The organism is Prevotella sp. P4-98 (assembly GCF_002251405.1).
Taxonomy (GTDB): domain Bacteria; phylum Bacteroidota; class Bacteroidia; order Bacteroidales; family Bacteroidaceae; genus Prevotella.
The window spans coordinates 1-57671 of the sequence record NZ_NPJC01000051.1 but is presented as its reverse complement, the minus strand read 5'-3'; the positions used below and the strand labels follow the sequence as shown (position 1 = coordinate 57671).

Here is a 57671-nt window from a genome sequence, read left to right as displayed (position 1 = left end):
TTTCGGCTCTTCACATAGCGTTTGCTCTTATGATAGTAGGTAGGCACATCATCGTTAACCTCCACCTGCATGCGGTTAGTCAGCAGTTCGCTTGCCCTATAGTTGCTGATAGAGTCTTCCATTTCGATGAATCGGTTGACGTCAGCCAGTGGCAGTCTGATGGCGTATGGCTGTGTGGCACCGGGTACCACGTCGCGTCGATACATCGGGTTGAGTGCTCGAAGCTGTTCGATGTCTATTCCCAACACCCCAGCAATCTGTTGCAGATGGATGTTTCGCGCCACCATCACTGTATCTGTTTGTGCAGGCAATGTGCTGTGCATCGGACAGATGTTATGCTTCGAGTAGTAGGTCATCATGTAGTTGGCAGCTATGAAAGCCGGCACGTAACCTCTTGTTTCTTTTGGCAGATAGGGATAAATCTGCCAATAGTCTTTTGATCCTCCAGACCTTTGTATTGCCTTGTTGACGTTAGCCGGTCCACAGTTGTAAGCAGCGATGACGAGGTTCCAGTCGCCAAACACCTTATAGAGATCGCTCAGATAGTGTGCAGCAGCAAACGAAGCCTTGATGGGGTCGCGACGTTCGTCAACGAGTGAGTTGACCTGCAGGCCGTATGTTTTTCCTGTGGTGAGCATAAACTGCCAGAGTCCTGTTGCCCCCACTCTTGATACGGCTTTGGGATTGAGTGCCGATTCTATGATAGGCAGATTGCGTAGTTCGAGTGGTATCTGGTAGAGATCGAGCGCCTCTTCAAAGATAGGCATATAGAAGTTGGATGCTCCAAGTGCATAGCCTATAGTGCGTCTGAGTCTGGTGCAGTATCTGTCGATAAACTGTTGCACTACCTCATTATGTGCCATTTCCATGACGGTAGGCAGTCTGTAGAGGCGTTCGACAAACACCTCTGTGGGATATGAAGGATTTTCATTTGTTGTATTACAGTCTTCGGGTGTGAGATATGTTTTCGCCATATACTCGTTGAGCAGACTGTCGAGGTCATAGGTCATTGCTTCAGGAAATTCGATAACTTCCTCTTTACCCTCTTCGTCAATAACGATGAGTTCATCCTCTTCGTCGGTATCTTCTTCGTTTGTAGTCACCACCTGTGCTTGTACGCCCATGATTAAGGCGGTCAGCAGGGTGAATATGCTAATAAGTCTTTTGTTCATTCCTTTTCTTGTTGCTTTCTTTTTAGTGAGTGTGGTGTGTGATTAGAAGTTGAGGCTGCAATTCACACCCAGCGACTGTGCCGTCAGCGGATTCCCCCCGTTATGGTTGGGAATGACTGTAGGCTTTACTTTCAGACTGAGGTCTTTTGATATATCGAACACCGATAGTTCGGCATCAACATAGGCATCGATGACCGATAGGGCATAGACACCTACCATTACAAAGAAGCTCATGTCGCGCCACCGGCGGTATTTGTCTTTACGACTTTTGAATATCTGTTTATACCTTTCTTCGTTGCTGCTGTTTATCTGCATGCCGAGGTGCAGGAATTTGTTGTAGCTGTTGGTATTTGGATCATCGTCCATGATGTCGAGGTAGGCTTGTGAGTAATCCTTGTACATCATGTTGTTCCATGTCATGGCATAGATACATCCCATGAATCCTCCATATACGATTGGTAGTTTCCAGTATTTTCGATTGTATATCTGTCCTGCTCCCGGCAGTACCAAAGCCAGCCAAAGTGCGCGTTGTGGATCAGGTTTCCATGTTGACCAGTCGCGTTTCGCTTTGATGCGCTTGGTGGAATCCACCTGTAGTATTGATCGCTCGTCTTTATTGGCAGTCATGTTGATGATAGAGTCTGCAGTGACCAGCGAGTCGATGCGTGCCATCATCAGGTCAATGCTGTCCACTGGTGCAGTATCCTCTTTGAAGGTCTTATGCTGTTGTGCATAGGCCGAGGTGCATATTGCCAGCAGTAGCGAGCATATTGCGAATTTCAGCGTTGATATGTTATTATAGTGTTTCAACTGATAGATAGCGTTGTTAGACATATTGCGTGTGCAACCCATTACAGGTTGCACACGACATATCTTTGTTTATTACTGATTGCTGTTGTCGAGTGCATTCATGATGCGTTCCAGCTGTTCTTCGTTGTCGAAGGCAATACTGATTTTTCCTTTTCCTTTTGGTGAACAAGTCATCTGCACTTTAGTTTGGAAGAATTGTGAGAGTCTGTCGCGCAGCAAAGAGAACTCTTCCGGCAATTTGTTTTTTGCTGCAATTTTTCCTTTGCTGGTTTTGATATCATCGCCGTTCTTGAGCGCTTGCACCAGTTCTTCAACTTTTCTGACGGAGTATCCTTCTTTCTGGATCTCCTTGAAGAGTCTGATTTGTATAGATGGGCTGTCAATGGCAAGTAGCGCCCTTGCATGTCCCATGTCAATCTCATGCTCTTTGAGTGCCATTTGCACTTGTGCAGGCAGTTTGAGCAGTCTCATATGGTTGGTGACATCGGTACGGCTTTTGCCCACTCGCTCTGAGATGCGTGCCTGTGTCATACCTCCCTTTTCTGCCAAGTGTTGGTATGCCAGTGCAATTTCAATTGCATTGAGATCTTCGCGCTGTATGTTTTCGACGAGTGCCATTTCCATGACGTTCTCATCTTCTACTGTGACGATATAGGCAGGAATTTTAGTGAGTCCAGCCAGTTGTGATGCTCTCCAGCGTCGTTCTCCTGCAATGATTTGATATTTGTCGCCAGTTGTTTTGTGGAGAGTGATAGGCTGTATGATGCCCAACTCTCTGATGCTGCTGGCCAATTCTTGTAGTGCTTCCTGATCAAACTCGCGTCGTGGCTGGTTGGGGTTGGGTTCAATCTCAGTGATGTCAATCTCGTTGAGGTTTGACGAACCCTGTGTGTGTACGTTGCCCGTGTCGATGAGTGCATCGAGTCCTCTTCCTGCACCCATGTCATCGAGTCCTCTTCCCAGTACGCTGCGGTCGTATTTCTTTCTTACGGTCATTATCGTTTGGTCTGATTACTGTTTTTGTTGATGATTTCCTTGGCGAGAGCCAGATGGTTTTTGGATCCTGTAGAGTCGGCATCATAGAGTATGACGGGCAGTCCGTGGCTTGGACTCTCCGACAGTTTGACGTTACGCTGTATGACGGTCTTGAATACCAGCTCTTGGAAGTGGCGTTTTACTTCGTCGTAGATTTGGTTTGCCAGTCTCAGACGTGAGTCGTACATCGTCAGTAGGAATCCTTCAATCTCCAGTTGCGGATTGAGTTTGCTCTTGATGATGCGTATGGTGTTCAGCAGTTTGCTGATACCTTCCAGTGCGAAGTATTCACACTGCACGGGTATGATGACCGAGTCAGCAGCCGTAAGTGCGTTGACGGTAATCAGTCCGAGCGATGGTGAACAGTCTATGAGTATATAGTCATAGTCGTTGCGGATGGTAGCCAGCAAGTCTTTGAGCACTCGCTCACGATTGTCGAGGTTGAGCATTTCTATTTCAGCTCCCACCAAGTCGATGTGGCTTGGTATGATGTCGAGTCCGTCGATGTCGGTAGTATAGATGGCATCGCGCACGTCGGCTTTGTCGATGATACACTCATAGAGTGAGCATTCCACTTCTTTGATGTCAACGCCCAGTCCGCTGGAAGCATTGGCCTGCGGGTCTGCATCGACCACGAGAACCGACTTCTCCAGTGTAGCGAGTGATGCTGCCAGATTGATGGTGGTAGTAGTCTTTCCAACTCCGCCTTTCTGGTTTGCCAGTGCGATAATCTTTCCCATATCCAATCTCTAAATAAGTTATATAGGTTGCAAAGTTACGAATTTTCTCTGAGAATCGGTCAAATATCAACCTTTTTTAGTACTTTTGCAAACAAAATCATATAACAGAGCATGGATAAAAGAAAACCACTGATACTTATTTCCAATGATGACGGCTATGCAGCCAAGGGCATCAACAGTCTTGTGGCGATGGTTCGCGACCTTGCCGACGTGCTGGTCTGTGCGCCCGATTCAGCCCGTAGCGGTTATTCGTGTGCTTTCTCTGCCACGTTACCGCTGACGTTACATCAGCAGCATCAGGAGGAAGGAGTAGAGATTTGGTCGTGCAACGGCACTCCTGTGGATTGTGTGAAGTTGGCAATGGCAGAACTTTGTCCCGATCGTCGGCCTGCTTTGGTGCTTGGCGGCATCAATCATGGCGACAATGCTTCGGTCAATTCCCACTATAGCGGCACGATGGGCGTGGTGCGTGAAGGCTGTATGAAGTCCATCCCCTCCGTAGCTTTTTCCCTTTGCGACCATCGTGATGATGCCGATTTCGAGCCTCTTCGCCCTTATGTTCGCCGCATGGTAGCACGTGTATTGACCGAAGGTTTGCCCGAAGGAGTTTGTCTCAATGTCAATTTTCCGAAGTTGCCTTCGTTTCGTGGTGTTAAGGTTTGTCGCATGACCAAAGGCATCTGGTATAATGAAGTAGAGAAGTGTCATCATCCCCGCAACTACGACTATTGGTGGATGGTAGGCCATTATGCCAATCTTGAGCCCGAATCGGACGATACCGACGAATGGGCATTAGACCATGGCTATGTAGCTATTTTTCTTTTTTTCAAGCAGAAGACGGCATACGATATGTTGGACCGCATGAGCAATTGGACCGAATGAGATACTATTTGATAGCTGGCGAGGCGAGCGGTGATCTTCATGCCTCACGTCTGATGCGTTCGCTCAAGACCTTTGACGAACGGGCAGAGTTTCGCTTTTTCGGTGGCGAACAGATGCAGCAGGCTGGTGGCACGCTGGTCAAACACTATCGTGAGTTGGCTTATATGGGTTTCATTCCCGTATTACTCCATCTGCCCACCATCCTCAAGAACATGCGCCGTTGCAAAGCCGATATCGTAGCGTGGCACCCCGATGTGGTAATCCTTGTCGATTATCCCGGTTTCAATCTCGACATAGCAGCATGGCTCAAACGCCATACTGATATACCCGTCTTTTACTATATTGCCCCGAAGATATGGGCATGGAAGGAATATCGCATCAAGAATATCAAGCGCGATGTAGCCGAACTCTTCTCGATACTTCCCTTCGAGGTGGCATTTTTTGAAGGCAAGCACCATTACCCCATCCATTATGTGGGCAATCCCACCGCACAGGAGGTGCGCGAATACCAGAGCACCCATCATGCCGAACAGCCCTTGCGTCCGGTCATTGCCTTGTTGGCAGGATCGCGCCGCCAGGAAATCAAAGACAATCTGCCTGCCATGATAGCCGCCACGCGCCATCTGTCAGACCGTTACGATATCGTGTTGGCAGGAGCACCGGGCATCGAACCCTCTTGTTACGACCGCTTTCTGCGTGGCACGGCAGTCCGTATGGTGCGCAATCAGACCTACGATTTGTTATCCACAGCCACGGCAGCCCTTGTCACCAGTGGTACTGCCACACTTGAAACCGCCATGTTCAATGTGCCGCAAGTGGTATGTTATGAAACTCCATTGCCTTGGCTCATTGGCTATCTACGTCGCCATCTGCTGAAGGTACGCTATGTGTCGCTGGTCAATCTGATAGCCGACCGCGAAGTCGTTACCGAATTGGTGGCAGACACTTTCAGCGTTGACAATATCCGAATGCAACTCGAAGCCATCCTGCCTGGTGGCGCTCAACGTCAGGTGATGCTCGAAGGTTACCGGCAGGTACAGCAAATACTTGGTGACAGCAAGGCTCCCGATGTGGCAGCCCGACAGATGATACAATTATTAACCCAAAAATAACAAACAATGAAAAAAGTTATTCTCAGTAGCCTTGTGGCTATTTTTGCCCTTGCCGCACAGGCACAGAACGTACAACTGCACTACGATTTTGGCCGTAATATCTATTCCGACGAGGAAGCAGGCCGTCAAAAGGTGACTCTCACCCTTGAACAGTTCAAAGCCGACCGCTTCGGTTCATGGTATTATTTTGTGGATTTCGACCTCAGCCGCAAGTTCATGGAGGCCGCTTATACCGAGATTTCGCGCGAGTTCAATCTTGGCAAGGGATCACCCCTTGCAGCCCATATAGAGTATGACGGCGGTCTCAACCGTTCGGGTAGTTTCCAGCATGCAGCCCTGTTGGGTCCCGCCTGGAACGGACATTCTTCCGATTTCTCCAAGACCTATTCCGTACAAGTGCTCTACAAACGCTACTTCAAGAGCTACGACTATACTCACGCTTACCATAGCATGCAGCTGACCGGTGTATGGGGCATCACTTTTGCCAACAAGGCTTGCACCTTCTCCGGCTTCATTGATTTCTGGCGTGGAGAGAAAGCTAACGGTCACGGACAACTGGTGATGCTCACCGAACCGCAGTTCTGGTACAACCTCAACACCCTGCCTGGCATGAAAGACGTTAATCTCAGCGTAGGTTCCGAGGTAGAGATCAGCCATAACTTCGTTTACAACACCTACAATGGCAAGAACTTCTTTGTCAATCCAACATTGGCAGTGAAGTGGACATTCTAATTCTTGCGTAATAGAATCACAGGAAACATTATCAGCGATGAAGCAAGTCATACTGACCCTCATCAGCCTCTGCACGGCATCAGCCACCGTTGCACAGGAAAGCCAGGAGGTATATACGTTCCTCCGCTTGCCTGTCAGTGTGCATGCTGCGGCATTGGGTGGCGACAATATCAGTATTAGCGACGACGACGCATCGCTGGTGTTTCATAATCCCGCCCTGATCAGCAATGTTTCCGACCGCACGCTCAATCTCAACTATATGACCTATATGGAAGGAGTGAAAACGGCGTCGGCAGCGTTTGTCAAGGCTTGGGGCGAACGAGCCACATGGGCTGTGAGTGCACAGTATATGGACTATGGCGACATGCGACAGATGGATGCATCGGGCACCGACCTCGGCGATTTGTCAGCCAAGGACATAGCACTCTCTGCCTCGTTGGCTTATCTCTTGGGCGATAGGTGGAGTGGTGGAGTAACCCTTCGCTATATCACTTCCGATCTTGCAGGCTACCATTCGCAGGCTATTGCTGCCGATTTAGGACTCAACTATTACGACGAAGATCACGGTATCTCCCTGTCAGCCTCTGCACGCAATCTGGGTGGACAGGTCCAAACCTATGCCGACACCCATGAAGATCTGCCCTTGGATGTGGCAGTAGGCATCTCCAAGCGCCTTTCTGCTGCTCCGTTGCGCTTCTCTGCAACGTTGTCGCGACTCAACAGTTGGGATGTGTCGCTTCTGAAACACCTCACCATCGGTGCCGATGTCTTCTTGGGCGACCATGTCTATGTAGCTGCCGGCTACCATTTCCGTCGCCCCAGCGAGATGCGTCTCAGTGATGGCGATGGTGAGAGCAGCCATGGCGCCGGCTTGTCGTGTGGTGCCGGTCTGCAGTTGGAGCGCTTCAAGTTTCATGTGGCGTATGCTCGCTACCATGTGTCAGCCTCGTCGCTGCTGTTGGGAGCGTCCTATAGTTTTTAACAACAAATTATCAAGATTACTGAACTATCGCATGTGGGGAAGTTAAGGGAAGTTAGGGAAGTTAGAGAGAAGTTAAGGGACAAATGTCCTACGTCTTACGGCAAAAGGCTATTGTCTCTTAACTTCCCGAACGACCGTAGGGAGTGATAACTTCCATTTTATGGCACCTTTTCTCGCCATGACAGAATTAAAGCGAGCTTTATTCTGCTCATTTGGCTTAACGAAAACGTTCTTTAACTTCAATCAATTCCCTCAGTTGCGAAACTTGAATCAAGATTGTAATTACAAACGAAAAAAACAAACGATATGAAGAAGATAACGATAGCCATCGACGGTCATTCGTCGTGTGGTAAGAGTACCATGGCCAAGGACTTGGCACGCGAAGTGGGATACGTCTATGTTGACACGGGAGCTATGTATCGCAGTGTGACGCTCTATGCGCTGCGCAACGGACTCTTTACCGAGAAAGGCATTGATGAAGAAGCCCTTCGCGAGCATATCGACCGGGGCGATGTCAACATCTCCTTCCGTTTCAATGCCGAGACAGGTCGCCCCGACACCTATCTCAACGGCGAGTTGGTAGAGCACGACATCCGCACCATGGAGGTGTCGAGTCGCGTCAGTCCCATTGCAGCCTTACCATTTGTGCGCACCGCCATGGTAGCGCAACAACAGCAGATGGGCAAGGATAAAGGAGTTGTGATGGATGGTCGCGACATCGGTACCGTAGTGTTTCCTGATGCTGAACTGAAGATTTTCGTCACTGCCTCTGCCGAAGTGCGTGCCCGCCGCCGTTATGATGAGTTGAAAGGCAAGGGTATGGAGGCTGATTACGCCGACATTTTGCGCAATGTAGAAGAACGCGACTATATCGACTCCCATCGTGAGGTGTCTCCCTTACGTCAGGCATCAGATGCAATTCTGCTCGACAATTCGCAGATGACGATTGCCGAGCAGAAAGAGTGGTTGATGAACCAGTTCCGTCAGGCATTGGCAAAAGCCTGATGCCTATAGGCTGTTACGCCAAAATGGCGTCAGCCAAAGCTTCAAGAGCCGGTATATCTGTAGGCTTCACCACGCCACGCAGTGTCACGGTGTCTCCTTTTATGGTAATATCCTTCATGGGCTCCAGCATCTGCTTCATCACACGGGCAGCTGTTGGGGCCCAACTTCCGTTTTCTATGAGTGCCACTTCGCGCTTCTGCCATGTCTTGATGGTCAGATGGTGCAGGAAGTCGTACATCGGTGGAAACAGTCCAGCGTCGTAGCTTGATGCAGCCAGCACCACTTTGCCATATTTGAATGCATCTTCTATGGCTTCTGCTTGATCTTCGCGACACAGGTCAGAGATGGCCACCTTCTTACAGCCTTTCTTTTTGAGTATCTCAGCCAGCATCTCTGCAGCAGCCTTGGTGCATCCATGGATAGAAGCGTGGGCGATAAACACACCCTCTGCTTCCACGCCGTAGCTTCCCCAGATATTGTAGAGACGCACGGCTTCAGCCATTTGTTCACCTTTCAGCAGTGGACCGTGGAGAGGCAGAATCTGTTGGATATCGAGTTTTGCAGCCTTCTGCAACAGTGTTGTCACGGGGTTGCCATATTTTCCGCAGATATTAAAATAGTAGCGTCTTGCCTCGCAAGCCCAGTCATCGGGATCGGCATCCATCACGCCAAACTTACCGAAAGCATCGGCAGAGAAGAGTACTTTGTCCTTACTGTCGTAGCTCACCATCACTTCGGGCCAGTGTACCATAGGTGCCATGATGAATGTCAAGGTGTGTTCGCCCAGCGAGAGGGTGTCGCCTTCCTTCACGGCAATAGCCTTATCGGCAAGGTCTGCATCGGGGAAGTATTGTGGAATCATGGTCAGTGCACGTGCCGAACATACTATTTTAATATCGGGATAGAGTGCCAGCACTTCACCGAGTCCACTGGCGTGGTCTGGCTCTAAGTGGTGCACCACGAGATAGTCGGGCTTACGTCCGTTGAGTGCTTCAGCGAGGTTGGCTTTCCATTGTTCCATAGTGCGCTTGTCGCTGGTATCCATAATGGCAATTTTCTCATCGAGGATTACAAACGAGTTGTAGCTCATGCCTTCCGGCACTTTATACTGTGATTCAAATAGTCGTACATCAGCATCGTCGCAGCCGATATACTTAATAGTTTCTGTTACGTTCTTCATATTTCTTGCGTTTTTGTTTCTGGGTACAAAGATAATGCAAACCGAGAGAAGTACAAAAGAAAATTCCGATTTTCTTTTGTATTTCCGAGGTGTAGCCTATTTTCGGTGCTGTGCGCCAAAGATAGTGCAAACCGAGAGAAGTACAAAAGAATAACTCGATTTTCTTTAATCTGTATGGTTTAAATTTGCCGGTAATTTGCTGAAGAAGAAAAAACATAGAATATGTTATTCGGAAAAAAGATTAGAAAACTAAGAGACGGGTAGGGCATAAAGATTTTACAAACGACAGATATTTATGCTGAGATTTGCTAATCCACCATGCCCAGGAGGATAGGTCATGGGCATCTATTGAAAACAGGTGATATTGCTCTCTATTGTAGATAACGCCAATCGCCTGTCGCGATAACGTCATGCGCTAAAAACACAGCATTTAGTACCTGTTTTACATCTCATGTTGTGATCAGACCAATTACTCGGATTTTTTATGATTCACGGAATACATGGCACCTTGATAAACAGTTGTTTCTCATCTAAAAGGTGTGGTTTTTGATGGAATTTTGTCCTTGTAATATTAAAAAATCTGAATTATTAGTTAAATAAGATTAAAACCCTGACTAAAGGCTTGACAACGGGGGGTGTGATATTGTATCTTTGCACGCGAACCTAAGGCTGATTTTCAAAACAAGGAAGATGCCTTTGCAATAAACCACAAGTCTTACGAATTAAAAATCTTAATTATGTTTACAAATGCAACTCGAAACACCTCAAACTGGTTACAACAGAAGACCCATGGCTTTTCGACTGCCACCCGACCTGTTCCCGTTCGGTTCTCGTTCGGTTCTCGTTGGGTTCTCGTTAGGTCCTCGTTCGTCTCTCGTTGCTTATTCGTTAGTCTATCGAAGACCGATCGAGAACCGAACGAGGATTGAACGAATTTCGAACGAAAGAAGGACGAAAGAAGATCGAGAAAATGACGGAAAACCATCGAAGACTTGACGGAAAACTGTCCAGTTTGATGGGAATGGAGTATCTGAACGAGGCTCACTCACAAGGCTTGCAGTCTGTCCGTGCCCATTTCAATGTTATGGCATGGGGTGAGGAGTTGGAAGAGTTGAAGCATCTTCGCAATGATGTGGGCAGTCAGTTGGCAAGCATGGAATGTGTGCTACGCCACAATACGGTGGATTGTCCGACATTATTCTGGGCTGCGATACCCGGCAACGAGGGTGATTTTCCGTCAGAGGAGAGTTTCCATACCTTCATTGAGCAGGCAACATGCCTCTTCACGGAGGAAACCAACTATATGGATTCTCCCTCACCTTTCAGCATCAAGATGGCAGACCGCATCAGTGGCAAGCCGCTGCACATAGACATCTCTGACCTGCCGATGAGGAAAGGCGTGACAACCAACCGCAACAAGTTCGTGCTCGGACCATCGGGAAGTGGGAAGTCGTTCTCCATGAACCACCTCGTCAGACAGTATTATGAACAAGGCACGCATGTGGTCTTGGTCGATACGGGAAACTCCTACCAGGGACTCTGCGAGATGATCAACAGAAAGACAGGCGGAAAGGACGGTATCTACTATACCTATACGGATGAGAGTCCCATCTCATTCAATCCCTTTTTCACCGAGGATAAGGTCTTTGACATCGAGAAGCGAGAAAGCATCAAGACATTGCTCCTGACGCTTTGGAAGAAGGACAACGAGCCTGCCACACGAGCGGAAGAGGTTGCGCTCTCAAATGCTGTAAATACCATCAACAATGATGTAATTACACGTACCGCCCATCAGGTAAACAGAAACTATACTTGTTATCACTATCATCCATAAAGTCATCAATGGCTTTTTTTGTTTCCCCCTTGTATTGTTCTTTTGTAAAGTGAAAATTTATTCTAATGTTTTCTCTCACTTTGGCAATATTTAATTTTGATAGTTGTTCAATATTATCTAAAATCAAATCTTTGCCGTTCTCGTCGTGTATGATAAAGTCTATCTGTTTACAATGGTTATTTTGTGAAGCACAGAATAAAGATGAAAAATACTCTTTGTCTGACATACATAGTGAATGACCAAAAAACAAAATGCGCTCAGAAGCCAACATGTCTCTTACAAATTCCATCGAATTGTAATTGCTATGATATGATTTTTTTACGAAACCTAATCCATTAGTTATATTTGCATCTTGAACTCCCAGTATAATATTATTTTCTTTTAGCGTTCCATGTAAATGTTTTACCGAGCTATTATTGATAGTCGGAATTCTATTAACATCTGTATAATTGTAAGAATATACATTAACCATGTTGCTTAAACGATGCAATAAATATATTGCACATGAACTTTCATTGATAGCTTCGTAACTTATATCAGCTAAGTAGTCGGCAATCCCTTTTTCTAATTTTTCGTATGAGCTACGGATTGTATTTTTTATTTTCTGATTTGGACAAGTCTTAAATTTTTGAACAAAATCAAGTAATGATGCCTCTACACCTCCCCATGTTTCAAGTTGACTTTGATCTTTGATGAATTGAAAGATATTCATATCTATACCCATACCGCAGTTCTCATCTAAAAGAGTACGAAATTGATTACTCTTTAAGAAATCTCTATAGGATGTTTTCAAGCCAAGGTCTAAATCAAAGCCATTTCCTAATATAATTGTATTTACTGGTAACATAATGTCTTTACTACTTTCTAAATTCTATCTTTTAATATTAAAGCAATGTTCTCAACTATGCCTGTCACAAGTGCATTCCCCATAAGGAACGCACGACGCAAGTCGGACGAGCCAAAAGTATGGTTGTCTGGGAACATATTCAAGCGTTCCAACTCCACAGGTACAAGACGGCGATAACGGCCGCTTTCCGTTTTGATGATATGCTTGAAGCGTGAAGGACCAGCACCACCTTCGCCAGTGATGATAGTTCGTGAAGCACAGTCGAGATAGTCAGGAAATGCCATTGCACCTTCGCTATAGTTGTACTCAAAACCTGTAGTCTTGTTGATGCGCTTTAATGACTTCGAACCTTTCTGATATTCCCACTTTGGCAAGTCTTCCTCGGAAATGAAGAATTCTTCTGGTACAACCATTTCATCAACAAGGATATCACCAAGTGTAAGGTAAGGCCCATTGTACACAGGAAGTGTGTCAAGAGTATAAACCTTGCCATTAGCCATGACCCCAGAGTTCTTGAATGGGCTTTCTTTCTTACCTTTATTGAAATTGTCCGAGACCTCTGCAATGTCATCACTGATATCAAATGAGTTGGTCTTGCCGTCTTTCTCTTGGCAATTGAAAGCCTGTGGCATAATGCCTTCTTGAAGAATCCAATCAAACTTATTGCTCAACTTTTCAAATTGCGCAGCCAGTTGTGTTCCTTTGTGATAAGCTACCATATAGGTACGACGACGGCGTTGTGGCATTCCATAATCAGCAGCGTTGATGATGCGCCATTCCACAATGTAACCGAGGCTTGACAAAGAAGAAAGAATGATGGCAAAGTCTCGACCACGCTGTTTGGCAGGCGAGTTGAGAAGACGATCAACGTTTTCCAACATCAGATAGTCAGGACGCTTGTCACCTTTCTCTTTCAAAATACGATAGATTTGCCACCAAAGCACACCTTTCTTGCCCTCAATACCACCAGAGCGTTGCAAAGTTGTAGCAACGGAATAATCTTGACAAGGAAAACCACCGCAAAGCAAGTCGCTGTCAGGTATTTCTTCTGTTGGTACGGTTGCTATATCTTCGTTGGAATGGCCTTCAGCCCCAAAGTGTCTGCAATAGATGATGCTTGCATCTTGGCGTTTGGTCGATGGCTCCCATTGGTTGCTCCAAATCGTTTTGAAGTGCTTCGAAGCACGTTCTAATCCTATTCTAAAGCCACCGACTCCAGCAAACAACTCTACTACTTTTATGTCGTTTACCTCTATTTCGGGACGAATATTATCAAACAATCCAAGTTCTCTTACTCGCTGATGTGTCGTGTTGGAATATCTTGCGATTGGGTCGCATAACACCCAATTACCCTCCATTTCCATATCTTTTATCTTATAACTCATTTTCTATGATATTCTTTACATATTTCTGATTAAACCAATAACAATACTTCTTGACCATACCTCCATTAGGATTCTCTGTCGTATCGTCTGCAACTCTTGCCTTTGGACGGACATGGAAGTTCTGGTCATCCTTTGCACTCCAAAAATATTGTGGAGCTATATGATTATCCAATACATTTTGGCGAATGTTATTCCAATATTGTTGAGCCACTTGTAGGTCTTCCTGTGGCATAGTCCAAAAGGCAACCTTTTCCAACTTGTACTCAGGTTCTGTCTTTCCGCTAGGTAATTGTAATACATTATCCGTCTCACGGAATATAACGAACAAAAAACGATTAGTGAAAAGTTCGTATAGTCTCGAATCTGTCCATTCCTCGCAATCGAAAACTTCTTGATAGTCTATGTTCTCAAATGACATGGCTTCCTTTATTGAACCTGTTTTCTTTACTCGAATAGTTTTCATTGTTAAACCTGACTTCTCAAACTCTTCCGACTTGTTCACATTGCTTACGTTTCCTTTTCCAGCAATCGTATTCGAAATGATGAAGTACTTTGACTTAGAGTTGGATGGTTCGATACCTAACATATTACATATTTGTCGATAAGTCTTGCCACAATATTTCTTGAAACGCCCCAACAAAATTTCGTCAACGGATTTGTTTTTCAGTTCTTTGACAGAGAACATCGTTTCCATTGATGGTTGCGGAAGTTCATAATTGCAATAAGCACCGTCTTGATTGTTTTTCTTAACTTCGTCAAGCACGATGCGCATATAGGCTGTTTTCAAACTCCATGCGCGGCGAGGTGCGCCCATCTCGTTATTATGCTGCGGCATCAACAAGTCACCCTTTTGTCCCTTTCGGCAAGCACCAAGATACATCGTATCACCTTCCGACAAGGTATGTGCTTGTCCGTTTCTTATCTTCGTAATGATGGTGTCGTAATCCTTACGGATAATCAACAGGTCTTTCTTTGGTATTTTCCACAATACAGCGAAAAGGAATTGCAAGTCGAGTTTTGAAACCTTTGAATTGTGCAGATAAAACATGATGAGCATTATCAGACATTTCTGATAGAAATGAGACTCCTCGAATGTTTTATTCCAATCAGCCGTATAGTTTATCATGCTGCAAACAAGTCTCTCTTTTATCAGCAGTTCTTTCTTGGCAGATTCTTTCAGCGGAGTGCACTTCAATTCTGCATTCACAAAAGCAAAATCAGCTTCTTGGCGGGAATTGAGGTCATATTTGAAGAACAGTTCTTCCACAAGTTGTCCTAAACTGCCTTTGCCTTTATGTTCTTCTGCATCTGGAGCAAAGTCACGCAGGCACTTGTTCACCAACTGCTTGCTGTAATTGAATATGGACGAAATGTCCTTTTCGTTGTATGGTAGGTTCGTCATTTGCCTGTTTATCTATTCTTTATATATTCTTTTTTAATCCCCTCGAATTCGATGGGTTAAATGGCAATGATATAGCTGTTGGCACAAATAATCTATAAAATGAGCAGTCATTGGTTTAGTTGCTCATTTCTTTCTATAAGTTTATATGCTACACCATTATTCTGAGTCATATTTTCTATTCTTTCTAATATCTCTTGTGAATCGAAATCAGCAATATTGAACCACAAGTAATCGAATTGAAATTGACCATTTTGATTATTTACCCATCCTCTAATATAATATTCAGCTTCATCAAGCAGTGCTTCTAATAATTGAACATTTGTTACTTGATAACGTCCCACTTGATATGGTTCTGTATGTACAGCTAAAATTCTGCAACCATTCAGTTGATTATCCACGTTTGGAACGTCTATATTAGGATTATCTTGAGATACAGCAATATAAGCAATGAGTTTATCCTTATTCTTAATTCTGTATTGAAATGATAATCTTTTAATAGAATCATTGTAAATCCTACTACCCAACAATTCCGTTGGCGGGTAGTCTGAAAAAGTTAGTGAATCATAATATTCTGCCATAGTGTTGCAAAAGTAATACTTTTTCTTCAAACAAACTATTTATATTAGTAATTTTAATAAAAAAAATGATAGATTTTGATGTTGCAATAGAGTTGATTAGACGTAATGGTGGATTTAAACCTAATAAAAGAGATACATCATATTACAGAACTTATACCACTGAAGGTAATAGACCGTTACAAGCAAGGATTTCGAATCACGGTACTTGGTTATGGACTTGGTACGACAAAGATTATGACCCATCATATGCTATTAATTTCTGCGTTGTATTTCCTAAAAATGGTGAATATGATTCTGACGCGTCAGTTGATATGAGCATAAAGGGTAAAGAAGGGAATGTAATTGGGCAGAAAAAATCGTTCGAAGTAATACAATATGTTTACGATTGCCAACTGTTAGGCATTAATGATGCAGCACTGATTAATCAACAAGTACAATCTATTTGGCAGAACAAAGGCTTTAATGCCCCATTTGCTAACACACCTAAACACGCAAAAGTTATGATTTTAAGACCTAATGAACCAATAAAATCAATAATAGAAAATAAACAATATATAAAAATGAACAAGAAACTTATAAGATTAACAGAATCTGACTTACATAAAGTAATTAAGGAGTCTGTAAATAGAGTGTTGAATGAAATATCAATTGACACATTGCAAAGAGCACAAGATAAAGCTTTTAAAGATTTTGATTCAATGTTGTGGCTTGATGATGAAGATTATGACGAAGATTTGGATAACAAAAGGCAAAGACAATATAATGCTCTTAAAGACAGAATACATCAATTAAAGTCGCAAGGTGGAAAGAAAGTTTTCTATATTGTAAAACCTTGTGTGGCAGTCTTTTATGACGGAGAAGTCAAAAAGGTTTATATGACCCCTAATGAAGCAAAGCAATATAGCGAACAACACGATGGTAATATTTTCTTCCTTCAGCGAAGCAGAGGTCGTTAAATGGTATGGTTGACGCCTGTGGAAAATAGAATGATGGACGTCTCGGTCCTCGCGCACATGCGCACACGCGATGTTATCATTTATCGAACATCGAACACCAGTTCTGGGCAACTTGCAGTAAAACTGCATGTTGCGACGGTGTTCGATGCTCAAATTCTGGGGCTGTTCGAACATCCATCGAACACCTGTTGCCATCAGTTGCGATGATGGGATGTTGTGGGCGAATGGCAGCATCGCTTTCGCTACAGTTGTTTTAGTTTTTAAGAAATTTCGACCACACGACCACAGAGGTGTGCAACGTATTGTTGGTTAGTATTTTATGGTGTGGTCGATGCATGAAACATCGACCACACATCGACCACACAATTTCGAAAACATATTGCGAAAACTCAGATCTATCCGTCAAAATAACAATTGCCACTCAGAAATCAGCCAGAAATAAAACGGGTCGACAGTCTTTTGATAACGTTTAGCAAGACTATTGTCTAATGTATGGCAAAGGTATTGTCTAATGTATGGCAAGAGTATTGTCTAACGTTTGAAAAAGGTCTTTTCAACGTTTGAAAAAGGTGTTATCCAACGTTTGATAAAGGTGTTATCCAACGTTTGATAAAGGTGTTATCTAACGTTTGATAATGGTGTTATCTAACGTTTGATAATAATATTATCAAGGCTTGAGAAAAGTCTGATAAACTCAAGCCTCCCTACTTATACTTCGATATGTATGCTCAATCAGAGTCTCCTGTTGAGGATAGCTGGCGGTTCACGTGGTCGGAGTGGTGTTCGAAGGGTGTTTGAAATCTTAAGGTTTCGAACACCACTCAAAACCGTGAACTACTGTGAGTTAGGATGTATTGGTGTTCGAGTGTTCGAAATTTATTGAAAACTGAAATAACTGAGCGCACGGTCAAACGTAATGATGGGGGTGGGAAAGTACGCGTGGCGAACCGATGCTTACAGACCTATTCTGTGCTTTTACACAATATAAATAGGTGAAAACGATACGTCGCCTGCACCAATGTACTATTATTGTTGGATATTAATATAAATAGGTGTACAATTTATTGATGCATTAAAACGGTATAAAGCGAAAAATCAGAATGTAATAAAAGAACGTTTAAAAATATGCTGAAAAAACCTTGTAAAAACGAATTATAGGTTAAAATGCAAAGAAGACACAGAAAAGTGCCTCATACGAAGCACTTTGTGTCTCCTGTGCGGAGATTAGATTTCGAGTGCAAATGTAGAAATAATAATTGAAAACAACAAATGTTTTTATCTTTTTTTTTTAGAAAAACATAAAATTATTCAACTTTAATGTCTTTTATCAATTATTATGTATTATTATGCGCTAAGCATATAAAATCAATTTTTTTGTGTTTTTGCACACAATAATATCTATAATAGCGACGTTGAGGTAATGCTACGTATTGCAAACCTTATTGCTTTTGTGCAAACAAAAACACATTCAAGATGATAATTAAAATTGAATTGCCGAAAGGAATTATGAAAGGTAGTGCGACACTAGGTAAACTATCCATCACGCTGGACAAGGCTCAAGCCGACTACCTCGTGACCCATACTGACTATGTGCCAGCATGTTTATCCACTGTGGCAACGACACTTTCAGAGTTTGTCGAAACACTTGTGGAACAGTTACGAACCAACAACAAAGAGCGCATACGCGAAACCTACGCATGCGCTATGAATCGCTTCTTGCAATTTCGTGGTGGGCACGATATTGCCCTTGATGCCATTGGCAGTCAAGAAGTAGAAGCATTTGAAAGCCACTTGAAGCAGGCTGGACTTACGCTCAACACCGTGTCGTTCTACATGCGCGTGTTGCGAGCCATCTACAACAAAGCGGTGAGACAGCTGTCAATTACTGACAAACGACCCTTCGACCGAGTATTCACCGGATACCCACGCACTCCTAAGCGTGCGGTAGATGTTGAGACCATTACTCTGGTGGCAGGATATCGCACCACCAATGCTGACGAAGCCTTGGCACGCGACCTGTTTCTGTTCAGTTTCTATACCCGTGGCATGTCGTTTGTGGATATTGCCAATCTACGGAGATGTGACATCCGCAACGGACACCTTATTTATAAAAGGAGCAAGACGGGGCAGGAACTGCAAGTGGCATGGCGTCCAGAGATGCAAACCATTGTGGATCGTCACCCCTCACTCGATGGCGATCACCTCTTGGGAATGCTCAACAATGACGCAACACTCAAGTTGCGCCGCCAATACCAACAGCAACAAAGTAAAGTCAACTATCACTTAAAGCGCTTATCAATGCGTTTGGGACTATCCAAACCACTCACCATGTATGTTGCTCGCCACTCCTGGGCAACCATTGCCCGCGGTATGGACATCCCTGTCAGTGTGATCAGCGACAGTCTTGGTCATCACTCAGAAAAGACCACTCAGATTTATCTGAAGAGTATTGATGCCGACGTCATTGACCGTGCCAACGAAAAACTAATAGCCGCAGTAGAGAATAACGGCTAATAACCCCCTTCTGCCATAAAACCGTGCAGATTGGTATCAGGATGATAACCCACACTTAACTGCCTATCATCACGTCAACACCAAATTGACGAGTATATCAGTCTGCTCAAAAAAATATGCCAATAACAATACTTTTTGTTGACAGATGGGATAATTTCTAATCTCCGCACAGGAGATAATGGGGTTTTGTAAGAAATGTAGCATTTATATAATTGTTTAATTAATTTTTTTTAATCGTATGAACAAAAAGTATTTTAGCGTATTGCTGATGGGTGCGATGACCGTTGCAACCGTTGGCACTGTTACGTCTTGTAAGGACTACGATGATGACATTAGCAATCTGCAGGAGCAGATTGACAAATTGTCGGAGACCATCAAGAACATTCAGACGCAAATCAACAATGGTGCAATCCTCACCTCAGTAACTCCTACTGAAAACGGAATGACCATTACTCTGAATCAGAACGGTCAAACTAAAAACTACACTATTTCTAACGGTAAAGACGGTCAGAACGGTAAGTCTTGGAAGATTGGTGACAATGGTAACTGGTGGTACGACGAAGGTAACGGTTACGTTGACTCTAAATTCCCAGCACGTGGTGAAAATGGTAAGGATGGTGAAAACGGAAATAACGGTGAAAACGGTGCTGCCGGTGAGAACGGTGAGAATGGAAAATACTACGTTCCCAATCCTGAGACTGGTTGCTTCGACATCTACCAGGATGGCAAAAAGCTCGAATCTACCAACATTCCTTACACTGCAACTGCAGAAAACGCTATCACCGCAACTTGGGAGAAGGGCGTGCTGACTCTCGTAGGTGTGAAAGACGCAGTTGATGGTAAGATCGTATTGAACCTGAACTCAGTACTCCGCGCAATGGTATTCAACCCATCTCACTATGTTGATGGTGTTGAGGCTATTGATCTCGCAACCTATACTTATCAGCCTCTGGGTGTGAAGAAAGTTGATGCTGATGGCGACTTCGCTACCGACGCTCCTTTCAACGCTCTGCTTGCTGACGGTGTGACTGTAGAGTCTCCCCTCTACTTCGCTCCTGATATGAAGGCTTCTTATTTCCTGAACCCCTCTAACGCTGACGTTACTGAGGAAGCTAAGGACTATAAGTTCCTCATGAGCAGCGCTAAATATACAGACTTTACTCGTGCAGCTGCTACTTCTATCTTTACTGTGAAGAAGGTAGAGAACAAAGATGGTAAGCTGAACGTAACTGCAAAGTATGATGGTGAGGCTATCAAGCAGTTGGAATACACTTGGACTGAAGATCGCGAGATGACTCTCGTTGCTCTGCAATATACTAAGGACGATGCTACTGTAACTTCTGACTTCGCAACACTTACTACTTCAGATTACAGCAACGTACATATTCTTAGCGCTCAGTCAGCATTTACCGACTGGCAGGCATGGTTGTTTACAGATGCAAACACTGCAATTACCAGCGACAAATCAACTAAGGACCTTGTAACTCCTGTTGCAGAAGTTAAGTACGACAATGATAAGGGTATCGACCTTCGTTCTTTGATTCGCACTTCATGGACTGTTAAGTACAACCCTGTAACTGTTGAAACTACGAACGCTACTGAAGAGAAAGTGAAGGAAGCTGGTTTCAAATATAGCTTCGAACTCGTAGGTTACCACACTGGTGTTAACGAGACTTCACAGAGTGCTCACGCTGCTATTGCTGCTGACGGTTATACCCTGCGTCCTCAGGCTGTTGACGATAACGGTAAGCAACAGGCTTACGGTGCTGCTCAGACTCGTGCCATCATCGGTCGCGAACCTCTGGTACGTGTTATCCTGAATGATACCGTTCACAACAAGATTGCTGCTGTTGCCTACATGAAGATTAAGATTGCAGAAAACGTAACTACTGCTGATCCAACTCAAATCACTAAGGACTTCGCTGACAACACTGCATTCACTCTGAACTGTGACGATGCTAACCCCGCCCTCAACAAGAAGGTGACTTGGTATGAAATCGAGAACAAGATTCTTGCTGACAAACAGGTTAACATGTCTAAGGTTGAATTCGAGGATACTTACCAGCTCGATGGTCCTGCAACTGACTTGACCCAGTTCGACAAGAATACAATCAATGCTAACGCTATCAGTCCTAAGATTGGTAAAGTTATCGTTACTACCGCTGACGTTAACGGTACTATGACTCAGGTTCTCCAGTGGACAATGTCTGGAAATGAGGCTTACACACACTTCAACACTGCTGACGCTACTGGTAAGAAGCCAACTTCTATTAGCACATACGTTCGCTACACCTTGAAGTCTGGTAAGACTGCTCCTAACAAGTACATCTATGTGAAGTTCACTTGGACTCCTTCTGCTATCAACATCAATCCTGTTGCTAACTTCGGTAATCAGAACAAGATCCAGAAGGCTTGGTACGCTGCCAATAACTTGACTGCAGGTTCTGGATACGATGAAATCCACGGTAACGTAGAGCAGATGGGTAAACCAACTTCTAACGACGAATTCAAGTTCGATATCAAGAATAACCTCCTTGGCAACAAGATTACTGTTGACCAGATGGCTGCTCCATACGACAAGCTGAACAGCACTGTAGCTGCAAACGCTCAGTTCACCTTCGTTACTGATACTGATAACGGTTTCTATGCAAGTGCTGATGGTCTGACTCTTTATGGTGACAGAGATGAAACCTATAAGATTGCCACTATGACATCTGATGGTATTGTTACACTGTCTAAGGATGCCAAAACACTCGAAAAGCTTAATAGATGGAGTCCTAAGAATATTGATAAGGTCCTCACCGCACGTGTTGCTGTTAAGTCAAGCCTCTGCTGGGGTGCTGGCATCAAGATCAACAACAGCGCATTTAACGTGAAGTTCATCCGTCCTATCTCTGTTGAGAGCGCAACTGCTGAATTTACCGACGCTGTTGCTACAACATCTGATGTTAAGCTGACCTTCAAGAACTGGAACGGCTACGACTTTACCGATCCTAATCGTGCATTCCCTTCTACCGACTACTTCAATTACTATAAGGTTTCTGGTATTGAGTTGAATATTGGAAATGCAACTACCGACTTGAATGGTGTGGAGAAGAAGTTGAGTGAAGTTACCAGTAAGATTGAACTGACCTACACTGCACCTGCTCTTAGCGCTGACGGTTATATCGTAGCTAACCAATATGGTAAGCTGACTTACAACAACAACGGTCTGACCGTTGGTACCTTCCACATTACTATCCCTGCTAAGATTACTTACGAATGGGGCGTATTGGATACTAAGGTTGTTGTTACAGTCAAGGAATCACAAGTTGCAAGAACTGTAAGAAAGTAACAGTTAAATACTTTTTCATATAAATCAAGAGGGAGGGCAGGCATGGCTGAGACAGCACGTGCCTGCCTTTTTTAAACTCAAATTGGTCATTAGGTTAATATACATGATACACCTTTTCGGTCTAATGACCGATTTGGGTTCATTTACAATGTAAAATCAAGATAATATGAAACATATATTCAATAAAGGTCAAGTCCTCACGATGGCTGTCGCACTCGTTGTGTTGATGGCTGTCGGATGCAAACAAAACAAACCCGAACCAAAGGAAACCGGTTTTGAACTGGCTCTGACCAATGCCGACTCTGCGGCTGTGGTGCAACTCGTAGATCAATTCTTTGGATATGCTGAACACGGTGGCTACACCGATGCGGCTGCCATGATTCATAAGGCATACAACAATCCGGATTCGGTCTATCTCGAACCAGAGCCACTCGACAACCAACAGCTCAACCGCATGATTGGCATGCTGAAGAGCTTGAAGATCAAGAGCCACCATATCGACTACATCAAGTTTAATCAGACTTACCTCAACGAGGTGAAGTGCACGGCCTTCCTCACCGATAAGACTGAAGGTCCTGATGTGATCAAAACGGTGTTCTATTTCAAACCTGTAGATTATATGGGCGCATGGAAACTCTGTATGATGGATTCTCATTCGGGCGACCATACGGTCATTGACGGCGATAAGCGCGACTCGATGACAAATACCTATCAGCAGGAAATGAGGGAGAAAAACCTCAAAAAACTGAAATCAACAAATTCACACAAGTAAAAAAGAAGAAACAATGAAACCTGTTAAAACATTATTAGCCGCTGCACTGATGGCTACCGGCATGGCTACTGCCCATGCACAAACTACTTATACTGATCGTGACGGAAACGAATATCAGTTTAAGAAACATTGGTTCCTCGATGTTCAGGCTGGTGGACAATACACCCTGGGAGAAGCTAAATTCGGTGATCTCCTGTCGCCAAACTTCCAAGGAGCTATCGGATATCAGTTCTCGCCAGTAGTTGGAGTGCGCGCACAAGCCAACGGTCTGTGGAGCCGCGGCGGATGGGCTGGCTTCCGCGCAAAGGTGGGAGACAAACCCTACAACGCTACTTATAAATATAAATATGTGGCTCCGGGACTCGATGTGATGGTCAATCTCTCTAACCTCTTCTGCGGTTGGAATCCTATGCGCACACTGAACGTGAGTGCTTTCCTCGGTGGAGGCATCAACTGGGCAGGTGGCAATGGAGAGGTCAACAATATTGCTGCTACGCTCAAAAACGTGGATGACTACAATCTGGAGTATCTCTGGCAAGGTAAAAAGGTGCGTCCTTTCGGTCGTGCAGGTGTGGATGTGGCTATTCGCATCAACAATACACTGAGCTTTATGGTAGAGGGTAACGCCAATATCATCAGCGATAAGTATAACTCAAAGAAGGCTGGAAATGCCGACTGGTACTTTAATGCACTGGCAGGAGTGCGCATCAATTTGGGCAAAAGCTATACTAAACGCCAGAAACCTCAGGTGATTGAAACTCAGCCACAGCAAGTTGTGGAACCCGCTCCCCAGACAGTGGCTCCTGTAGAACAGCCTAAAGCTGAAACCGTAGAGGTGAAGAAGGTGGAAGAAATACGTCGCGACGTATTCTTTGTCATCAATTCAAAAGTTGTTGCCAAGGCTGAACAGGATAAAATCAAGGAAGTGGTTGATTTCCTCAACTCTTATCCTGAAGCAAAGGTGACCGTTACTGGATATGCTGATGCAGGAACTGGAAACAATACCATCAACGACCGTCTCGCTGCTCAGCGTGCCAATGCTGTTGTTAAAGTGCTGACCGAACAGTATGGTATTGCCAAAGCCCGTATCACTTCTGATTCAAAGGGCGCACGTGTGCAGCCGTTTGCTGAAAACGACAAAAACCGTGTGTCTATTGTGATTGCGAAATAATAAACAGATATAAATAGTTAGAGCATTGAATACTTCTGCAATCATTTTCTGTGTTTTTTTAGGATACTTCGTTTTAGTGGGTATCTGTATTGTCCTGATACTAAAACTTCTGGCTGATAGAAATAAGCGGAAACTTGAATAACAGGACAGAAACAATTATTAAAAGTGGTTGGGACTGCGATTGCCAATAGGCAACGCAGTCCTTTTTAGGTATTCTTTACCATAAAGCCACTTTTCCTGCAGTACCTAAATCAACGGTTGCAGTTACTACACCAAGAGCCTTAAATACTCTTCTCATAGTAGGTATAGTTATGCTGTAACCTTTTTCTAATCGAGAGATTTGTGCTCTTTTCACACCAATACGTTCACCCAGTTGTTCTTGGGTCAAGTTCTGCTCTATACGAGCTTTCTTGATGGCTTCTCCCAAACGGCAAGCATGTAAAGCTTCGTCCACGTCACTTTCAAAAGCGTCACGTTTCGGAGTGCCAACTTTTCCAAAGTGCTTGTCAAGCACATCGTCCAATGGAGTAAGATTCATCTGTGCCATAATCATTTGTTTTTAAAATATTCTTTTCTAATAGCTTCTGCTTTCGCAATTTCCTTGCTTGGCGTTTTTTGGGTTTTCTTGATGATTCCGTGAGTGGCAATTACCAATGTTTCTTTTTCTTTGTCCCAAAAAGCAAATAAACGATAAGCAGTTTTGTTGTACAATGTACGAAATTCCCATATTTCCGAGTTTTCCAACTTTTTGAAAAGTTCCTTGTTGCGTTCTCCACCTGCAACACGCTTGATGTTTTAGTAGATCTTGTAAGATACTGCTTCGGGTAAACTTTCAATAAAGTTTTGTGCCTCGTCAGTTAAGACAAGACGGAAGATGTTTTGTGCCATACATTCTCAATTTGCTGCAAAGATAGATATTATGTTTCATAAACAAGAAACATTTTGGACTTAAATGTATCTTATAGCTCATTTTTAACATTTTGAAAGCGAGAAAATGCACATAAAGAACTTATAATGGTTGAATTGGAATAAAGAAATATCCAACTTGTAAATAGATATGATTTTCGTTAATCCACTTAATTGTGTACCTCTATTAGAGGTGAGAAGATTACAAAACTGTTTATTTTAAGCTATTCTGCAGGTTTCAGCGTATTTTTATCATAAGATCATTCTGGTATTTAGTTTATGACTCCGTCTTTGTAATGTATTATGGAAATATGTTTACTTGCGTAATACGTTCTGCATTCATTACTCTATTACAGTTTTACAGTTTTACAGTTTTTGAAAAGCAAAAACGATGGTTTTATAGCGGTTTTACGGGTTGGGAACCATGAAAAACGACTCAATTAGACCAAAAAATCGTTTTTGAAAACTGTAAAACTGTAAAACTGTAATGGAGCGGGAAATGTAGTCATGGTACTATTTTATTACATTGCTATACTAATTGCGCTGCTGTGGCACTGTGTGTTTCATCGACTCATGGCTGTGGTGCTTCCGTAGTAAGTCCCAAGTGAGTCCGCAGTAAGTCCCAATAAATTACGGTCGGAATGGGAGAAAGAGGGGAGATGCGGCGAACTGAAAAGGAATGTAGTTCTGATGAAGTAACGGTCAGACTACATGAAACTCATCGGCAGAAACATATTTTACTAAGGAAAAAGCAAAAAAATAAGTGCCGCAAACCATCGTAGTTTGCAACACTCTCACTGTGTTGGGGTACCCGGATTCGAACCAGGAAAGGCAGGACCAGAATCTGCAGTGTTACCATTACACCATACCCCAATGCCTTAATTGCGGATGCAAAGGTACGGCTTTTTTTTGAAACAACAAAAAAAAACGCGATTTTTTTCTAAAAAACTGCAAAAAAACAGCATAATAAGCACTATTATCAAGAAATAAACTTATCTTTGCAATTCAAATAGAATAAAAATGGAACAATCGACACAACTCGTAGAAACTATAATAAAAGGAATACAAGAGAAAAAAGGTAAAGACATCGTGGTGGCTGACTTGCAACACATTGAAGGCACCATCTGCAAATATTTCGTAATATGCCAAGGTGCATCACCTACACAGGTGGATGCTATTGCTGACTCGGTGGCGGAAACCGTCAGAAAGGAACTCGCAGAGAAACCTATTGCGGTGGCTGGAACGGAAGCGGCACAGTGGGTGGCTATCGACTTTGCCGATGTCATGGTGCACGTGTTTCTGCCGGACGTGAGAGAGTACTACGATTTGGAACATCTCTGGGACGATGCTGACGTGAAACACCTTCCCGACTTAGACTGACATTGAAACAATGACGGCCCCCATGCGGCGGGCCATATATTATATATAAGGTATGAACGATAATCAAAAGAAAGAACCTAACATGAATATGCCACGCTTCAATATGAGCTGGCTTTATGGACTTGTCATCATTGGCATTGCCATCGCAATGTTCACACAGGGTGGCTCTTCATCCAGCGTCAACATAAAACGAACATACACCCAGTTTCAGACTATGGTGATGAAAGGATATGCCCAGAAGATTGTGGTCAATAAAAACAAGGATGTACTTCACATGTATCCTAAAAAGGAACACCTGAGAGATGTTTTCAACGGTGGTGTGAAACAAGTGGGACAGAACCCTACTGTGGAAGTGGAAATCGGTTCTGTGGAACAAGTGGAACGCTTTGTGGAGCAGGCGCGGGCACAGAAGAAATTCAGTGGCGACTTCTCATACGACAATGAACAGGACAGTGCACTGCTTCATACTATATTCATCAATGTCTTGCCATTGGTGATTATTGTGGCTATTTGGATATTCATCATGCGCCGTATGAGCGGTGGCAAAGGAGGAAGCGGAGGAATATTCAATGTAGGAAAGTCAAAGGCTCAGATGTATGAAAAGGGCGGTGAACTGAACATTACCTTTAAAGATGTGGCTGGTCAAGCCGGGGCAAAACAGGAAATGCAAGAGATTGTGGATTTCCTCAAAAACCCACAGAAATATACTGAACTGGGAGGAAAAATACCCAAGGGCGCACTGCTCGTAGGCCCTCCAGGAACGGGTAAGACGTTGCTTGCCAAAGCCGTGGCGGGCGAAGCTGGCGTGCCGTTCTTCTCTATGAGTGGAAGTGACTTCGTAGAGATGTTTGTGGGTGTGGGGGCCAGTCGTGTGCGCGACCTCTTCCAACAAGCTAAGCAAAAGGCTCCTTGCATCATCTTCATCGACGAGATTGACGCCGTGGGACGTGCCCGCTCGAAAAATCCATCAATGGGTGGAAACGATGAACGTGAGAATACGCTCAATGCGCTGCTCACGGAGATGGACGGATTTGGTACCAACAGCGGAATTATTACGCTGGCAGCCACCAACCGTGCGGATATGCTCGACTCGGCACTGCTGCGTGCAGGACGCTTCGATAGACAGATTCATGTGGATCTTCCCGATTTGAACGAACGCAAGGAGGTGTTTATGGTACACCTCAGACCATTGAAACTCGACGATACTGTAGATGTGGACTTCTTGGCACGTCAGACTCCAGGATTCTCTGGCGCTGACATTGCTAATGTGTGCAACGAAGCTGCCCTGATTGCAGCGCGCCACAATAGCCATAGAGTGGGCAAGCAGGATTTCCTTGATGCGGTTGACCGCATCATCGGAGGATTGGAAAAGAAAACCAAAATCATGACCAACGAGGAAAAACGCTCGATCGCTATACACGAAGCGGGTCACGCTACCATATCATGGTTTACAGAACATGCTAACCCACTCGTCAAAGTGAGCATCGTGCCACGTGGCGGAGCACTGGGCGCTGCATGGTATCTGCCCGAAGAGCGCGTAATCCAAACCAAGGAGGCTATGCTCGATGAGATGTGCTCACTGTTGGGCGGACGCGCGGCAGAGGAACTCTTCATCGGACATATCTCTACTGGAGCGATGAACGATCTGGAACGCACTACCAAACAGGCTTATGGCATGATTGCCTATGCCGGTATGGGTGACAAATTGCCCAATATCTGCTATTACAACAATAGCGAATACCAGTTCCAGCGTCCTTACTCTGAAACGACCGCTAAGGTGATGGACGATGAGGTGCTGAAGATGATCAACGAACAATATGACCGTGCCAAGCAGATTCTCAGCGAACATAAGGAAGGACATGCTCAATTGGCTCAGCTACTGATAGAGCGTGAGGTGATATTCGCAGAGGATGTGGAGAAAATATTCGGCAAGCGCCCATGGACCAGTCGTGCGGAAGAATTGCTTGAGGCTCAGCAACGTGCGGAAGCAGAGCGCATGGCAGAGGAACGTGGCAAGCGACTGGAGGCTGAGGCTGCACTGAAAGCACAACAAGAGAATAATGCCACACCAGTGGATGACAACGATACGGATAATCAAAACAAAGAAGAAAATCAATGAAAAACTTTATAGTAAGAGCCATTACCGGTATATTATTTGTGGCTGCCGTTGTGGCAAGTTTTCTGCGCCCTGAAGCTATGGTGCTGCTCTTCGCATTCATCACCGGACTCACTATATGGGAGTTTGGAGGACTGGTAAATCAGCGCGAAGGGGTGGCCATCAATCGCTTCATCACTACTGTGGCTGGTGTGTATTTCTTCCTTGCCATGACTTTCTTCTGTAGCGATGTCTATGGAGGAATGGCAAAATCGGTGGTGTTTATCCCTTATCTGGTGACGGTCATCTATCTTATCGTTGCAGAACTCTATCTGAAACAAACTGATCCAATCAACGACTGGGCATATACGATGTTCTCACAGATGTATATTGCACTGCCGTTCTCACTGCTTAATGTGTTGGCATTTAATGCAACACCAGAGGGAATCGTGATGTTTAATCCCATACTGCCACTGTCGGTATTTGTCTTCTTGTGGATGAACGACACGGGTGCCTACTGCGTGGGTTCGCTACTTGGACGTCACAAACTCTTCCCAAGAGTATCGCCAGGAAAATCATGGGAAGGAAGTATCGGTGGATGTGTCGTAGTATTGGCTGTGGCATGGGTCATTGCTAATTATGTAGATAACGGGCAGTTGTTGGGCATGACGTCGATGCTGGCCACATGGGAATGGCTCGGATTAGGACTCGTCGTTGTGGTGTTTGGTACCTGGGGCGATTTGGTGGAGAGCCTGTTTAAACGCACCATGGGCATCAAGGACAGTGGCAATATACTGCCAGGACATGGAGGAATGCTCGACCGCTTCGACTCTTCGCTCTTGGCTATTCCTGCGGCTGTGGTCTATCTCTACACCATCTCTTTGTTCTGAACCAATTTCTCCTAACAATAACAAAACAGAAAACTAATGATGAATGAACACTTTCCGGCAGCATTGAAAACGCTTTTTCTTGCTGTCGTTATGCTTATGGCAGCTGCAACAGTTAAGGCTGCAGACCCCGTAAAACAGTATGGACAGTTGCAAGTGAAAGGTGCACAACTCTGTGACCAACAAGGAAACCCTGTTATCCTGCGTGGCGTCAGTCTGGGATGGCATAATCTCTGGCCACGATTCTATAACAAACAGGTAGTGAAGACCCTCAAGACGGATTGGAATGCTTCGGTCATTCGTGCCGCTATGGGAATACTGATAGAAGACAATTACTTGGAGAATCCAGATTTCGCTATGCAGTGCATGACACCGGTCATTGAGTCGGCTATCAAGAATAATGTCTATGTCATCATCGACTGGCACAGCCATAACCTCAAAACTGCTGAGGCTAAAGACTTCTTCGGTCGTATGGCGCAGCGCTACGGCAAGTATCCGCACGTCATCTACGAGATATATAACGAACCTGTGGAAGATACATGGGCTGACCTGAAGAAGTATGCTACTGAGGTGATTTTCGAAATCAGAAAGTATGACCCTGATAATATTGTCCTCGTAGGTTGCCCACACTGGGATCAGGATATCCATTTGGTGGTTGAGAGTCCATTGCAGGGTTTCAATAATATCATGTACACCGTACATTTCTATGCAGCCACACACGGCGACTATCTGCGTGAGCGAACAGAAGAGGCTGTAAAGAAAGGAATCCCCGTGTTTATCTCTGAAAGTGGTGCTACTGAAGCCAGTGGTGATGGAAAGATTGACCCTGTGAGTGAAGAACAATGGATTCAGATGTGTGAAAGACTTGGCATCAGTTGGGTATGCTGGTCTATCAGCGACAAAAACGAGAGTTGCTCAATGCTCTTGCCACGTGCTACTGCCACCGGTCCTTGGCCCGACGATGTCATCAAGGAGTATGGCAAACTGGTGAAAGGATTGCTTTGGAAATACAATAAATAATATTCCCATTGCCAAATGAAGTGTAGTGGGATGAATCTGTTTGATGAGGATTATTCTGTCTGAGCCGATATTCTGATTAATGATGATGAATACAAAAATAGGAAAGAGCGACGACCCCGCTGGGCTGTCGCTCTTTCTTGAATAAAAAAAGGACTAATGAATATCGCTGTCTGTTGCAATTTCGAAATGGAGAAGTCACTCACTCTTTACTTCTCCTTTCGGTTCTGTGGGTAGCAGATTCACATCTGTAAGAAACAGAACTATAATAATATCCTTTTGTGTTTTTATACTTCGCTTTTGTGCTATACCACGCTTGGTGAGAATACGAACAACGAAGGTCATCAAGTGAATGCACCGGTAACTAACAGAAAGATCAGTGCTTCATGGTGTAAAATCTTCAAAATAGTCATTCATGTAGTGTTTATGAGTCGGGTTGATTGATTCGTTATGGGAACTTCTATCCCGGCGCATCCATCCTGTTGACGATTGCAAAATTATAGTAATATACTGCAATATACAAATTTACAGTACCTTAAATATAGTCAAAAACACAATAAATTATCAAATTTTTACCTAAAAAACGGTCAATCTCAAACTTTTTTCGTAATTTTGTCAACGATATCAATGTAGTAATTACCAACCCACCCCAGACCATTATGTATAGTAACGACGATATGTCATTCAGAGCGGATTTTGAACCGTTCGTTCAAATGGCCAAGAAATTCTTCCATAGGGAGAAAAACTATCTTGACACACAACGCCAGCTGATTACCTGCTGGTACACGTTCCTACTTTCCATTGGATTGGTTGCCAATCTGATGGAACTGACTGGTCCTACAAGTGAATTTTTTAAGTATAGCAATGGAACATTGTTGGCTCTTACTTGGATCTGGTTTGTTGGATATGCACTGCAATGGTTTCGTGTCAATACAGTAGTAAGGCTCATGACACTCACCACACTGGTGGTGATGACTACAAATGCTATCTATGGAGCTATTGTGCCAGATATGCAACACATGCATGTGGTTATCCTTATACAAATGATAGTGCTATTGGGAAATATCACTTTCTCACTTGCTACGTATCAGACCATGTTTTCACTTATTAATATAGGTGTATCGATATTGGCGTATGTATTGTGTGCACTATTTACCAACGATCCGATGATGATACAGAGTCTGGCTATCGTGGTGCTGACTTTGCTCTATACAGGAGTACTTGGTGTGCATATTTCCAGCAATGCGGAACGACTGCAGAAGGAAAACACGATGATGAAACACGATGAAGCGGAATTACTGCACATCTTGCGACTCAATAAGAAACAAGTGAAATCGTATATCAGACTGGCAAGGGCTGAATACACGGAAGACCAAACACGGTTGCTGTTGGCACAGTTTGATGAAACAACGCAGCGACATATAATTGCCAATGTGACGCGATTCATACGTGCTGAGGCTTCAGTTAGCCAGCGCATTGAGAAGGCTTTCCCCGAACTGACACCTTCTGAGCGACGTATAGTACAGCTTATTCTGCGTGACAGAAAACTCAGCGATCTTTGCTCGCTACTCAATAAAACGGAGTCGAATATCAATACCCAACGTGCTAATATCCGCAGAAAGCTGGGACTTCAGCCGAAAGACAATCTCAAAGATAAACTCGAAGAACGCATGAGGGGGTATGTAGATATTCAGGATATCATGGTAAGGTGATGACAAAAAACAAATTGTAGGAGATTTGTACTTTTTATGTGCGTTATGTAGTTTTTTCTGGCGATTTATTTGCAGATTAAAAGAAAATGATTACTTTTGTACCCGAATAATCATTCAAACAAAAAAAGACAATGACAATATTTGTATCTACAGCATGGTGGTGGCGCAACTCAAGATTGAAAGAATCGTGAGTCGAACAGCCGTGTGGATACTTAAAGAATAAACAAGAGGCCTGTCGTTCTTACGATGGGCCTCTTTTCTTTATAGATAACAAACATAAAATGAATAATAAAAGGAGAATAACATCATGGAAATGAAAGACATTTTGAACAGAATGTTGAATCACGAGGCGCTGACTCGTGAAGAAACGAAGAACATCATTGTGGGAATCACACAAAGCGAATTTCCTGAAGAACAGATTATCGCACTGCTCACTGCACTGCAAATGCGTGGCGTGACAGTGGATGAATTGCTGGGATTTCGTGACGGTATTTTAGCAACGGGTGTACCTGCTATCCTCGATTGCGACAGATATATTGATGTGGTGGGAACTGGTGGTGACCGCAAAAATACGTTTAATATTTCAACGACTTCGTGCTTCGTTATTGCCGGTGCTGGCTATAAGGTGGCAAAACATGGTAACTTTGCATCCACATCGGTAAGCGGCGCATCGAATGTTATCAGAAACCATGGTGTGGATTTTACCGATGATATCGATAAACTCAACCGAAGCATCAACGAGGCTGGTGTCGTATATCTACACGCCCAACTCTTTGCCATGGCCATGAAATTTGTCGGTCCTATCCGCAAGGCATTGCAGTTTCCTACAGTATTCAACCTATTAGGTCCGTTGGTCAATCCCAGTCAGCCCAAGTGTCAGTTGCTCGGTGTTGCCAATCTCGACCAGATGCGACTCTACCGTCAGGTATATCAGAAAATTGGAATCGACTATGGTATCGTCAATAGTATTGATGGTTACGATGAAATATCACTGACTGGCGACTTTAAAGTGACTACCAACGACTATGAACGGGTGTTCCGGCCTGAAGATCTTGGCTTTGCTGTTGCAAGTCCGGAAGAACTTAAAGGTGGTGCCACAGAGGAAGAGGCGAAGGAAATATTCGATGCTGTACTTGAAAACCGTGCTTTGCCCGCACAAAAGAATATTGTACTTGCCAATGCTGCCTTTGGTATTCAAGTCATGGAAAAGGGTAGTAAGAGCATTGAGGAATGTATAGATATTGCCCGTGAGAGTATTGACAGTGGAAAAGCTCTTGCTACATTCCGTAAGTTTGTGGAACTCAACCGCAATTGATGCTATGGATATTCTGGAAGAGATCATCGCCCATAAGCGAATTGAGAATGAGCGCAACCGCCAAATTATGCCATTAAGGAAACTTGCTACTGAGGTCGATCGGCTGATGGAAAGCAAAGGACAGCAGGCAGAGGGTGGCAGTATGCGTAAAGCGCTTATAGATTCTACTTCGGGCATTATTGCCGAGTTCAAGCGTCGTTCACCATCTAAAGGTTGGATACACCAGTCGGCACTGGCAACAGAGGTTCCCCTCTCGTATCAACAGCATGGTGCTGCCGCTTTGAGTATCTTGACCGATGAGACTTATTTTGGCGGTAACGACTCGTTTATTGTTGATGCGAGACAGAGTGGGGTAACTATCCCTGTGCTTTACAAGAATTTTGTGATTGACGAATACCAGTTGTTACAAGCTCGTCGCTGTGGAGCTTCTGCCGTATTGCTAATAGCTGCAGCCATCGACCATGATACTTGCAGTCAACTGTGTCGTGAAGCTCACAATTTAGGAATGGAAGTGTTGTTGGAGATGCATGGTGAGCGCGACCTCGATTATGCCGACCTCGCTCCTGATCTTTACGGTATCAACAATCGTAATCTGGGAAGTTTTGTGACTGATGTGGAAAACAGTTTTCACATGGCAAGCCGTTTACCAAAAGAAGGATGCAAGGTCAGCGAAAGTGGACTCTCCAATCCCGAAACGGTCAATAGCCTTCGACTTGCCGGCTATCGCGGATTTCTAATGGGTGAACAGTTTATGAAACAAGAACATCCAGGACTTGCTCTTGATGCGTTTATCAAAGATTTGGCACGATGATCGTTAAAGTATGTGGTATGCGCGATGCCGATAATATCCGTCAAGTAGCCCAGTTGGGTATTCATATGATGGGATTCATCTTCTATCAGAAATCTCCCCGTTGCGTCAGTCGTCCTGTATCACGTTGTGAGGCGGATGCCGGTGTGGAGCGTATTGGCGTATTTGTTAATGATTCGGTAATGCATATTCTGCAATGTATCAATGATTACAACCTCAATGGCGTGCAACTTCATGGTCAAGAGACACCGGAATTTTGTCGTCGGCTGAAAACGAATGGGGTGGAATTGCTACTCAAGGCTGTCAGTGTGGCATCTGTCAACGACTTGAAACAATGTGGCGCATACGATGGAATTGTAGATTACTTCGTATTCGATACAAAGACTCCAGATTATGGAGGTAGTGGAAAATGTTTTGACTGGGAGGTGTTGCGTCATTACAAGGGAACTACACCTTTCCTATTGAGTGGCGGACTTGGCATGCACAACACCGAAGAGCTACTCCGCTTCCAACATCCACGATGGTGTGGTATCGATCTCAACAGTTGTTTTGAAGTAGCACCTGGTCATAAAGATGTGGCGCTACTCAAGCAATATCTGCAAACTGTTCGCGAAATATTGTGATATACATTAATAATAAATAAGGAGTTGGTACTCCGACAACATCGACAAGAATAAAAAACAATGAACAAGATAAATCAACTTTTCCAAAATGCCAGTCGGCGCAAACTGCTATCGTTGTATTTCTGTGCAGGCTGTCCAGATATTGACAATACAGCAGATGTCATCAAGACCATGCAGCGTCGTGGCATCGATATGATAGAAGTGGGTATGCCCTTTAGTGACCCATTGGCAGATGGTCCTGTCATTCAGAGTGCTGGTACTGTAGCATTGAAAAACGGCATGACACTCGATCTGCTGTTGCGCCAGTTGGCTGCCATCAAGGATGAAGTCACAATACCACTGGTATTGATGGGTTATCTGAATCCCGTTATGCATATGGGATATGAAACCTATTTCAGTCGTTGTGCTGAAAGCGGTATCAGTGGAACCATCATTCCTGATCTGCCTTTCGATGATTATCTGAATGTGGTCAAACCTATTGCCGACCGTTATGACATTCGAGTTATCATGATGATTACACCTGAAACCAGTGAAGAGCGCATCCGATTCATCGATGAACATACTGACGGTTTTATTTATATGGTCAGTTCGGCTGCCATTACTGGTGCGCAAAACAGTTTCGATGAGGCTAAACTTGCCTATTTCAACCGCATCAATAATATGCATTTGCGCAATCCGCGCATGATAGGGTTTGGCATCAGCAACAAACAGACCTTAGAGAGTGCGCAACAGAATGCAGCAGGAGCTATTATCGGTAGCAAGTTTGTGACGCTACTCAGAGAAACTGGTAATGCCAATCAAGCACTCGATGCACTCTATGAAGCTCTTCAAAAATAAAACAGACCATTATCCATACTATAACATCTATACAATATGAAATATCAAGTTGACGAGAAAGGATTCTTCGGAAAGTTTGGCGGAGCCTACGTTCCCGAAATCTTATATAAATGTGTAACTGATTTGCAGCAGGCTTATCGCCCTATTCTGGAAAGTGAGGACTTTCGCCGCGAATACTATGCGCTGTTGCGTGATTACGTAGGACGTCCGTCACCTCTGTACTATGCTAAGCGCATGAGCGAACGATATGGTTGCCAACTCTATCTGAAACGTGAGGATTTGAACCATACTGGTGCACATAAGATTAATAATACCGTGGGACAAATTCTGATGGCTAAGCGTATGGGGAAGACGCGCATTATTGCTGAAACCGGTGCTGGACAGCATGGCGTGGCAACGGCAACGGTATGTGCCCTGATGAATATGGAGTGTGAGATATTCATGGGAGCAACTGACGTAGAGCGTCAACATACTAATGTGGAACGTATGCGCATGCTGGGCGCCAAAGTACATCCTGTACGTACTGGCAATATGACATTGAGTGATGCTTGTTCAGAAGCTATTCGCGACTGGTGTTGTCATCCGCAAGATACCTTCTATATAGTAGGTAGCACGATGGGACCACATCCTTATCCTGATATCGTTGCCCGTTTGCAGAGTGTTATCAGTGAGGAACTCAAAGTACAATTGGAAGAAAAGGTTGGTCGTGACTATCCTGACTATCTTATTGCTTGTGTGGGAGGTGGTTCAAATGCCGCAGGTACTATCTACCATTATATTGATGACGACCGCGTGCAAATCTATCTGGCTGAGGCCGCCGGACATGGTATTGATACCGACTATACTGCCGCCACAATGCACTGTGGTACCGAGGGAATCATACATGGCGCACGAACTTTGGTGATGCAGACCGATGGTGGACAGATTAAAGAGGCCTTTACCATTAGTGCCGGACTGGACTACCCTGGTATTGGACCGATGCATGCAGATTTAGCAACGCGTGGCAGAAGCCATATTTTGGCTGTCAATGATGATGAGGCCATCTATGCCGGTTATGAACTGACTCGTATGGAGGGTATTATTCCTGCTATCGAGAGTGCTCATGCTGTTGCGGCACTTGCCAAAATGAAACATTTGTTCAAACCCGATGATGTGGTGGTGCTGACCGTCAGCGGACGCGGTGATAAGGATGTGGAAACCTATCTCAGTAACAAATCAATGGCTAAAGAATATGGAAACTTTTAACTATACAACCTATTGTCGGCATATTCTGGCCGACCTGCATACACCCGTTGGGGTCTATATGCGCTTGCGAGACCTCTATCCACAGTCGGCGCTGATGGAGAGCTCTGACTATCATGGTAATGACAATGCGCGTTCGTTTATTGGTGTTCATCCTTTGGCAAGTATTGCTATAGGACATGGAGTGGTGACCTGTAAATATCCCGATGGTACCAACCAACAGAAAACGCTACCACGAACCGATGATGGAGACCGTTGCAAACTGGCTATCGCCGATGCCATTGACCGTTTTATACATTCGTTTCACGTTTGTGGAGAAGGACAGGAATACTGTGGACTCTATGGCTTTACGTCGTTTAACGCTGTGCGCTATTTTGAGAATATTGCTGTGCGTGACACAACGATGGAGAAAAATGATGCCCCAGATATCTATTATGTGCTCTTCCGCGATGTTATTGTGTTCGACCATTTTAACAATACCATGACGCTTGTCACACTTGGCGAACGACCTGATGATACATCTGAGATGGATATGTTGCTGCGCGCCATCAACAAGGCGTCGGTCAAAGCCTATGATTTTCATCCTGTTGGTGATACAACATCTACGTTGACCGATGAGGAACATAAGGCTAACATCCGTCGATGTGTGGAACATTGTATGCGTGGAGATGTGTTTCAGATAGTAGTCAGTCGCCGTTTTGTACAGCGCTATGAGGGTGATGACTTCAAACTGTATCGCGCTTTGCGTAGCATCAATCCTTCGCCCTATTTGTTCTACTTTGATTTCGGTGGGTTTCGTATCTTCGGTTCCTCACCCGAAACCCATAACCGCATCGTGGGCAATAAGGCTTATATCGATCCTATTGCTGGCACAACCCGTCGTACAGGCAATACAGAACAGGATCGGAAGAATGCCGAGTTTCTACGTAACGACCCAAAGGAGAATGCCGAACATGTCATGTTGGTTGATCTGGCACGTAATGATCTGAGCCGCAACTGTCATGATGTCAAAGTTGATTTCTATAAGGATATGCAGTTCTACAGTCATGTCATTCATCTTGTCAGCCGTGTTAGCGGTACGCTTGACGAGGGAGCTAATACCATCCGTACCTTTATCGATACTTTTCCTGCGGGTACATTGAGTGGTGCGCCTAAGGTACGTGCCATGCAGATTATAAGCGAACTGGAGCCCCATAATCGTGGAGCCTATGGCGGATGTATAGGTAGTATATCGCTCAATGGCGACTTAAACCAAGCTATTGTCATCCGAACCTTTATCAGTCGCAATGGCGAACTGTGGTTCCAGGCTGGAAGTGGTGTGGTTGCCAAGAGTAATGACAACTATGAGTTAGAAGAATGTAATAATAAACTGGGTGCCCTTGTCAAGGCCATCCGAATGGCAGAAGAATTATGAATATAGTGATTATTGACAACTACGACTCGTTTACCTACAATCTGTCTCATCTGTTGAAGGAGTTGGGAGCAACAGTCAGCGTAGTACGTAACGACCAGTTTCAATTGGAACAACTGGAACAATACGATAAGATTATCCTCAGTCCCGGACCGGGTGTTCCCTCTGAGGCAGGTTTGTTGCTGGCAGTTATTCGTCATTATGCTGGTCGCAAACCTATACTTGGTGTGTGTCTGGGTCATCAGGCTATTGGCGAAGTGTTTGGTGGTAAGTTGGCCAATCTTTCGGAAGTGTATCATGGAATCGCCACTCCTTGCAGTATTGTGGCAGATGATCCGATATTCCGCGGATTGCCTCGTCGCATAGAAGTTGGACGTTATCATTCATGGGTGGTTGATCGTGAGAATTTTCCTGATTGCTTAGAAATAACTGCCGAGAGCGATGACGGTCAGATTATGGCACTTCGCCATAGGCAGTATGACATTCGCGGCATTCAGTTTCATCCAGAGAGTGTGCTGACTCCCGATGGGCATGCTATGCTTGCCAATTGGTTAGAACTAGGTAAATAATCGGAATTCCAGTTGACTATATGCTGAAGAAAGAGCCAGTCTGATGTTGTTCAGACTGGCTCTTAAGTTAGATTGACCATTGTATCGAGCAACTGTTGGGATAGCTTGACTGCCAATTACGATGCTCTATTTGAATTGGATACCGTGGTCTATTGATTGTTGTGTATTATACCATTTCCACAACTACAGCGTGCTTACCTGCTGTGCAGGGGATGACGTTTCCTTCGATGGGTTGACCATCAACGGTAATCTGTTTCACACCCTTCTCGCTTCCGCGTGGGTTTTTGACTACGATGTCAAATTCGGCTCCGCGTAGAATACGTTTGATGCTATATTCCTTCATGTCTGATGGGAGACAAGGATCGATTTCAATACCATCGTATGTAGGCTTGATACCCAATAGGAACTGACTGACTGTGTACCACATCCATGCGGCAGTACCGGTCAACCATGAGTTCTTTCCTTCACCGGGTTTAGCAGCATCTTTACCTGCCACCATCTGACAGTTGACGTATGGTTCAACCTTGTGGAGGTCTTGGTCTTTGATGTACATAGGACAAATCTTGCGGAAGAGTTCCCATGCATCGTTACCGCGTCCTGCAACAGTTTCTCCGATGATAACCCATGGGTTGTTGTGACAGAAGATACCTGCATTCTCTTTATATCCTGCGGGGTATGAAGAAATCTCACCCATTTCCACATGATAGGTGGTGTATGCGGGATTGTTGAGCACCATACCGTGTTCGCAGTCGAGATATTTCTTGCAGGAGTCGATTGCTTTGTCGCACATGCCTTCTTCAAGTCCGATGCCTGCCATGGTGCAGAATCCTTGTGACTCGATAAATATCTTTCCTTCCTCGTTTTCGTTAGAACCAATCTTGTTGCCATAGAAGTCGTATGCACGCAGATACCATTCGCCATCCCATCCGTGTTCCTTTACGGCCTTCACCATATTATTAATATGTCCGAGTGCACGATCTGCTTCTTCTGGCTTGCCAATCTGTTTGCAGAGTTCTACATACTGTCTGCCGCAGAGTACAAAGAGGCCGGCAATCATGAGGGATTCTGCCTTTGAACCTTCTGTCTTGTTTTCGGTAGTTTGGAAACTCTCGTTGGGATCCCATGAGAAACAGTTCAGGTTGAGACAGTCGTTCCAATCTGCACGTCCGATGAGTGGTAGAGCGTGAGGACCGAGGTTGTTGACTACGTGGTTGAATGATATTTTCAGGTGCTCAAATAGTGTGACTTCTGTTCCAGGCTCGTTGTCCCAAGGTACCATTTCGTCGAGAATTGAGAAATCGCCCGTCTCTTTGATATAAGCAACTGTACCGAAGATGAGCCACATGGGGTCGTCGTTGAAACCGCCACCGATGTCGTTGTTGCCGCGCTTGGTGAGTGGTTGGTATTGGTGGTAGCATCCTCCGTCGGGGAATTGTGTTGATGCAATATCGATAATGCGCTGGCGTGCACGACTTGGTACTTGATGAACAAAGCCAACAAGATCTTGGTTGGAATCGCGGAATCCCATTCCACGTCCTACGCCGCTTTCGAAGAATGACGCAGAACGTGAGAAGTTGAAGGTAATCATACATTGGTACTGGTTCCAGATGTTGACCATTCTGTTCAAGTTCTCGTCGTCGCTCTTCACTACATACTTATCGAGTAGTTCGTCCCACATGGTGCGCAATTCAGCAAAAGCAGCCTCTACAGCCTCTACGGTAGCGAAGCGCTCGATGGTAGCCTTGGCTTTGGTTTTGTTGACGAGTGTCACGTCGCTATCCTGTGAAGAAATGAGTTCACCTTTTTTCTTGCGCTCGATATCTTCCTTGCAGAACTTTTCGTCTTGTTCGTTTTCTACATAGCCGAGGATGAAGATATAGTCTTTGGTCTCACCCGGTTTCAGTTCAACCTCGATATAGTGTGAGGCAATAGGGCTCCATCCGTGTGCCAGGCTGTTGCTTGGCTTGCCTGCCATGACACATTGTGGGTTTGAAAATTCGTTGTATAGTCCGATGAACGACTCACGGTCTGTGTCATATCCGTCGATTTTAGAATTAGCCACAGCATAGTATGCATAGTGGTTGCGGCGCTCTTTGTATTCTGTTTTATGGTAGATAACGCTACCGTCAATCTCCACTTCACCTGTTGACCAGTTGCGTTGGAAATTCTCCATGTCGGTAGCCGCATTCCACAGACACCATTCAGCAAACGAGAAGAGCTTGATACGCTTAGTTTCGTTGGTGGTATTCTTCAAGGTTACGCGCTGTACTTCAGCCCATGTCTTTAATGGAACGAAGAATAGTACGCTGGCTTCTATACCGTTCTTTGCACCAGTAATGCGTGTGTAGTTCATACCGTGCCGGCACTCGTAGAAGTCGAGTGGTGTTTTGCAAGGCTTCCATCCTGGGTTCCACACGGTATCGCCATCCTTGATGTAGAAGTAGCGTCCTCCGTTGTCCATTGGTACGCCGTTGTAGCGGTAACGTGTGATGCGGCGGAACTTAGCGTCTTTGTAGAAACTGTATCCACCTGCTGTGTTAGAGATGAGTGAGAAGAAGTCTTCGTTGCCCAGATAGTTTATCCAAGGAAACGGGGTCTTAGGGTCTGTGATGACATACTCACGTTGTTGGTCATTGTAGTGACCATAGAGCTTGTTTTCCATCGTCAATTGATTTTGATAGTTGTTAATATTATTTATTTCGTTATTTTTCTATAAGTATTCTTGCATCTACAGCCACTATATCGTCGGCGTCAGCCAGTAGTGGGTTGATGTCCATCTCTTTTATCTCTGTGGCAAAGCGCAGTAGTGTAGATAAGCGCACGATGATTTCTGCATACTTCTGCTCGTTGATGCCTTGTTGTCCACGTGTGCCTTTGATGATTTTATAGCCACGTAGCGAGCGTATCATCGAGTATGCTTCGCCGTATGATAGCGGTGCAAGTCCGCTTTGTACATCTTTCAATACTTCTACAAAGATACCGCCCAATCCGCAGAGCACTACGTGTCCGAATCGTTCTTCATACTTAGCGCCGATGAAGAGTTCGGTACCTTTCAGCATCTTCTGTACCATGACGCCTTGCGCATCTTTGATATTCATCATGCGGTCAAACTCCAATGCCAGATGTTCAGGAGTGCGGATGTTGAGTGTCACACCGCCCACATCACTCTTGTGTACGGGTCCTACTACTTTCGCCACTACTGGATATCCTGTGCGGTTGGCAAAATCGATTAGAGTTTGTTTGTCGTCGCTTACCATTTCGGGTACCATCGGTATTCCGGCACATTCCAGTAGTTGGTGGACGATGTCGGGTGACACATATCCGTTGTCGGTAATACCGCTAATGATTTCGCGTATCTTAGGCACATCCACGCCGAAGAGTTCTATTTCAGGTGGTGCTGGCTGTGGTGTACGCATCACTTGTGAGAGGGCAGTAGCCAAAGTCACCTCGTCGCTGAAGTTTACATGACCTTTTGCCAAGAACTCTGCCACTTCTGGTCCGGCGGTATGCAGACTGGGTAGGATGGGGAAGATAGGCTTCTTACACTCGCCAATCTTTTTGTGTAGTACCTCGTAGGCCTCATAGAGTGTGGTCAGACCTGGTGTTCCGTATATCACAGCAATGGCATCGATATTGTCGAAACGTTGATCGCAATAGTCGAGTGTAATACCCAATTGCTCTGGGGTTCCTGTTGCCAATATGTCGATAGGATTGGCTACTGACGAACCTGCAAACAACTGGCTCTTGAGTTCCTCTGCTACAGGACCTTCCAACTTGGGAACTTCCAGTCCGCCTTTAGATAATGCATCGGTCAGCATTACGCCTGGTCCTCCTGCGTGGGTGACGATGGCGAAGCGTTTGCCCGCCAATGGTGGCAAGGTGAAGATACATCCCACGGTGGTCAGTTCCTCACGTGAATGGCAGCGCACGATGCCTGCTTTACGGAAGAGTGCCTCTACTGCCGAGTCGCTACTTGCAATGGCACCTGTATGGCTTGATGCAGCTCTGCTTCCGCTTTCACTACTTCCAGCTTTGACAGCGGCAATGCGACATCCTTTGCGAATAAGTGATGAGGCATGGAAGAGCAGTTTGTCGGGGTTGGATATGTTTTCGATATAGAGCAGTTTGACTTTCGAGTCGGTGTTAGGGTCGAAGTGTTCGTCCATGTATTGAAGCACGTCTTCTATACCGATTTGTTTACCGTTGCCAATCGACCATACCGAGTTAAATTGTAGGCCTTTGATAACGGCACTCTCTAAGATGAATACGGCAGTAGCTCCCGAACCGCTGACGAAATCAACACCTTGTGGATTAAGCGATGGGATAGGTTTTGTAAACACACTATGATGATTTCTGTTGAGCAGTCCGATACAGTTGGGGCCGATGAGTGCTGCCCCATATCGCTCACAGGTGTCGAGTATGCGTTGCTCTCTTGCAGCTCCAGCTTTTGTCTCTTCACCAAAGCCAGCCGATATGATGATAAAGGCTTTTGTGCCTTTTTCGCTGGCAAGCAGTTCCACACTTTCTGGGCATAGTTTTGCTGGAATCACCAGTATGGCGAGTTCTGTAGGTGGCAGTTCTTTAGCATCGTGAAACACTTTGATGCCTTGTACTTCGTCTTCCTTTGGGTTGACAATACGTAGTGTGCCTTGATAGTTGCCTTGCAGGATATTACGCACGATGGCACCTCCTGGCTTGTGGACATTGTTTGAACCACCGATGACAACAATTGACTGTGGATGGAGCAGTTCTGGAGTAATCATAGTAGTAATATAGATTTAATTGCCTACAAAGTTACGATATAGTCGGCTAAATGCAAAGAAAAAAATGATTTTTCTTCGTGTTTTTTCTTCTTTTGATAGTACCTTTGCATGTATGAAACTTTCAAAGACAGACCAAAATATACTTCAGATAGCTCTGCCGGCTATTGTTACCAATATTACCGTCCCGCTTCTTGGCTTGGTAGATACTGCCATCGTGGGCCATATGGGGAGTGCGTCGTTTATTGGCGCTATTGCGGTGGGTAGTATGATTTTTAATCTGGTTTATTGGGTGTTCGGATTTTTGCGCATGGGAATGTCTGGAATGACCGCCCAGGCTCGTGGCCGTCGTCAGGTGGAGGATATTGTCAGGTTGTTGGGCCGCTCGGTAGCAGTTTCGTTGTCTATTGCTTCGTTGTTGTTGGTTTTTCAATGGCCGTTGCGTGAACTGATGTTGATGTTGATCCACCCCGGAGAAGGCGTCCGTCAACTGGCAGAAATTTATTTCAATATTGCGGTATGGGGAGCTCCTGCCGTGCTTTCGCTCTACGGATTGACGGGGTGGTTTATCGGCATGCAGAATACTCGCATTCCCATGCTGGTTTCTGTGGCTCAGAATGTTGTAAACATCTGTGCGTCATTATTCTTCGTCTATGCGCTCGACATGCAAATAGAAGGAGTGGCGTTGGGAACGGTCGTGGCACAATATGCAGGACTTATAGTGGCTGTATTGTCGTTGGCTCCGTCATTCTTTTTATATCGTGGTCGTAGGTCTTGGCGCCGACTGGGTCGTGGCTTTCGATGGCAATCGTTGCGGTCGGAATGGGGACGCTATTTCCGTGTAAATCGTGATATTTTCCTTCGTACGTTGTTCTTGGTAGGTGTCAATTTGTTCTTTACTTCGGCTGGCGCACGTCAGGGCGAAGTGGTACTTGCGGTCAATGCACTTTTGATGCAACTATTCTTACTGTTGTCATATTTTTTAGATGGATTTGCCTATGCTGGTGAAGCGCTTGGCGGCCGTTATTGGGGAGCTTCAGATGCAAATGCTTTCCATGATGTGGTGCGACGACTTTTCCGTTGGGGTGGGGCATTGGCTTTGCTCTTTTCGATTGTATATATTGTGGGTGGCGAACCGTTTTTGCATCTTCTTACGGATAATGTTTCTGTGGTGAAAGCATCCCGTTCGTATGTGGGTTGGGCTTATCTTCTACCCTTGGCAGGAGTGGCAGCTTTTGTTTGGGATGGTATTTTTATCGGAATTACCGCTACTCGAGCCATGTTGATTTCATCGGTTGTCGCAGCTATGGTGTTCTTTTTTACGGCATTATTGCTCATGCCACTATGGGGAAATCATGGCCTTTGGTGTGCGATGACCCTTTATTTGTTGACTCGTGGTTTGGTGCAGACCCTGTTGTTTTGTAACATAAGGCTAAAGTGAAGCCTCCTTTATGAGCCATTTGCTTTATGGCTCAAATAGTGTATCTATTTTCTGTTTATTAATGTGCTCTGTCTTCGGGATGCCTTCGGGATGTGTTCGGGATGCGCTTGGCCTACAAAAGTATGCCGTAAATCTCATGTAAGTCCCAAGTAAGTCCCATTTTCATGCGGAAAATAATTGGAGTTTGAAGGGAGGGTAAAGGACGGCAAAACTGATCAACGTCCGTATAGAAGTGAAACGAATTGAAACAAAAGAAATCGTCCTCATGTTGCTCGTATATTTGATAATAAAGGCAAAAAACTCGCCATTCGTGTTAAAACACTTTGTGTTTTGACTTTTTCTTTGTACTTTTGTGCTACTAATAACGCATGTGCGATGAAGAAATTAGCCTTTTTACTCCTCATAATGGTATTTTCTGTACTGACAAACGTGTCGGCGCAGACCTATCAGATGTTGTGGAAACAGGTGGAAGAAGCGCAGAAAAAAGATCTTCCGCAAACTGCCATTCGACAGCTGAAACCTATTCGTGAGAAGGCTTTGAAGGAAAAATCGTATGGCAATTTTTTGCGTTCCGCACTCCTGCAAACCAAATTGCAAACTGAAATAACTCCCGATTCGCTCCTCTCGGAGGTGCAAAAACTGGAAAACATAGCCAGCACTACAGCCGATAAGGTGCTTCGGGCCGTTTGTTGCGTTGTACTCTGTCAAATCTACGAACAGGAAACAACCGCTTTCGGAAACGATTGGAAAGCCAAAGCCGACAGTTGTAGGCACTTGGCAATGGCAAATCCTGCACTTTTGGCGCAAACTCCAACAGCCGATTACGCCCCATTTGTGCTTGATGCAAAGACAGTAGATGGCTTTGGTCACGATATGCTCAGCGTGGTGGCAGGCGAATTGGATGTGTGGACTGAGGCTCAAGCCTACTATGAACAAGCAGGTAACCGTCGTGCCGCATGTTTGGCAGCCTATTTCGCAGAACGAAGTCAGTCGGCGGACGATGTGGCTACGCTTGATTCGCTCATCAGCCGTTATGCGGAAGAGAAAGAAGTAGGATGGCTTGCGGTAGAGCGCGTCAGATGCATGATGCGCAATGAAGGGACTTCTACCATGCAGACCGTGGCTTATATCGACCAAGCCATAGAAAGATGGGGAACAGCCGACCGCTTGAAGGAGCTTCTGGTGTTTCGTCATGAACTAACAGCGCCGCAATATTCTGCCAATATTGATGAAACACTTTTCATTCCACATGTTTCACAAACCATCAGATTGCGCAATCTTCGACACCTCACATCGCTCACACTTCGGGTTTACCGCACAACTTTGCAGGGCGACAGTAAGGAGCGCATCATGGGACAAATCAACGATGAGGCCTATCGCAGAATACGCCAAGGCCTTGTAGAACAGAAGTCTGCCGCACAAACCCGTACCTTTGCGCCACGTCCTGAATACGAACTTTTTAACGACTCTATTACGTTGGCAGGACTTCCTGCAGGCATTTATCTATTGGAATTTTCTATTCCTGAAACAAAAGAAGTGCAGCGCCATTTGTGTTGCGTCAGCAATTTGCGTACTATGATTTTTGCACAACCCGATGGAAAAATGCGTTATGTGGTGGTTAATGCCACGACCGGACAGCCCGTTGCGGGAGCTAAGTTGCATATAGGTGACGGCAAAAAAAACATGCTGTTGACCACCAACGCAGCAGGCGAAGCATTTCGTACAGCCACCTCCAAGGACAATTGGACTCCACTTTTTGCCTATACTGCACAGGATAAGTATTGCCCGAAACTCTATAGTGAGCGCTATCCCTATGGTGGACAATCTACAGCCGACAATATCGTAGAACTCTTCACCGACCGTGCCATCTATCGTCCAGGACAAACCGTTCATGTGGCAGCCATTGCCTATCGGGTGGAAACCGACAAGCAGGCCCATGCGCTGAATGGAAAAACCTATACCTTGAAACTTTATGATGCACGAGGCAGAAATATCGCTGAAAAGCAACTGACTACCGATGAATATGGAAAGGCATCTTCCGATTTCCTATTGCCCGAACAGATGCTCACCGGCAATTGCCGACTCAATATGGGCGGTTGCAATCAGAATATTCGTGTTGAAACCTATAAACGACCCACCTTCGATGTGGCATTTGACGAGTATAAGAAACGCTATGCTGCGGGCGACACCATTACTGTGAGTGCAAGAGCAAAAACCTATTCGGGTGTGGCTGTACAGCAGGCAAAGGTTCGTTATCAAGTGCGCCGTCAGCAGTCATGGTGGTGGCGTAGTATGGATGGCGATAATGGCGTAGTGGCAACAGGTGAAACTACAACCGATGCCGATGGACTATTGAAGGTAAATGTTCCATTAGTATTATCGAAGAAAGAGGATAAAACTCCAAGATTTTATCAGTTTGTTGTAGAAGCCGATATTACCGATTTGCAGGGAGAAACCCGCCAAGCTACTATGTCGCTTCCGTTGGGAACACGGTCCTCTGTGCTTACTACAACCTTGCCTTCGAAAATCAGAAAAGACCAAAATACCCCATGGCGCATCAATCGTTTCAATGCTGCCGGACAAACTATCGGTGGAAAGGTGAAATACCGTATTGACCAAAACCCATGGCAGACCGTAGAAGCCAACGATACGGTTGGACAATCATGGACCGCTTATACGTCGGGCAAGCATCATCTCGAAGCCGTATGCGAAGGCGATACTTTGCAGCATGGTTTTGTGTTGTTCTCACTCGACGACCACCGTCCTGCCGTCCAGACCGACGAATGGTTTTATGTGAGTCACGATCGTTTCCCAGCTGACGGTAGTCCGGTAACCCTACAAGTGGGTTCTTCTGATGCAGACGTCTATATGGCCTACGAGATCTGTGTTGCCAATAAAGTGGTGGAAAAAGGTTTCCGCCGTGAAAACGGTACATTGTGGAATCGCAAACTGACCTACAAACCGGAATATGGCGACGGTATCCAGCTCTCGTTCGTATGGGTGAAAAATGGAAAATATCATCGCCATACAACCACTTTGTATGCACCGGAACCAGACAATAAATTGACTCTGCGATGGGAAACCTTCCGCAACCGTCTGCTCCCTGGTCAGCAGGAAGAGTGGAGACTGCATGTTGCAGACAGCAAAGGACGTTCGGCAACGGCACAACTCATGGCTGTGCTATACGATAAAAGTCTTGATGCACTCGCCAAACACCAATGGTCGTTCACTCCCCGCATTTATTATCAAGTGCCGTATGGCAACTGGAGAATCTTATACAGTTCCAGCCTTTTTCTCGATTACAGTCTTCCCTGTCCCTATGTTGTAAACGATATTCGCTCAGTTGGCGTGTTCGATCATTCGGTCTATCCCTATCGCATGATGGGAATGGTGTTGCGCTCGTTCGCTACAAATGGAATAAGAATGAAGGAAATGGCCAAACAGGTGGGGAGAGTATATGAGGCTGTAGAAGAAAGTGCAGACCGCATGGAGAGTGTTGTTATGGAATCGAAAATGAAGGACTCAGGAATGGCGAAAATTGACGAAAGCAATACGCACAAGCCTGTTGCCCTCCGCGAGAACATGACTGAAACAGCATTCTTCTATCCAACTCTCGCTACAGATACAGCAGGTATGGTAACTATTCGTTTCACCATGCCTGAGACGCTCACCACGTGGCGCTTCATGGGAGTAGCCCATACCAAAGACATCCGTACTGGATATATTGAGAGTGAGATTGTGGCACAGAAACAACTCATGGTAGAGACCAATCTGCCACGGTTTATTCGTGAGGGTGACAATAGCCAGTGGAATGTGCGCATTGCTAATCTCAGCAATAGTGTAGAGACAGGAACGGTGCGACTTGAACTGCTTGACGCTGAAACCGAAAAAGTGGTTTATACAGAAGATACCACATTTAGTGTCGATGCTGGAAAAAACACTTCTGCGACATTCCACTATCAGGCAGACGGAAATCACCCGCTCCTCATTTGTCGCATCATCGCCACTGGGCAAAACCATTCGGATGGTGAACAGCGCTATTTGGCTGTGCTTCCAGCTACCGAACGTGTCATCGTGACACAACCTATCACGCAATACGAAGCCGGAGGCATGACGCTGAATATCGACAAACTATTTGCCAAAACAGCAACACATCGCAAATTGACAATAGAATATACCAACAACCCTGTGTGGATGATGGTTCAGGCGTTAGCGGCAGCAGGACAACCCTCAGAGAAAAGTGCTATTGGACAAGCGGCTGCCTATTATTCCAATTTCCTTGCCAAGTCACTTGTTGACCGACTGCCGCAGGTAAAGCATGTGTTTGAACTATGGCGCCGCGAAACAGAAGAAACGAACTCGCTCCAAGCGCAACTGATGAAGAATCAAGAACTCCGCGACCTGTTGCTCGATGAAACACCATGGGCGACCGAAGCAGATAATGAACGCGAACAAAAACGTCAGTTGGCAGACTTCTTCAACGACTATAATGTCAGCAACAGACAGGAGCAGTACCGACAACAATTGCAACGTCTGCAAAATGCGGATGGAGGCTTCGCGTGGTATGAAGGTATGCGCTCCAACGACTATATTACGATGGAGGTGGCACAGATGCTCGCACGTCTGTCGCTCCTGACCGGCGAAGATAGTAGAACTAATGTCTTACTGCGTAAAGCCATGGACTATATGGACAAGGGAATGCTTGAAACCGTGACAGAACTCAAACGCAGAGAGGCAAAACGTGAGCGCATTACGTTCCCTGGAGATAATGCTTTCCGTTGGCTCTATGTCAACGCTATAAGCAAGCGCCAACTTTCAACATCGGTTCGCAAGGCAAGCGACTACCTTATAACATTATTGCGCAAAGAATCGAAGCGCATAAGCATCTATGGAAAGGCAATGCAGGCCATAATCCTTCATCAGCAAGGTTTGCATACGGAGGCAGCCAACGATGTGAAGAGCATCAAGGAATATTCAGTCTATAACAAAGAGGTGGGGCGCTATTTCGATACACCACGGGCATTCAATTCGTGGTATAGTTATAAGATTCCTACGGAGGTTGCGGCTATCGAGGCCTTGCACATGGTGTCTCCCGATGACGAAACAACCATCGAAGAGATGCGACGTTGGCTACTTCAGCAGAAACGTACCCAACAATGGGATACTCCTATCAATACGGTTAACGCCATCTATGCGTTCTTGCAAGGGAATGAACAGGTGTTGGCAACACCACAGCCGGTACAGATGGAGATTGACGGGAAGCCATTGGAACTGCCTAAGGCTACTGCAGGAATGGGCTATGTGAAAACAACTATTCAACCATCGGAAGGTAAGACTCTCACCATCCGTAAGCCAGACAATAACGCTTCGTGGGGAGCGGTCTATGCACAGTCCTTACAGCCCATTAAGCAAATTACTGCAACTAATGGGGCGTTGACCATAGAGCGTCAATTGGTGGGCGGACCAAGCATGTTGCACGTGGGCGACCGTATCAAGGTGCGTATTACCATTGAAACAAAGCGCAACCTCGACTTCGTTGAGGTGGTGGATAAGCGGGCGGCATGTCTCGAACCTGTCGGTCAATTGTCAGGATACCTTCGCGGAGCTTATTGCGCACCTAAGGATGGAGCCACACATTATTTCTTTGAAAAACTGCCAAAAGGCAAACATGTGATAGAAACAGAATACTATGTTGATAGAGCGGGATGCTATGAAACGGGAACTTGTACGGCACAATGTGCCTATGCCCCCGAATACCAAGCAACTGGCGCTTCGATGACACTCAATATTGAATAATAAAAAACAAAATAATGATTTTAAACAACAAAAGAAAGATAACAAATGGATGGCGATGGCTTGCAGCCTGTTGCCTGATGACAATGCTACCCATCGGGGCTATGGCACAGAAACTGATTGCCCAGAAAACTACAATAGATGTGGGTAAGACAGGATTCCAACAACCCGTTACTGCTGTCTTCGAGTTCAGAAACAAAAGCATAAGACGACTGAAAATCGAAAAGGTAGATCCAGATTGTAACTGTACAGTAGTAGAATATCCTAAGACCGTGGTTGGTATGGGAGAACGCTTCCAGATACGGATGACATACGATGCACGGATGCTTGGACATTTCGACAAGCAGGCAGCTATTATCAGTAATGGTACTAAGAAACCTGTATATATACGTATGAAAGGTGTCGTGCTGGCAGACTATCAAGATGTGTCGTGCAATTTCCCTATAGAGATTGGAGAATTGAGAACCGACAAAAATGAACTGGAGTTTGATAACGTCAACAAAGGAGAACATCCTATACAGCAGATACAAGTATATAATAACAGCGACAAGCCATGCCGTCCTAATCTTATGCACCTGCCATCGTATCTCTCTGCAACTGTCGTCCCTGAGAAAATCAACCCAGGACGTACCGCAACCATATCGGTCACGTTGCAGTCGGAAAAGGTCGGAGGATTCGGATTGACGCAATCAAGCATCTATCTCGCAACTAATCCGGGCGATAAAGCTACGGCAGACAATCTCGTTGGAGTATCTACAGTATTGCTGCCAGCATTCGAGGGAATGACATCTGAACTTAGAAAGTTTGCACCAAACATGCAATTGTCGAAAGAGAAGGTGGACGTGGTAATGGCAGGAAAATCAAAAAAGAGTGATGTCGTCAACATAACAAATACAGGACGAAGCGAATTGAAAATCTCGTCTATACAACTTTTTACCGTAGGATTGCGTGTGTCGCTCAATAAGCGAATTCTTAAACCGGGAGAAACCGCACGCTTGAAGATAACTGTATTGCGCGACCAAATTAAAAAGGCACGTACACAACCACGTATTCTGATGATTACCAACGATCCAGACCACTCGAAAGTCGTGATACCGGTTAGCGCAACTTGATAGTCAGCCTAACGGAAAAGCATGTGAGGCATTACAATGTAAAAGAAACTATTATTGACTAAAATATTCGTAACCCATAATTATCGATATATGGAACATCCCGAAAACAACGCAGAATTTGCAGGACTGCAAGTGAACGGTGGCGTAGAGCAGCCGTCTATCATCAATCCTTATCTCAAACGTAATAGATTCAAACGCCGCGAGCTGACTGCTGCCGAAATGGTGGAGGGTATCGTAAAAGGCGATGTGACTGTGCTCTCACAGGCTGTCACACTCGTAGAAAGTGTCAATCCTGATCATCAGGCTAAGGCACAGGAGGTTATCAATAAGTGTCTGCCCTATAGCGGCAATAGTATCCGTGTGGGTATAAGTGGCGTACCGGGGGCAGGAAAATCAACGTCTATCGACGAGTTTGGCATACATGTGCTGAAAGAGAAAGGTGGAAAACTCGCAGTATTGGCTATCGACCCAAGTAGCGAACGCTCTAAAGGTAGTATCCTTGGAGATAAAACGCGCATGGAGAAACTGTCTATTCATCCAGATTCTTTTATCCGTCCTAGCCCAACGGCAGGATCTTTGGGAGGAGTGGCACGTAAAACTCGTGAGTCGATTATCCTATGTGAAGCTGCTGGATTCGACAAAATCTTTGTAGAAACGGTGGGCGTAGGACAGAGCGAAACGGCTTGTCATTCTATGGTCGATTTCTTCTTACTCATACAGTTGGCTGGTACGGGCGATGAACTTCAAGGCATCAAACGTGGTATTATGGAAATCAGCGACGGTATTGTTATCAATAAGTGTGATGGCGAAAATGTTGATAAATGTCATCTGGCTGCAACCAATTTCCGCAATGCATTACACTTCTTCCCTATGCCTGAGAGTGGTTGGCTGCCCAAGGTACTATGTTATAGTGGATTCTATGGCTTGGGTATCAAGGAAATATGGGATATGATCTATGAGTATATCGACTTTGTCAAAGACAATGGATACTTCGACTATCGCCGCAATGAGCAGGCTAAATACTGGATGTATGAAAGTATCAACGAGCATCTGCGACTCAATTTCTATAATGATGCACTCATACAGAAACGAATGCAAGAGGCAGAAAAGGAAGTCTTGGCTGGACTGCAGACATCGTTTGTGGCTGCACAAAATCTGCTCGATTTGTATTTCGAACAACTCAAAAATGGTAAATGAAGAACGAACAACCGAAAATGAACAATTCGTGTGAAACAAAGGATTCCTCTACGTCTCCCGTAAAAAGGAATGACGGAGGAATCCAAATTGAAATAGACAAAGGGAGCGGCTTTTGTTTTGGTGTGACTACTGCCATAAAAAAAGCAGAGGAGGAACTGGCTAAAGGAACGAAGTTGTATTGTTTAGGAGACATCGTTCATAATGGAATGGAATGCGAACGATTGCGACAGATGGGACTTGTCACCATCAACCATGACGACCTTAGACAGTTGCACAACGTAAAAGTGTTACTTAGAGCACATGGCGAACCGCCAGAAACCTACGTCTTGGCACAACGAAACAATATCGAAATTATAGATGCAACCTGTCCGGTAGTATTGCAGTTGCAAAGACGCATCAAAAAACAATATGAGGCTGGCGGAGGACAAATTGTCATCTTCGGAAAAAATGGACATGCAGAGGTGCTTGGATTAGTGGGACAAACTCAAGGCGAAGCTATCGTCATTGAGAAATTCGACGATGTGAAGTGTCTTGATTTCGAACGAGATATTTATCTGTACTCACAGACTACAAAATCACTCGATGAGTTTCACCGCATTATTGACTATATTCAAGAACATATTCAGCCTAATGCAGTATTCCAGAGTTTCGATACTATTTGCAGACAGGTCGCTAACCGTATGCCTAATATCTCACAGTTTGCAACACACCATGACCTCATACTGTTTGTCTGTGGACGGAAAAGCAGTAACGGAAAAGTGCTCTATAACGAATGCCTGCATATCAATCCCAATTCGCATCTCATAGAAGGACCAGAGGAAATACAACCGGAATGGCTAGAAGGCATAGGAACCGTAGGCATTTGTGGAGCTACCAGTACACCAAAATGGCTTATGGAACAATGTCGTGATGCTATTGTTGCGTTGACAGATTAGGTACTCACGTTCTGAAAAGCTCAAATGGATTTGGTTTTTCGCTCACTTAATCGTACCTTTAATCCTTCGGATTTTAGGTACTCACGTTCTGAAAAGCTCAAATGAATTTGGTTTTTCGCTCACTTAATCGTACCTTTAATCCTTCGGATTTTAGGTACTCACGTTCTGAAAAGCTCAAATGGATTTGGTTTTTCGCTCACTTAATCGTACCTTTGCACAAATGGAACAGAAAAAGATACCACAGGTTGATCTCGATCACCAGCGAACCACAGGTTTCCTGTTGGGACTAGTACTGGTGTTGGCTCTGCTGTTTGTCTCACTTGAATGGAACAGTATGCCCAATGTGGAGACAGACGAAGATATGGATATCAGCGAACTGGTCCATGAAGACGAACTGGTGCCTATGTCCATCGAACAGCAGATGGCTGAGATGCCACCGGCCAGAGCCAAAGCAGAAGAGAGTGAACAACTGCGAGTGGTGGATGACAATGTGGAACTGGCTCATGAAGAGAAAAACGAGCAAGACGATACTGATGGCGATAAAAATGGGGAAGATGATTCTTCTGTACCACAGCAGGTGGATACAGAAGACCCAAAGGTGCTAACTCCTGTGGGTATCGACCCTAACAACAATCCCTTAATGTTTCGTATTGTGGAAGATCTGCCACAGTTTCCTGGGGGTGCCGTAGAACTGATGAAGTGGCTTACACGTAATCTGACCTATCCAAAAGTTGCACAAAGTCGCAAAACACAAGGCAAGGTGGTGGCTTTCTTCTATGTGGAGAAAGATGGAAAAATCACGGGAATAACCATCCATCAGTCGTTGTCGAAAGAATGTGACGACGAAGCACTACGAGTACTAAAACAGATGCCAAGATGGAAACCTGGCATTCAGAACGGCAAGCCATGCCGCACTAAGGTGTGCATACCTATCGTCTTTAAACTATAAAAAACTCTTGAAACAATAAAAACGAATAACAATGATACTATCATCAAACGAAATCCTTCAAGCGGTCAACGATTTCTTGGAAAAACTTCCGTATGACCGTAAACCACAGTCGCTCTATGACCCAATCCGATATGTGTTGTCGCTCGGTGGCAAACGTATTCGACCTGTGCTGATGCTGATGGCATACAACCTCTACAAGGATAAACCAGAGGACATCCTTATGCCTGCATGTGGATTGGAAACGTATCACAACTACACGTTGTTGCACGATGATCTCATGGACAATGCTGACCTCAGACGTGGTCATGAGACCGTTCACAAACGTTGGAATGCCAATACAGCAATTCTGTCGGGCGACTCAATGTTGGTCTTGGCCTATCAGCGCATGGCACAGGTGCCTGCTGAAAAACTGGCGCAGGTACTCGACTGCTTTACAGAGACTGCATTGGAAATAGGTGAAGGACAGGAATACGACATGGCATTTGAAACCCGAAATGACGTGCGCGAAGAGGAATATATCGAAATGATTCGCTTGAAAACTTCGGTGTTGTTGGCTTGTGCTACTAAGATTGGCGCTATATTGGCTGATGCACCAAAAGAAGATGTCGAAAATCTCTATCGCTTTGGTGAACGTATGGGACTCGCTTTCCAATTGCAAGATGACCTGCTTGATGTATATGGTGACTCAAAAGTATTTGGTAAGGCTATTGGTGGCGACATTACCTCTAATAAGAAAACCTATATGCTCATCAATGCTTTCAACCGAGCAACCGACAAACAACGTGCCGAACTGACTCGATGGGTTGAGGCCACTACATTCGATCGACAAGAAAAGGTTGCTGCCGTGACCAGACTCTACGATGAGATTGGCATACGTCAACTCTGTGAGGAGAAGATCAATGATTATTTCCAACAGGCAGCAGAGAGTCTTGATAAGGTTGGAGTTGATGGCGAACGAAAACAGATGCTCCGTCAGTATATGGATCAATTGCTTCATCGTAACAAATGATGCACTATACCGATACTCATACACACCTTGATGGCGAGGAGTTTCTAAACGACCTTGAGGCTGTTGTACAGCGCGCAAAGGACGCTGGGTGTCATCGAGTTCTTATTCCCGCTATCGACAGATCTTCGCTTGAGAGTGTGCCGGCTCTTTGTCTGCGCTATCCTGATTATGCCTTTCCTATGATGGGACTGCATCCGGAAGAGGTGAAGGCTGATTGGCATGATGTGTTAAGCGAAATGCACGAATCACTTCTAACCAATCCATCCTATATTGCAATTGGAGAGGTGGGGCTCGATTATTATTGGAGTCGTGAATTTGAAACAGAACAACTTGAAGTGTTCGAAGAGCAGGTTAGATGGTCTGTAGAGATGCAGTTGCCTTTGGTGATACATTGTCGTAAGGCACAAAACGAAATGGTGGCTATTCTCCGTCGATATGCCGACAAACTTCCTGGTGGCATATTCCATTGCTTCACAGGAAATGAGCAAGAGGCTCGTCAGTTGTTGGATTTTCCTGGTTTTGTATTGGGAATCGGCGGAGTATCAACATTCAAGAAAAGCCATCTGCCAGAGGTCCTTCCTGCTTGTGTTCCACTTGACCGTATCGTTCTTGAAACCGACTCTCCCTATATGGCTCCTGTTCCTCTTCGCGGTCAGCGCAATGAACCGGCATTCATTCAGCATATTATTAGAAGATTGGCAGAAGCGTATGGCGTTAGTGAAGAGCAGATATGTGAAGTCACTGAGTCGACAGTCTTGCGCATCTTCCCTCGTCTTGCCGCCTGTCAGTAGAATAACAGTCTATTTGTTGGTAAATAATGTGATTGTTTCGCATGGCGAAGTTGATGTTTGCGGGATATAAATATTCTGTCTTTTTCTTGCCAATGCAAAATAAAAGTAGTAATTTTGCATCCGCTAACGCAAAGGAGAGGTGCTCGAGTGGCTGAAGAGGCACGCCTGGAAAGCGTGTAACCGGCAAAACCGGTTCGGGGGTTCGAATCCCCCTCTCTCCGCTTTTCTATCATAAAGGGAATCAATCAGGTTCCCTTTTTGTGTGCTTGTTAGAAAACCTTTTAATAGAGTGCTGATATGGAAATATGTTTACGGCTCAATAGATTTTTCATAGGGGTAAATGAGTATGATTCATATGAAATGCTTACCTTTGCATCATGGAAGACAAAGGTTTGCTAATGTTGGCACGTATGGTGCTGCCCAAGGAAGTGCTTGACCA

42 protein-coding genes, 2 tRNA genes and 2 pseudogenes (1 of these 46 running past the window's edge) are annotated in these 57671 nt (G+C 45.0%); 32 read left to right on the top strand and 14 right to left on the bottom strand.

Annotated features, from left to right (window positions below):
• The 4 genes in view from CIK96_RS07445 to CIK96_RS07430 are tightly spaced (at most 48 nt apart) and all read right to left on the bottom strand, a layout consistent with a single transcriptional unit that may run on beyond the window.
• On the bottom strand, positions 1 to 1172 hold the 5' portion of the coding sequence (locus CIK96_RS07445; RefSeq protein WP_094440189.1) for a lytic transglycosylase domain-containing protein. It extends 115 nt beyond the left edge of the window; the window shows 1172 of its 1287 coding nt (coding positions 1–1172); it begins with the start codon at positions 1170 to 1172; its stop codon lies off the left edge, out of view.
• A 42-nt stretch (positions 1173 to 1214) separates the two neighbouring features.
• On the bottom strand, positions 1215 to 2006 hold the full coding sequence (locus CIK96_RS07440; protein WP_371592511.1) for a DUF5683 domain-containing protein: 792 nt from the start codon (positions 2004 to 2006) through the stop codon (positions 1215 to 1217).
• 48 nt (positions 2007 to 2054) lie between these two features.
• Complete coding sequence (locus CIK96_RS07435) at positions 2055 to 2978, bottom strand: ParB/RepB/Spo0J family partition protein (protein ID WP_094390533.1); 924 nt, start codon at positions 2976 to 2978, stop codon at positions 2055 to 2057.
• Positions 2978 to 3757, bottom strand: coding sequence for a ParA family protein (locus CIK96_RS07430; protein WP_094390532.1), 780 nt, complete (start codon positions 3755 to 3757; stop codon positions 2978 to 2980). The genes CIK96_RS07435 and CIK96_RS07430 overlap by 1 nt, the downstream gene beginning before the upstream one ends.
• Before the next feature lie 111 nt (positions 3758 to 3868).
• On the opposite strand from CIK96_RS07430, the gene surE reads away from it, so the two are divergent.
• The 5 genes from surE to cmk all read left to right on the top strand — a co-directional run bounded on the left by surE (position 3869) and on the right by cmk (position 8470).
• Positions 3869 to 4639 (top strand): 5'/3'-nucleotidase SurE, encoded by a 771-nt coding sequence (gene surE, locus CIK96_RS07425; protein ID WP_094440188.1) that lies wholly within the window; start codon positions 3869 to 3871, stop codon positions 4637 to 4639.
• Positions 4636 to 5751 (top strand): lipid-A-disaccharide synthase, encoded by a 1116-nt coding sequence (gene lpxB / locus CIK96_RS07420; RefSeq protein ID WP_094434204.1) that lies wholly within the window; start codon positions 4636 to 4638, stop codon positions 5749 to 5751. Before surE ends, lpxB begins: the two co-directional genes overlap by 4 nt.
• A 6-nt stretch (positions 5752 to 5757) precedes the next feature.
• Positions 5758 to 6483, top strand: a complete 726-nt coding sequence (locus CIK96_RS07415; RefSeq protein ID WP_094390529.1) for a DUF5020 family protein — start codon at positions 5758 to 5760, stop codon at positions 6481 to 6483.
• 37 nt (positions 6484 to 6520) lie between these two features.
• Positions 6521 to 7465, top strand: coding sequence for a type IX secretion system protein PorQ (gene porQ, locus CIK96_RS07410; protein ID WP_094434202.1), 945 nt, complete (start codon positions 6521 to 6523; stop codon positions 7463 to 7465).
• 306 nt (positions 7466 to 7771) lie between these two features.
• Complete coding sequence (gene cmk / locus CIK96_RS07405) at positions 7772 to 8470, top strand: (d)CMP kinase (protein WP_094440187.1); 699 nt, start codon at positions 7772 to 7774, stop codon at positions 8468 to 8470.
• Between the two features lie 13 nt (positions 8471 to 8483).
• On the opposite strand, the gene CIK96_RS07400 is transcribed toward cmk, so the two are convergent.
• Positions 8484 to 9650, bottom strand: a complete 1167-nt coding sequence (locus CIK96_RS07400) for an FprA family A-type flavoprotein (protein WP_094440186.1) — start codon at positions 9648 to 9650, stop codon at positions 8484 to 8486.
• Positions 9651 to 10596: 946 nt separating this feature from the next.
• Between CIK96_RS07400 and CIK96_RS07395 the strand changes: the two are divergent.
• Positions 10597 to 11475 (top strand): annotated as a pseudogene (locus tag CIK96_RS07395) (TraG family conjugative transposon ATPase); the annotation flags it as partial.
• Here CIK96_RS07395 and CIK96_RS07390 read toward each other — a convergent pair.
• From CIK96_RS07390 to CIK96_RS07375, 4 genes are all read right to left on the bottom strand, one after another.
• Positions 11426 to 12331 carry an AbiH family protein gene (locus tag CIK96_RS07390; protein WP_094440185.1) on the bottom strand — a complete coding sequence of 302 codons (906 nt, stop codon included), beginning with the start codon at positions 12329 to 12331 and terminating at the stop codon, positions 11426 to 11428. The pseudogene CIK96_RS07395 and the gene CIK96_RS07390 sit on opposite strands and share 50 nt — an antisense overlap.
• A gap of 17 nt (positions 12332 to 12348) precedes the next feature.
• Positions 12349 to 13716: a DNA (cytosine-5-)-methyltransferase gene (gene dcm, locus CIK96_RS07385; RefSeq protein WP_254047094.1), complete on the bottom strand. Its 1368-nt coding sequence runs from the start codon at positions 13714 to 13716 to the stop codon at positions 12349 to 12351.
• Positions 13706 to 15118: a Sau3AI family type II restriction endonuclease gene (locus CIK96_RS07380; protein ID WP_094440184.1), complete on the bottom strand. Its 1413-nt coding sequence runs from the start codon at positions 15116 to 15118 to the stop codon at positions 13706 to 13708. Before CIK96_RS07380 ends, dcm begins: the two co-directional genes overlap by 11 nt.
• Before the next feature lie 107 nt (positions 15119 to 15225).
• Positions 15226 to 15696, bottom strand: a complete 471-nt coding sequence (locus CIK96_RS07375) for a hypothetical protein (RefSeq protein ID WP_094440183.1) — start codon at positions 15694 to 15696, stop codon at positions 15226 to 15228.
• 65 nt (positions 15697 to 15761) lie between these two features.
• Here CIK96_RS07375 and CIK96_RS07370 point away from each other — a divergent pair, with 65 nt between their 5' ends.
• The 5 genes from CIK96_RS07370 (at position 15762) to CIK96_RS07350 (ending at position 24443) form a co-directional block, all read left to right on the top strand.
• The gene (locus tag CIK96_RS07370) at positions 15762 to 16652 is read left to right on the top strand and encodes a hypothetical protein (RefSeq protein WP_094440182.1); all 891 of its coding nucleotides are present in this window, start codon (positions 15762 to 15764) and stop codon (positions 16650 to 16652) included.
• A 1473-nt stretch (positions 16653 to 18125) separates the two neighbouring features.
• A complete protein-coding gene (locus tag CIK96_RS07365) occupies positions 18126 to 19166 on the top strand; it encodes a site-specific integrase (RefSeq protein WP_094440181.1) in 1041 nt (346 codons plus the stop codon).
• A gap of 238 nt (positions 19167 to 19404) precedes the next feature.
• On the top strand, positions 19405 to 22500 hold the full coding sequence (locus CIK96_RS07360) for a hypothetical protein (protein ID WP_094440180.1): 3096 nt from the start codon (positions 19405 to 19407) through the stop codon (positions 22498 to 22500).
• A gap of 166 nt (positions 22501 to 22666) precedes the next feature.
• Positions 22667 to 23272, top strand: coding sequence for a hypothetical protein (locus CIK96_RS07355; RefSeq protein ID WP_094440179.1), 606 nt, complete (start codon positions 22667 to 22669; stop codon positions 23270 to 23272).
• Positions 23273 to 23285: 13 nt separating this feature from the next.
• Positions 23286 to 24443 carry an OmpA family protein gene (locus CIK96_RS07350; protein WP_094440178.1) on the top strand — a complete coding sequence of 386 codons (1158 nt, stop codon included), beginning with the start codon at positions 23286 to 23288 and terminating at the stop codon, positions 24441 to 24443.
• Between the two features lie 217 nt (positions 24444 to 24660).
• Here the strand turns inward: CIK96_RS07350 and CIK96_RS07345 are convergent, their stop codons facing one another.
• The 3 genes and pseudogenes from CIK96_RS07345 to CIK96_RS07335 form a co-directional block, all read right to left on the bottom strand.
• A complete protein-coding gene (locus CIK96_RS07345; RefSeq protein ID WP_094434324.1) occupies positions 24661 to 24990 on the bottom strand; it encodes a helix-turn-helix transcriptional regulator in 330 nt (109 codons plus the stop codon).
• Positions 24991 to 24992: 2 nt separating this feature from the next.
• A pseudogene (locus CIK96_RS07340) lies at positions 24993 to 25331 on the bottom strand (type II toxin-antitoxin system RelE/ParE family toxin).
• Between the two features lie 820 nt (positions 25332 to 26151).
• Positions 26152 to 26222: transfer RNA gene (locus tag CIK96_RS07335), tRNA-Gln, on the bottom strand.
• A gap of 147 nt (positions 26223 to 26369) precedes the next feature.
• Between CIK96_RS07335 and rsfS the strand changes: the two genes are divergently transcribed.
• The 12 genes from rsfS to CIK96_RS07275 all read left to right on the top strand — a co-directional run bounded on the left by rsfS (position 26370) and on the right by CIK96_RS07275 (position 39245).
• Positions 26370 to 26729, top strand: coding sequence for a ribosome silencing factor (gene rsfS, locus CIK96_RS07330; protein WP_094390525.1), 360 nt, complete (start codon positions 26370 to 26372; stop codon positions 26727 to 26729).
• A gap of 52 nt (positions 26730 to 26781) precedes the next feature.
• Complete coding sequence (ftsH, locus tag CIK96_RS07325) at positions 26782 to 28848, top strand: ATP-dependent zinc metalloprotease FtsH (protein ID WP_094440177.1); 2067 nt, start codon at positions 26782 to 26784, stop codon at positions 28846 to 28848.
• On the top strand, positions 28845 to 29714 hold the full coding sequence (locus tag CIK96_RS07320; protein ID WP_094440176.1) for a phosphatidate cytidylyltransferase: 870 nt from the start codon (positions 28845 to 28847) through the stop codon (positions 29712 to 29714). The genes ftsH and CIK96_RS07320 overlap by 4 nt, the downstream gene beginning before the upstream one ends.
• A 63-nt stretch (positions 29715 to 29777) precedes the next feature.
• On the top strand, positions 29778 to 30731 hold the full coding sequence (locus CIK96_RS07315; RefSeq protein WP_094440267.1) for a glycoside hydrolase family 5 protein: 954 nt from the start codon (positions 29778 to 29780) through the stop codon (positions 30729 to 30731).
• A 656-nt stretch (positions 30732 to 31387) separates the two neighbouring features.
• Entirely contained in the window at positions 31388 to 32440 is a 1053-nt protein-coding gene (locus CIK96_RS07310; protein WP_144007363.1) for a hypothetical protein, read from the top strand.
• 307 nt (positions 32441 to 32747) lie between these two features.
• Entirely contained in the window at positions 32748 to 33755 is a 1008-nt protein-coding gene (gene trpD / locus CIK96_RS07305) for an anthranilate phosphoribosyltransferase (protein WP_173815640.1), read from the top strand.
• 4 nt (positions 33756 to 33759) lie between these two features.
• Positions 33760 to 34566, top strand: coding sequence for an indole-3-glycerol phosphate synthase TrpC (locus CIK96_RS07300; protein WP_094390521.1), 807 nt, complete (start codon positions 33760 to 33762; stop codon positions 34564 to 34566).
• Entirely contained in the window at positions 34563 to 35186 is a 624-nt protein-coding gene (locus CIK96_RS07295) for a phosphoribosylanthranilate isomerase (RefSeq protein WP_094434192.1), read from the top strand. The genes CIK96_RS07300 and CIK96_RS07295 overlap by 4 nt, the downstream gene beginning before the upstream one ends.
• A gap of 60 nt (positions 35187 to 35246) precedes the next feature.
• Positions 35247 to 36023, top strand: coding sequence for a tryptophan synthase subunit alpha (gene trpA, locus CIK96_RS07290; RefSeq protein WP_094440175.1), 777 nt, complete (start codon positions 35247 to 35249; stop codon positions 36021 to 36023).
• Positions 36024 to 36059: 36 nt separating this feature from the next.
• The gene (trpB, locus tag CIK96_RS07285) at positions 36060 to 37268 is read left to right on the top strand and encodes a tryptophan synthase subunit beta (protein ID WP_094440174.1); all 1209 of its coding nucleotides are present in this window, start codon (positions 36060 to 36062) and stop codon (positions 37266 to 37268) included.
• Positions 37255 to 38679: an anthranilate synthase component I family protein gene (locus CIK96_RS07280; RefSeq protein ID WP_094390517.1), complete on the top strand. Its 1425-nt coding sequence runs from the start codon at positions 37255 to 37257 to the stop codon at positions 38677 to 38679. The genes trpB and CIK96_RS07280 overlap by 14 nt, the downstream gene beginning before the upstream one ends.
• Positions 38676 to 39245 carry an aminodeoxychorismate/anthranilate synthase component II gene (locus tag CIK96_RS07275; protein WP_094390516.1) on the top strand — a complete coding sequence of 190 codons (570 nt, stop codon included), beginning with the start codon at positions 38676 to 38678 and terminating at the stop codon, positions 39243 to 39245. The genes CIK96_RS07280 and CIK96_RS07275 overlap by 4 nt, the downstream gene beginning before the upstream one ends.
• A 166-nt stretch (positions 39246 to 39411) precedes the next feature.
• Here CIK96_RS07275 and CIK96_RS07270 read toward each other — a convergent pair whose 3' ends face one another.
• A complete protein-coding gene (locus CIK96_RS07270) occupies positions 39412 to 41907 on the bottom strand; it encodes a GH36-type glycosyl hydrolase domain-containing protein (protein ID WP_094390515.1) in 2496 nt (831 codons plus the stop codon).
• 40 nt (positions 41908 to 41947) lie between these two features.
• On the bottom strand, positions 41948 to 44008 hold the full coding sequence (locus tag CIK96_RS07265) for an acetate--CoA ligase family protein (protein WP_094390514.1): 2061 nt from the start codon (positions 44006 to 44008) through the stop codon (positions 41948 to 41950).
• 112 nt (positions 44009 to 44120) lie between these two features.
• On the opposite strand from CIK96_RS07265, the gene CIK96_RS07260 reads away from it, so the two are divergent.
• From CIK96_RS07260 to CIK96_RS07220, 9 genes are all read left to right on the top strand, one after another.
• Complete coding sequence (locus CIK96_RS07260) at positions 44121 to 45446, top strand: MATE family efflux transporter (protein ID WP_094390513.1); 1326 nt, start codon at positions 44121 to 44123, stop codon at positions 45444 to 45446.
• Positions 45447 to 45821: 375 nt separating this feature from the next.
• Positions 45822 to 51242 (top strand): alpha-2-macroglobulin family protein, encoded by a 5421-nt coding sequence (locus CIK96_RS07255; protein WP_094440173.1) that lies wholly within the window; start codon positions 45822 to 45824, stop codon positions 51240 to 51242.
• Between the two features lie 14 nt (positions 51243 to 51256).
• Complete coding sequence (locus tag CIK96_RS07250; RefSeq protein ID WP_094440172.1) at positions 51257 to 52351, top strand: DUF1573 domain-containing protein; 1095 nt, start codon at positions 51257 to 51259, stop codon at positions 52349 to 52351.
• Between the two features lie 90 nt (positions 52352 to 52441).
• Positions 52442 to 53548 carry a methylmalonyl Co-A mutase-associated GTPase MeaB gene (meaB, locus tag CIK96_RS07245; protein ID WP_094440171.1) on the top strand — a complete coding sequence of 369 codons (1107 nt, stop codon included), beginning with the start codon at positions 52442 to 52444 and terminating at the stop codon, positions 53546 to 53548.
• Positions 53545 to 54483 (top strand): 4-hydroxy-3-methylbut-2-enyl diphosphate reductase, encoded by a 939-nt coding sequence (locus tag CIK96_RS07240; protein WP_254046305.1) that lies wholly within the window; start codon positions 53545 to 53547, stop codon positions 54481 to 54483. The genes meaB and CIK96_RS07240 overlap by 4 nt, the downstream gene beginning before the upstream one ends.
• Before the next feature lie 220 nt (positions 54484 to 54703).
• A complete protein-coding gene (locus tag CIK96_RS07235) occupies positions 54704 to 55432 on the top strand; it encodes an energy transducer TonB (RefSeq protein ID WP_158214624.1) in 729 nt (242 codons plus the stop codon).
• Between the two features lie 31 nt (positions 55433 to 55463).
• Entirely contained in the window at positions 55464 to 56441 is a 978-nt protein-coding gene (locus tag CIK96_RS07230; RefSeq protein WP_371327163.1) for a polyprenyl synthetase family protein, read from the top strand.
• Positions 56441 to 57232, top strand: a complete 792-nt coding sequence (locus tag CIK96_RS07225; RefSeq protein WP_094440266.1) for a TatD family hydrolase — start codon at positions 56441 to 56443, stop codon at positions 57230 to 57232. The genes CIK96_RS07230 and CIK96_RS07225 overlap by 1 nt, the downstream gene beginning before the upstream one ends.
• Positions 57233 to 57365: 133 nt before the next feature.
• Positions 57366 to 57453 (top strand) — tRNA-Ser (locus tag CIK96_RS07220).
• The last annotated feature ends 218 nt before the right edge of the window (positions 57454 to 57671 follow it).

Bases quoted from the DNA above. Each gene is read 5' to 3' on its own strand.
- CIK96_RS07440 (WP_371592511.1), bottom strand. From the start codon at position 2,006: ATGTCTAACAACGCTATCTATCAGTTGAAACACTATAATAACATATCA.
- CIK96_RS07435 (WP_094390533.1), bottom strand. From the start codon at position 2,978: ATGACCGTAAGAAAGAAATACGACCGCAGCGTACTGGGAAGAGGACTC.
- CIK96_RS07430 (WP_094390532.1), bottom strand. From the start codon at position 3,757: ATGGGAAAGATTATCGCACTGGCAAACCAGAAAGGCGGAGTTGGAAAG.
- surE (WP_094440188.1), top strand. From the start codon at position 3,869: ATGGATAAAAGAAAACCACTGATACTTATTTCCAATGATGACGGCTAT.
- lpxB (WP_094434204.1), top strand. From the start codon at position 4,636: ATGAGATACTATTTGATAGCTGGCGAGGCGAGCGGTGATCTTCATGCC.
- CIK96_RS07415 (WP_094390529.1), top strand. From the start codon at position 5,758: ATGAAAAAAGTTATTCTCAGTAGCCTTGTGGCTATTTTTGCCCTTGCC.
- porQ (WP_094434202.1), top strand. From the start codon at position 6,521: ATGAAGCAAGTCATACTGACCCTCATCAGCCTCTGCACGGCATCAGCC.
- cmk (WP_094440187.1), top strand. From the start codon at position 7,772: ATGAAGAAGATAACGATAGCCATCGACGGTCATTCGTCGTGTGGTAAG.
- CIK96_RS07400 (WP_094440186.1), bottom strand. From the start codon at position 9,650: ATGAAGAACGTAACAGAAACTATTAAGTATATCGGCTGCGACGATGCT.
- CIK96_RS07390 (WP_094440185.1), bottom strand. From the start codon at position 12,331: ATGTTACCAGTAAATACAATTATATTAGGAAATGGCTTTGATTTAGAC.
- dcm (WP_254047094.1), bottom strand. From the start codon at position 13,716: ATGAGTTATAAGATAAAAGATATGGAAATGGAGGGTAATTGGGTGTTA.
- CIK96_RS07380 (WP_094440184.1), bottom strand. From the start codon at position 15,118: ATGACGAACCTACCATACAACGAAAAGGACATTTCGTCCATATTCAAT.
- CIK96_RS07375 (WP_094440183.1), bottom strand. From the start codon at position 15,696: ATGGCAGAATATTATGATTCACTAACTTTTTCAGACTACCCGCCAACG.
- CIK96_RS07370 (WP_094440182.1), top strand. From the start codon at position 15,762: ATGATAGATTTTGATGTTGCAATAGAGTTGATTAGACGTAATGGTGGA.
- CIK96_RS07365 (WP_094440181.1), top strand. From the start codon at position 18,126: ATGATAATTAAAATTGAATTGCCGAAAGGAATTATGAAAGGTAGTGCG.
- CIK96_RS07360 (WP_094440180.1), top strand. From the start codon at position 19,405: ATGAACAAAAAGTATTTTAGCGTATTGCTGATGGGTGCGATGACCGTT.
- CIK96_RS07355 (WP_094440179.1), top strand. From the start codon at position 22,667: ATGAAACATATATTCAATAAAGGTCAAGTCCTCACGATGGCTGTCGCA.
- CIK96_RS07350 (WP_094440178.1), top strand. From the start codon at position 23,286: ATGAAACCTGTTAAAACATTATTAGCCGCTGCACTGATGGCTACCGGC.
- CIK96_RS07345 (WP_094434324.1), bottom strand. From the start codon at position 24,990: ATGGCACAGATGAATCTTACTCCATTGGACGATGTGCTTGACAAGCAC.
- rsfS (WP_094390525.1), top strand. From the start codon at position 26,370: ATGGAACAATCGACACAACTCGTAGAAACTATAATAAAAGGAATACAA.
- ftsH (WP_094440177.1), top strand. From the start codon at position 26,782: ATGAACGATAATCAAAAGAAAGAACCTAACATGAATATGCCACGCTTC.
- CIK96_RS07320 (WP_094440176.1), top strand. From the start codon at position 28,845: ATGAAAAACTTTATAGTAAGAGCCATTACCGGTATATTATTTGTGGCT.
- CIK96_RS07310 (WP_144007363.1), top strand. From the start codon at position 31,388: ATGTATAGTAACGACGATATGTCATTCAGAGCGGATTTTGAACCGTTC.
- trpD (WP_173815640.1), top strand. From the start codon at position 32,748: ATGGAAATGAAAGACATTTTGAACAGAATGTTGAATCACGAGGCGCTG.
- CIK96_RS07300 (WP_094390521.1), top strand. From the start codon at position 33,760: ATGGATATTCTGGAAGAGATCATCGCCCATAAGCGAATTGAGAATGAG.
- CIK96_RS07295 (WP_094434192.1), top strand. From the start codon at position 34,563: ATGATCGTTAAAGTATGTGGTATGCGCGATGCCGATAATATCCGTCAA.
- trpA (WP_094440175.1), top strand. From the start codon at position 35,247: ATGAACAAGATAAATCAACTTTTCCAAAATGCCAGTCGGCGCAAACTG.
- trpB (WP_094440174.1), top strand. From the start codon at position 36,060: ATGAAATATCAAGTTGACGAGAAAGGATTCTTCGGAAAGTTTGGCGGA.
- CIK96_RS07280 (WP_094390517.1), top strand. From the start codon at position 37,255: ATGGAAACTTTTAACTATACAACCTATTGTCGGCATATTCTGGCCGAC.
- CIK96_RS07275 (WP_094390516.1), top strand. From the start codon at position 38,676: ATGAATATAGTGATTATTGACAACTACGACTCGTTTACCTACAATCTG.
- CIK96_RS07270 (WP_094390515.1), bottom strand. From the start codon at position 41,907: ATGGAAAACAAGCTCTATGGTCACTACAATGACCAACAACGTGAGTAT.
- CIK96_RS07265 (WP_094390514.1), bottom strand. From the start codon at position 44,008: ATGATTACTCCAGAACTGCTCCATCCACAGTCAATTGTTGTCATCGGT.
- CIK96_RS07260 (WP_094390513.1), top strand. From the start codon at position 44,121: ATGAAACTTTCAAAGACAGACCAAAATATACTTCAGATAGCTCTGCCG.
- CIK96_RS07255 (WP_094440173.1), top strand. From the start codon at position 45,822: ATGAAGAAATTAGCCTTTTTACTCCTCATAATGGTATTTTCTGTACTG.
- CIK96_RS07250 (WP_094440172.1), top strand. From the start codon at position 51,257: ATGATTTTAAACAACAAAAGAAAGATAACAAATGGATGGCGATGGCTT.
- meaB (WP_094440171.1), top strand. From the start codon at position 52,442: ATGGAACATCCCGAAAACAACGCAGAATTTGCAGGACTGCAAGTGAAC.
- CIK96_RS07240 (WP_254046305.1), top strand. From the start codon at position 53,545: ATGAAGAACGAACAACCGAAAATGAACAATTCGTGTGAAACAAAGGAT.
- CIK96_RS07235 (WP_158214624.1), top strand. From the start codon at position 54,704: ATGGAACAGAAAAAGATACCACAGGTTGATCTCGATCACCAGCGAACC.
- CIK96_RS07230 (WP_371327163.1), top strand. From the start codon at position 55,464: ATGATACTATCATCAAACGAAATCCTTCAAGCGGTCAACGATTTCTTG.
- CIK96_RS07225 (WP_094440266.1), top strand. From the start codon at position 56,441: ATGCACTATACCGATACTCATACACACCTTGATGGCGAGGAGTTTCTA.